Source organism: Leucobacter sp. UCMA 4100 (genome assembly GCF_027853335.1).
In the GTDB taxonomy this organism is placed as follows: domain Bacteria; phylum Actinomycetota; class Actinomycetes; order Actinomycetales; family Microbacteriaceae; genus Leucobacter_A.
In genome coordinates this window covers 2,466,509-2,523,351 of sequence record NZ_JAFEUS010000002.1, presented here as the reverse complement: position 1 = coordinate 2,523,351, position 56,843 = coordinate 2,466,509, and the positions used below count along the sequence as shown (strand labels likewise).

At 61.9% G+C, this 56,843-nt stretch carries 51 protein-coding genes and 1 tRNA gene (1 of these 52 cut by a window edge); 19 read left to right on the top strand and 33 right to left on the bottom strand.

Annotation, left to right across the window (positions count from 1 at the left end):
• Nucleotides 1–29: 29 nt before the first annotated feature.
• The gene (locus JSO19_RS11680) at nucleotides 30–350 is read right to left on the bottom strand and encodes a hypothetical protein (protein ID WP_270911842.1); all 321 of its coding nucleotides are present in this window, start codon (nucleotides 348–350) and stop codon (nucleotides 30–32) included.
• 67 nt (nucleotides 351–417) lie between these two features.
• Complete coding sequence (locus JSO19_RS11675) at nucleotides 418–1,764, bottom strand: MFS transporter (RefSeq protein WP_270911841.1); 1,347 nt, start codon at nucleotides 1,762–1,764, stop codon at nucleotides 418–420.
• An 88-nt stretch (nucleotides 1,765–1,852) separates the two neighbouring features.
• On the opposite strand from JSO19_RS11675, the gene JSO19_RS11670 reads away from it, so the two are divergent.
• From JSO19_RS11670 to JSO19_RS11650, 5 genes are all read left to right on the top strand, one after another.
• Entirely contained in the window at nucleotides 1,853–2,440 is a 588-nt protein-coding gene (locus JSO19_RS11670; protein ID WP_270911840.1) for a nitroreductase family protein, read from the top strand.
• A gap of 33 nt (nucleotides 2,441–2,473) precedes the next feature.
• The gene (locus tag JSO19_RS11665; protein ID WP_270911839.1) at nucleotides 2,474–3,049 is read left to right on the top strand and encodes a hypothetical protein; all 576 of its coding nucleotides are present in this window, start codon (nucleotides 2,474–2,476) and stop codon (nucleotides 3,047–3,049) included.
• Nucleotides 3,050–3,183: 134 nt separating this feature from the next.
• Nucleotides 3,184–8,922, top strand: coding sequence for a DUF7507 domain-containing protein (locus JSO19_RS11660; RefSeq protein WP_270911838.1), 5,739 nt, complete (start codon nucleotides 3,184–3,186; stop codon nucleotides 8,920–8,922).
• Nucleotides 8,923–8,991: 69 nt separating this feature from the next.
• The gene (locus JSO19_RS11655) at nucleotides 8,992–10,521 is read left to right on the top strand and encodes a leucine-rich repeat domain-containing protein (RefSeq protein WP_270911837.1); all 1,530 of its coding nucleotides are present in this window, start codon (nucleotides 8,992–8,994) and stop codon (nucleotides 10,519–10,521) included.
• Between the two features lie 165 nt (nucleotides 10,522–10,686).
• On the top strand, nucleotides 10,687–12,114 hold the full coding sequence (locus JSO19_RS11650) for a leucine-rich repeat domain-containing protein (protein WP_270911836.1): 1,428 nt from the start codon (nucleotides 10,687–10,689) through the stop codon (nucleotides 12,112–12,114).
• Between the two features lie 615 nt (nucleotides 12,115–12,729).
• On the opposite strand, the gene JSO19_RS11645 is transcribed toward JSO19_RS11650, so the two are convergent.
• On the bottom strand, nucleotides 12,730–13,161 hold the full coding sequence (locus tag JSO19_RS11645) for a DUF3995 domain-containing protein (protein ID WP_270911835.1): 432 nt from the start codon (nucleotides 13,159–13,161) through the stop codon (nucleotides 12,730–12,732).
• 178 nt (nucleotides 13,162–13,339) lie between these two features.
• Between JSO19_RS11645 and JSO19_RS11640 the strand changes: the two genes are divergently transcribed.
• From JSO19_RS11640 to JSO19_RS13150, 5 genes are all read left to right on the top strand, one after another.
• Nucleotides 13,340–14,035: a FadR/GntR family transcriptional regulator gene (locus tag JSO19_RS11640; protein ID WP_270911834.1), complete on the top strand. Its 696-nt coding sequence runs from the start codon at nucleotides 13,340–13,342 to the stop codon at nucleotides 14,033–14,035.
• Entirely contained in the window at nucleotides 14,032–15,255 is a 1,224-nt protein-coding gene (locus JSO19_RS11635) for a CynX/NimT family MFS transporter (RefSeq protein WP_270911833.1), read from the top strand. Before JSO19_RS11640 ends, JSO19_RS11635 begins: the two co-directional genes overlap by 4 nt.
• A gap of 404 nt (nucleotides 15,256–15,659) precedes the next feature.
• Nucleotides 15,660–17,342, top strand: a complete 1,683-nt coding sequence (locus JSO19_RS11630) for an ABC-F family ATP-binding cassette domain-containing protein (protein WP_270911832.1) — start codon at nucleotides 15,660–15,662, stop codon at nucleotides 17,340–17,342.
• A gap of 169 nt (nucleotides 17,343–17,511) precedes the next feature.
• Nucleotides 17,512–18,039: a GNAT family N-acetyltransferase gene (locus tag JSO19_RS11625; protein ID WP_270911831.1), complete on the top strand. Its 528-nt coding sequence runs from the start codon at nucleotides 17,512–17,514 to the stop codon at nucleotides 18,037–18,039.
• Nucleotides 18,040–18,110: 71 nt separating this feature from the next.
• On the top strand, nucleotides 18,111–18,611 hold the full coding sequence (locus JSO19_RS13150; protein ID WP_442915692.1) for an HXXEE domain-containing protein: 501 nt from the start codon (nucleotides 18,111–18,113) through the stop codon (nucleotides 18,609–18,611).
• A 67-nt stretch (nucleotides 18,612–18,678) separates the two neighbouring features.
• On the opposite strand, the gene JSO19_RS11620 is transcribed toward JSO19_RS13150, so the two are convergent.
• The 3 genes from JSO19_RS11620 to JSO19_RS11610 all read right to left on the bottom strand — a co-directional run bounded on the left by JSO19_RS11620 (nucleotide 18,679) and on the right by JSO19_RS11610 (nucleotide 20,333).
• The gene (locus JSO19_RS11620) at nucleotides 18,679–19,134 is read right to left on the bottom strand and encodes a hypothetical protein (RefSeq protein WP_270911830.1); all 456 of its coding nucleotides are present in this window, start codon (nucleotides 19,132–19,134) and stop codon (nucleotides 18,679–18,681) included.
• Nucleotides 19,135–19,243: 109 nt separating this feature from the next.
• Nucleotides 19,244–19,795, bottom strand: a complete 552-nt coding sequence (locus tag JSO19_RS11615) for a ClbS/DfsB family four-helix bundle protein (RefSeq protein WP_270911829.1) — start codon at nucleotides 19,793–19,795, stop codon at nucleotides 19,244–19,246.
• Between the two features lie 85 nt (nucleotides 19,796–19,880).
• Nucleotides 19,881–20,333, bottom strand: a complete 453-nt coding sequence (locus tag JSO19_RS11610; RefSeq protein ID WP_270911828.1) for a MepB family protein — start codon at nucleotides 20,331–20,333, stop codon at nucleotides 19,881–19,883.
• Between the two features lie 304 nt (nucleotides 20,334–20,637).
• Between JSO19_RS11610 and JSO19_RS13145 the strand changes: the two genes are divergently transcribed.
• Genes JSO19_RS13145 through JSO19_RS11600 form a run of 3 tightly spaced genes read left to right on the top strand, consistent with a single transcriptional unit; the run spans nucleotide 20,638 to nucleotide 21,958 of the window.
• Complete coding sequence (locus JSO19_RS13145) at nucleotides 20,638–21,057, top strand: SRPBCC family protein (RefSeq protein WP_442915691.1); 420 nt, start codon at nucleotides 20,638–20,640, stop codon at nucleotides 21,055–21,057.
• Entirely contained in the window at nucleotides 21,054–21,464 is a 411-nt protein-coding gene (locus tag JSO19_RS11605; protein ID WP_270911827.1) for an EVE domain-containing protein, read from the top strand. Before JSO19_RS13145 ends, JSO19_RS11605 begins: the two co-directional genes overlap by 4 nt.
• A complete protein-coding gene (locus tag JSO19_RS11600; RefSeq protein ID WP_270911826.1) occupies nucleotides 21,461–21,958 on the top strand; it encodes a MarR family winged helix-turn-helix transcriptional regulator in 498 nt (165 codons plus the stop codon). The genes JSO19_RS11605 and JSO19_RS11600 overlap by 4 nt, the downstream gene beginning before the upstream one ends.
• On the opposite strand, the gene mutM is transcribed toward JSO19_RS11600, so the two are convergent.
• From mutM to JSO19_RS11570, 6 genes are all read right to left on the bottom strand, one after another.
• The gene (mutM, locus tag JSO19_RS11595) at nucleotides 21,894–22,832 is read right to left on the bottom strand and encodes a bifunctional DNA-formamidopyrimidine glycosylase/DNA-(apurinic or apyrimidinic site) lyase (RefSeq protein ID WP_270911825.1); all 939 of its coding nucleotides are present in this window, start codon (nucleotides 22,830–22,832) and stop codon (nucleotides 21,894–21,896) included. The genes JSO19_RS11600 and mutM overlap by 65 nt on opposite strands.
• Nucleotides 22,833–22,836: 4 nt before the next feature.
• Nucleotides 22,837–23,619 carry a ribonuclease III gene (gene rnc / locus JSO19_RS11590; protein WP_270911824.1) on the bottom strand — a complete coding sequence of 261 codons (783 nt, stop codon included), beginning with the start codon at nucleotides 23,617–23,619 and terminating at the stop codon, nucleotides 22,837–22,839.
• A gap of 35 nt (nucleotides 23,620–23,654) precedes the next feature.
• Complete coding sequence (rpmF, locus tag JSO19_RS11585; protein ID WP_217134682.1) at nucleotides 23,655–23,858, bottom strand: 50S ribosomal protein L32; 204 nt, start codon at nucleotides 23,856–23,858, stop codon at nucleotides 23,655–23,657.
• Nucleotides 23,859–23,870: 12 nt separating this feature from the next.
• A complete protein-coding gene (locus JSO19_RS11580) occupies nucleotides 23,871–24,428 on the bottom strand; it encodes a YceD family protein (RefSeq protein ID WP_270911823.1) in 558 nt (185 codons plus the stop codon).
• A gap of 240 nt (nucleotides 24,429–24,668) precedes the next feature.
• The gene (gene coaD / locus JSO19_RS11575; protein ID WP_217134680.1) at nucleotides 24,669–25,172 is read right to left on the bottom strand and encodes a pantetheine-phosphate adenylyltransferase; all 504 of its coding nucleotides are present in this window, start codon (nucleotides 25,170–25,172) and stop codon (nucleotides 24,669–24,671) included.
• Between the two features lie 63 nt (nucleotides 25,173–25,235).
• Nucleotides 25,236–27,530, bottom strand: coding sequence for an ATP-dependent DNA helicase RecG (locus tag JSO19_RS11570; protein WP_270911822.1), 2,295 nt, complete (start codon nucleotides 27,528–27,530; stop codon nucleotides 25,236–25,238).
• A 77-nt stretch (nucleotides 27,531–27,607) separates the two neighbouring features.
• On the opposite strand from JSO19_RS11570, the gene rsmD reads away from it, so the two are divergent.
• A complete protein-coding gene (gene rsmD / locus JSO19_RS11565) occupies nucleotides 27,608–28,234 on the top strand; it encodes a 16S rRNA (guanine(966)-N(2))-methyltransferase RsmD (RefSeq protein WP_270911821.1) in 627 nt (208 codons plus the stop codon).
• A 78-nt stretch (nucleotides 28,235–28,312) separates the two neighbouring features.
• Here rsmD and JSO19_RS11560 read toward each other — a convergent pair whose 3' ends face one another.
• The 3 genes from JSO19_RS11560 to gabT form a co-directional block, all read right to left on the bottom strand.
• The gene (locus tag JSO19_RS11560) at nucleotides 28,313–28,516 is read right to left on the bottom strand and encodes a cold-shock protein (protein ID WP_217134656.1); all 204 of its coding nucleotides are present in this window, start codon (nucleotides 28,514–28,516) and stop codon (nucleotides 28,313–28,315) included.
• 383 nt (nucleotides 28,517–28,899) lie between these two features.
• Entirely contained in the window at nucleotides 28,900–30,366 is a 1,467-nt protein-coding gene (locus JSO19_RS11555) for an NAD-dependent succinate-semialdehyde dehydrogenase (protein ID WP_270911820.1), read from the bottom strand.
• A 27-nt stretch (nucleotides 30,367–30,393) separates the two neighbouring features.
• A complete protein-coding gene (gene gabT, locus JSO19_RS11550) occupies nucleotides 30,394–31,734 on the bottom strand; it encodes a 4-aminobutyrate--2-oxoglutarate transaminase (RefSeq protein ID WP_270911819.1) in 1,341 nt (446 codons plus the stop codon).
• 170 nt (nucleotides 31,735–31,904) lie between these two features.
• Between gabT and JSO19_RS11545 the strand changes: the two genes are divergently transcribed.
• Nucleotides 31,905–33,503 (top strand): PucR family transcriptional regulator, encoded by a 1,599-nt coding sequence (locus JSO19_RS11545; protein ID WP_270911818.1) that lies wholly within the window; start codon nucleotides 31,905–31,907, stop codon nucleotides 33,501–33,503.
• Here the strand turns inward: JSO19_RS11545 and thiL are convergent.
• A complete protein-coding gene (gene thiL, locus JSO19_RS11540) occupies nucleotides 33,451–34,404 on the bottom strand; it encodes a thiamine-phosphate kinase (protein ID WP_270911817.1) in 954 nt (317 codons plus the stop codon). The two genes, JSO19_RS11545 and thiL, sit on opposite strands and share 53 nt — an antisense overlap.
• A gap of 53 nt (nucleotides 34,405–34,457) precedes the next feature.
• Between thiL and JSO19_RS11535 the strand changes: the two genes are divergently transcribed.
• On the top strand, nucleotides 34,458–35,018 hold the full coding sequence (locus tag JSO19_RS11535; protein WP_270911816.1) for a DUF3515 family protein: 561 nt from the start codon (nucleotides 34,458–34,460) through the stop codon (nucleotides 35,016–35,018).
• 9 nt (nucleotides 35,019–35,027) lie between these two features.
• On the opposite strand, the gene JSO19_RS11530 is transcribed toward JSO19_RS11535, so the two are convergent.
• The 8 genes from JSO19_RS11530 to JSO19_RS11495 form a co-directional block, all read right to left on the bottom strand.
• Nucleotides 35,028–36,119: a D-alanine--D-alanine ligase family protein gene (locus JSO19_RS11530; protein WP_270912144.1), complete on the bottom strand. Its 1,092-nt coding sequence runs from the start codon at nucleotides 36,117–36,119 to the stop codon at nucleotides 35,028–35,030.
• On the bottom strand, nucleotides 36,119–37,240 hold the full coding sequence (locus JSO19_RS11525; RefSeq protein WP_270911815.1) for an NAD(P)H-dependent glycerol-3-phosphate dehydrogenase: 1,122 nt from the start codon (nucleotides 37,238–37,240) through the stop codon (nucleotides 36,119–36,121). Before JSO19_RS11525 ends, JSO19_RS11530 begins: the two co-directional genes overlap by 1 nt.
• The gene (locus JSO19_RS11520; RefSeq protein ID WP_270911814.1) at nucleotides 37,233–37,943 is read right to left on the bottom strand and encodes a lysophospholipid acyltransferase family protein; all 711 of its coding nucleotides are present in this window, start codon (nucleotides 37,941–37,943) and stop codon (nucleotides 37,233–37,235) included. The genes JSO19_RS11525 and JSO19_RS11520 overlap by 8 nt, the downstream gene beginning before the upstream one ends.
• 149 nt (nucleotides 37,944–38,092) lie before the next feature.
• On the bottom strand, nucleotides 38,093–39,475 hold the full coding sequence (gene murA / locus JSO19_RS11515) for a UDP-N-acetylglucosamine 1-carboxyvinyltransferase (RefSeq protein ID WP_270911813.1): 1,383 nt from the start codon (nucleotides 39,473–39,475) through the stop codon (nucleotides 38,093–38,095).
• 8 nt (nucleotides 39,476–39,483) lie between these two features.
• Nucleotides 39,484–40,086, bottom strand: a complete 603-nt coding sequence (gene leuD / locus JSO19_RS11510; RefSeq protein ID WP_270911812.1) for a 3-isopropylmalate dehydratase small subunit — start codon at nucleotides 40,084–40,086, stop codon at nucleotides 39,484–39,486.
• Between the two features lie 2 nt (nucleotides 40,087–40,088).
• Nucleotides 40,089–41,549, bottom strand: coding sequence for a 3-isopropylmalate dehydratase large subunit (leuC, locus tag JSO19_RS11505; protein WP_270911811.1), 1,461 nt, complete (start codon nucleotides 41,547–41,549; stop codon nucleotides 40,089–40,091).
• A gap of 126 nt (nucleotides 41,550–41,675) precedes the next feature.
• A complete protein-coding gene (locus JSO19_RS11500) occupies nucleotides 41,676–42,686 on the bottom strand; it encodes a TerC family protein (RefSeq protein WP_270911810.1) in 1,011 nt (336 codons plus the stop codon).
• Between the two features lie 260 nt (nucleotides 42,687–42,946).
• Nucleotides 42,947–43,022 (bottom strand) — tRNA-Glu (locus JSO19_RS11495).
• Between the two features lie 122 nt (nucleotides 43,023–43,144).
• On the opposite strand from JSO19_RS11495, the gene JSO19_RS11490 reads away from it, so the two are divergent.
• Nucleotides 43,145–43,978, top strand: a complete 834-nt coding sequence (locus JSO19_RS11490) for a sulfite exporter TauE/SafE family protein (RefSeq protein WP_270911809.1) — start codon at nucleotides 43,145–43,147, stop codon at nucleotides 43,976–43,978.
• Nucleotides 43,979–44,012: 34 nt separating this feature from the next.
• On the opposite strand, the gene JSO19_RS11485 is transcribed toward JSO19_RS11490, so the two are convergent.
• Entirely contained in the window at nucleotides 44,013–45,458 is a 1,446-nt protein-coding gene (locus tag JSO19_RS11485; protein WP_270911808.1) for a DNA recombination protein RmuC, read from the bottom strand.
• A gap of 157 nt (nucleotides 45,459–45,615) precedes the next feature.
• Between JSO19_RS11485 and JSO19_RS11480 the strand changes: the two genes are divergently transcribed.
• On the top strand, nucleotides 45,616–46,647 hold the full coding sequence (locus tag JSO19_RS11480; protein WP_270912143.1) for a threonine aldolase family protein: 1,032 nt from the start codon (nucleotides 45,616–45,618) through the stop codon (nucleotides 46,645–46,647).
• A gap of 40 nt (nucleotides 46,648–46,687) precedes the next feature.
• Here the strand turns inward: JSO19_RS11480 and JSO19_RS11475 are convergent, their stop codons facing one another.
• Genes JSO19_RS11475 through JSO19_RS11455 form a run of 5 tightly spaced genes read right to left on the bottom strand, consistent with a single transcriptional unit; the run spans nucleotide 46,688 to nucleotide 52,777 of the window.
• Nucleotides 46,688–47,509 carry an HpcH/HpaI aldolase/citrate lyase family protein gene (locus JSO19_RS11475; RefSeq protein WP_270912142.1) on the bottom strand — a complete coding sequence of 274 codons (822 nt, stop codon included), beginning with the start codon at nucleotides 47,507–47,509 and terminating at the stop codon, nucleotides 46,688–46,690.
• Between the two features lie 45 nt (nucleotides 47,510–47,554).
• Nucleotides 47,555–48,052, bottom strand: coding sequence for a MaoC family dehydratase (locus JSO19_RS11470; protein WP_442915690.1), 498 nt, complete (start codon nucleotides 48,050–48,052; stop codon nucleotides 47,555–47,557).
• A complete protein-coding gene (locus JSO19_RS11465) occupies nucleotides 48,049–49,203 on the bottom strand; it encodes an acyl-CoA dehydrogenase family protein (protein ID WP_270912141.1) in 1,155 nt (384 codons plus the stop codon). Before JSO19_RS11465 ends, JSO19_RS11470 begins: the two co-directional genes overlap by 4 nt.
• Nucleotides 49,203–51,212, bottom strand: coding sequence for an acetyl/propionyl/methylcrotonyl-CoA carboxylase subunit alpha (locus tag JSO19_RS11460; RefSeq protein WP_270911806.1), 2,010 nt, complete (start codon nucleotides 51,210–51,212; stop codon nucleotides 49,203–49,205). Before JSO19_RS11460 ends, JSO19_RS11465 begins: the two co-directional genes overlap by 1 nt.
• A 5-nt stretch (nucleotides 51,213–51,217) precedes the next feature.
• Nucleotides 51,218–52,777 (bottom strand): carboxyl transferase domain-containing protein, encoded by a 1,560-nt coding sequence (locus tag JSO19_RS11455; protein ID WP_270911805.1) that lies wholly within the window; start codon nucleotides 52,775–52,777, stop codon nucleotides 51,218–51,220.
• A 226-nt stretch (nucleotides 52,778–53,003) separates the two neighbouring features.
• On the opposite strand from JSO19_RS11455, the gene JSO19_RS11450 reads away from it, so the two are divergent.
• Complete coding sequence (locus JSO19_RS11450; RefSeq protein ID WP_270911804.1) at nucleotides 53,004–53,501, top strand: YbaK/EbsC family protein; 498 nt, start codon at nucleotides 53,004–53,006, stop codon at nucleotides 53,499–53,501.
• 293 nt (nucleotides 53,502–53,794) lie between these two features.
• On the opposite strand, the gene JSO19_RS11445 is transcribed toward JSO19_RS11450, so the two are convergent.
• The 3 genes from JSO19_RS11445 to JSO19_RS11435 all read right to left on the bottom strand — a co-directional run.
• Complete coding sequence (locus JSO19_RS11445) at nucleotides 53,795–55,183, bottom strand: dipeptidase (RefSeq protein WP_270911803.1); 1,389 nt, start codon at nucleotides 55,181–55,183, stop codon at nucleotides 53,795–53,797.
• 72 nt (nucleotides 55,184–55,255) lie between these two features.
• On the bottom strand, nucleotides 55,256–56,314 hold the full coding sequence (locus JSO19_RS11440; RefSeq protein WP_270911802.1) for a TIGR00730 family Rossman fold protein: 1,059 nt from the start codon (nucleotides 56,312–56,314) through the stop codon (nucleotides 55,256–55,258).
• Between the two features lie 34 nt (nucleotides 56,315–56,348).
• A protein-coding gene (locus JSO19_RS11435) for an MFS transporter (protein ID WP_270911801.1) crosses the window boundary here: on the bottom strand, nucleotides 56,349–56,843 show its 3' end. Its footprint extends 747 nt past the window's final position; the window shows 495 of its 1,242 coding nt (coding positions 748–1,242); its start codon lies beyond the right edge, outside the window; its stop codon occupies nucleotides 56,349–56,351.

Here is a 56,843-nt window from a genome sequence, read left to right as displayed (position 1 = left end):
CTCATGCTACGCGCTGAACCATGAGCCGGTCATTGATTTTTCGGGGCATCCAGGCGCTCAAGAACGCGAAAGTTATGAGCCCATACGGTGCTCCACACCGGCAGGAACACGAAAAGAACCAGGTGAAAGAGCCACCACCACACGGTGTCTGCCTTCGTGACGAGGGCGGCGCCAGCCGTGTAGGTCACGATTGACAGCGCGCACAGCGCCAAGAGCCAACGCGGCACAAGCGGTGAGCGATGCCGGTACGAAATAAGTCGGCCCCGCTGCAACGTGAGAAAACGCAGCCCTGCGAAGACAAACGACACGGCTCCAACGCCGAAGAGTGCCCAACCAACCCACGCTTGCATACCTTTCACGGTATTCCAGTCGCGACAGGGTGTCTAGCCCTGTGGGTACCGCGAAGTGGCTCAGCCGCTATTTCGGCAACCGCGCTCCGACGAAAACCCCAACGAGTCCGAGCAACGCCAAGAAGAGCAGCGCCCACACCGTGTGCACTGCGGCGAGCGCCGAACTCACCCCGCCGACAGCGAGCAAGATGACGCCCATCGCAGAGTTCGATACGGCGACATAGGCGGTGCGCTTGTCACCCTCTGCCATGTCGACCACGTAGGTTTTCCTGGCAACACGCACCCCGGTGTGCATGAGCGTGATCATGAAGTACACCGCGATGAAGAGCAGATTGCCGAAGAAACCGTCGGCGTGAAATCCCGGCAGCGAGACAATAAGCACCGTCACGATGATGATGCCAGAGGCGATTCCCGCCCCGACGCTCATGAGACGGCCGCTCGACCGATCGGCGAGCTTGCCGAATACCCTGCCGCCAAGCAGCGCTGCAACGCCAGAGGCGATGATAAAGCCGCCGAGGCCGGCAAGGCTGGCCGATCCGCTCTGAATCGACAACGAAACCACAAATGGCGGGCTGAGCGCCGAGACAAGCAAGAGCCCACGAACGGTCACGAAGTGACGAAAGAGTTTGTCGTTTGAGAGCAGCGTGAGCATCTGGCGAAACCAGTGGTGCGCGTATTCGCTCTCGGGTTTCGCTTCACGCCGCTCGCCAGGCTCGCCCGCGGGCTCGCGAATGCCGGCGTAGACGAGCGCGACCCCAAACCAGAGCAGGCTACCGGCGGCGAGCAGCCATGCGATTTGGCCCGCAGCAAGCTCTTCGCCGCCAATGATGCGGATCGCGAGGCCGAGCGTGATGGCAACGAGCCCGGCCGCGGTCGTTGCGAGACCGTTGATCTGGCCGCGTTCTCCCTTGGGAATGGTGCGCCCGAGCACGTCTTTTGAGGCGATCGATGCGAGGCACCTGCCAAACGAGAAGACGGCGAGCGCGACGATGATCGTCAGGCCCGCCGCGAGGCCAGAGCCGAGCGCTGCCGTGCCCGCCATGACGGCGACCGAGAGCGCCTGAATCAGGGCGCCCACGACGAGAATCCATTTGCGGTATCGCACTCTCACGACGAGCGGGGTGAGGGCCGCCTGCGGCAGCATCGACCCAGACTCCCGAATGGGCACCAGCAGACCAGTGAGCGCCGGCGGCACACCGAGGGCCGAAAAGAGCCATGGCAGGACAGTCGACGCATTGACGGTTTGGTCACCCGATGACTGGAGTGCGTTTGCGAGCACTTGTCTCAGCCCGTTGGGGGCAATGTGTTGTTGCACCTCGGGAGGGAGCTGCTGCTCTGCCTCGGGGTTTCGCTTCACAAGGGCCGAATAGAGCCTGTCGGCGCGATGCCCCTCACCGCTGTGTTCGTTTGTCACTCACGCTCCCGGGTTGTTCGTACCAGAACAGCGTATTGCACAACCGGCGACCGTTGCCTCGTTCAGGGTCACTTGCGAGAATGGGGCCATGAAGTTTTTCGATGACCCGGTTCTCAACTCGATGGCCGCGAGGCGCTCCGTTTCGAAGGTCGGGCCCGAATCACCGAGCGACGAGGAGCTCACTCGACTGCTCGCGGCGGTCACTCCGGTGGCTGACCATAAGTCGTTGCGACCATGGCGGCTCATTACTCTGCGTGGCGACGACCGGCTCAGACTCGGCGAAGCGCTCGACGCTGCCGATGGGGTAAGCCGCGAGCCCGGCGAGGTGAACACCAAGCCGCTTCGTGCCGAACTCCTCATCGCACTCGTGATGAGTCCCAAAGAGCACCCGAAGGTACCCGAGTGGGAGCAGCTCGCGACGGCCGCCGGGGCCGGACACCTGCTCGAGCTCGCGCTCTGGCAGGCCGGCTGGGGTGTCATGTGGCGCACGGGAATGCTCGCGAACGCTCCCGAGGTACGCGCGGCTCACGGCTTGGAAGACGGCGAGATGCTGCTTGGATGGCTCTACGTCGGCAGCATCGACGAATCATTTCGCAAGCGCATGAGCGAGTCGAAACGCCCCGCGCTCGATGCCGCACCATTCCTTGGTTGCATGCCGCAAGACGCGGCCGTTTAGCACTTTCCCGGCTCGAGCCGTACGATACCAACCATGCAGCTGTTGTCGTATCTCAATGATCCGCGTCTCGAACAGGCAGCGCCGCTTCCCACCGGTTCTTATCGCAGCTCGCCGAAGCGTGTGTTCATCATGGTTACCCTCGGTTTAGTCATGACCGTGATGAGCGTCGGTGTGCTCTGGCTTGGCTTCTCAGTGGGTATTGGCAGCATCACGGGCACGGTGTGCGCCACCGTAGGCGCGATTGGTGCGGTGTTCTTTGGCGTGGCCACGCTCATCTGGCCTGCTCAGGCACTCGTCGTTGAAAGCACCGAGGTGCGCTCGCGCATTCCCCTCCCAGGGGCAAAGCGAGTCAGCTTTTCTGAGGTGCACGCCGTCATCGTGTTTCCTGTCGTGACCACTCAGGCTGGCAACATGCAGGCTGTCTTGCTGCTGGGCAGCAACGGCCGCCCGCTCTTTCGGCTGAGTGCGCCGCCATACCCTTCTGCCGTACTGGCAGGTCTTCCCCCGCTCGTGCACCAAACCTCGGGCGCCCCGGTTCTCGTGTGCCAGCAGCCGGTCACCGATACTGCCCTCGCGAAACCCATCCACTTTCCCGGGTTGGTGGCATAACCCCCCCCTGTCTCGCCCACGAGACTAGCTCCACACGTAGTCGCACGTATAACATGAAATGTGGCGTGACATCATGGTCTGCGCTTCAAGGGGCATTTCGGGGGAAAACAGTGGTCTCACAAACAACGTTTCGCTTGGCAACCGCAAGGGTCGTGGCAAGCCTGCTCACCGGCTTGCTTGTACTTACGGGCTTCGTTGCGGCAGGGCCCGGAGCCGCGCCAGCCGCTGCGGCAACGGGATCGATTAGCGACTTTGAACTGCGGGTTTTCGACGACGGCACGAGCGTCGCTCCGGGCGATAAAGAACCGAACGACGGTCTCGTGGGCCTCGGCAACCTGGTCAATTTCGGTTGGACGATGACACTGACCGGTTTGCAAGACGGGGTCATCACCCAGCTCCTTCCCGAAGGCTGGGCTTGGGATCGATCATCACTCGACCTGTCAGGGCTGCACAACCCCGAAGGCAAAAACGGGTACGTATCGACCTACTCGCTTTCGCAGAGCAGCCGGTTACTCACCGTCAAGATCGCTTCTGACCGCGCCGATGCCGGGGTTCAGCTGGTTGACCTCACGAATATCAGCGGGGGCCCGAAGCGCATCAGCGATGCGGTCGGTGTCGAATACTTCCCCACCGTCTCGGTGAGTGATGGCGATTCAACCCGTGAAATCGGCACGACAGGAACACCGAAAACCGTCACGTCGGTCGGCGTGCACCAGGTCGACCTGCGCAACCGTTTGAGTTCGAGCGGTGGCGGATCGCCCACAGTAGGACAGGACGTTGATTTCGGGCAGCGGGCCGAGCCTGCGATTGCAAACAAATTTACGGTTTCGGTGCGCAACGAGGCCGTTACGGTTGCCGGCACGAGGCCTGTGGTGTGGAGCAACGATTCCGTTCGCATCTCGGGCCAGTATTCCCTCACCGGTGACGGCATTGACCAGGCAACGCTTCCCCATGCGGTCGAGATCTCGGGTGCCCCGACCTATGGCGTTACCGCCAGGCTCGAAAATATCAACACCGCTGCCGGCACCTTCGAACTCGTGCTTGAAGGTGAGAAACTCAACGACGACCAGTTCTTCGCGGGTTCTGGCTCGGCCGAGATCTCAATCTACATACCCACGCGACTCGTGCCGTCGGCCACAGAGAAACCGATCAATGTTTCGGTCTCTGTCGCCCCGTCGGTCGAGCAGCCTTGGCTCACGGTCGATGGCCAGCCGCTCAGCGACACGGGTAAATCAGAGACGACTGCACAGGGCTGGTACCGGCAGAAAGACAACACGCCGCGCCCGCCAACGCTCTTCGAACCAAAGGTTTCGGGGGCAGTAAAGCGGGTCGATGAGAACAACGCGATCCGGTTCAACCGCATAGTGTTTCCCGGGTACGGGTTCATACACCGGGTCGATTTTCAACCCTACGGTTTCAAAGAACACAACGCTACGACCTCTGAGGTGCCACCCACCGAAGAGCTGAATTTCTTTGAGTTCTGGGATGCCGCTGAGTATTCACTCGTCGCCCCGGGAAAGCTGAAACCTGAGCTAGGCGAGGTACTTCAGCCAGGAGCCGACTATCGAGTGTTCGTGACCGACGAAGCAGGCCCGCAGTATGCCACCGAGCCTGACACCGCAAACGCACTCACGCTCAACTGGGCGCCTCTCGAATCGTACGATGGCGATCGATCGCAGATCAATGGCCTACGTTACGAATTCGTTGAGGCATACGTGCCAAACAACGGCGAACCAGTTGAAAAAATAGGCCAGGCAAAGATCTCGGCCGAAACGCAGCTGAAGGTAGCCCGCGGCTACGTCAATGGCATGCCCGATACCGGCGTCATTTATACGCACGGGCTGGTGAGCGCGAAGACCCAGCACGAAGAGTACCTCGAGTACACCGGCGACACAACCGAATCGCTCACGGTTCGTGCGGGCACGGCATCGCCAAGCATTTCTGGCGTCGGGCTCGACAGCTCCCATAAACCGGTGGGCAGTAAAGACCCCATTATCGCCGGCCAGGCAGTTCGCTACACCGCGCTGCCCACCTTGGGAAAGGTCGACGGCAGCCCAGAAGCCGACAGCGAGCTTGCGAAGCAGACCAAGATCACGGGGCTGCAACTCGAGATGCTCCTGCCTGAAAACCTCGTACTCTCAACCATTGACTTCTCACGCATCGACACCCATGCGTGGCGCTGGGAGTTCGGCGAGATCGATGACAAGGGTCGCATGCCCCTCACGTTCTTCTACAAACTGCCGCTTCACTCGTTACAAACCGTCGCTTCACCGGTAGTCATCGACGTCAGCACCTCTCAAATCGCGCCGCAGAGTGACGACGGGTACTTCTACCTCGAAGCCGCCGTGCGTGCCGACCAGATCTATAATGCCGACGGTTCTGCCACCTGGATACCCGCGGGCATCAAAGCCACGCAGGCCCCGGCAACGAAGGTCGAAATCGAAGCAGTCACCCCCGAGCTCGACCCCGGTGAGGCAGTAGAGTACGAGATCGACTGGTTCAACTTTCTTACCCAGGTGCAAGGCGAAAGCTCATTCATGACCGTTCTGCCCTACAATGGCGATGAGCGCGGCACGAGCGTGACCGGCCCCATCACCCTTGCAGAGGCCGCGCTCTCGGCAAGCGACCGTGTTGGCGCAAAACTACAGCTCACGACTGACGCGGGTGTGCGCCAGATACCACGTCCCGCGGCTCCCGCCGCCGAATACCGGTGGATCGACTACGAGCAGGCAACTCCTGAGCAGATCGCAGGGGCCACTGCCCTGCGCGTGGTCGTGGCGGACTTCGTCTCTGGCGCAGAGAGCATCGGCCGGCTTGCGTTCACGCTCAACGCCCCGAAATCATGCAGCGGCGATGGCTTCGCTGGCACCGTGAGCGGAAGCCTCAAGGGCGCAAGCACGGTGCTGCCCGAAGCCGCGCCTGCCCTCGCTCGGGTCACCTCAGCCGAGGTGTCGGGCATCGTGTGGAACGATGCAAACGGTGACGGGCTGCGCGATGAAACAGAGCACACACTGAGCGGAGTCACCATCGTGCTCACCCGAGGCGATCAAGTAGTTGACCGCATGCAAACCGATGCTCACGGAGAATACCGTTTTTCAGAACTCGCCTCTGGCGCCATTGTCGTGAGCGTCGACGCCGCGAGCCTGCCACCCACGACTGGTAAGTGGCAAAACACCGTATCACCGAGCAACGGCAGCGACGGCGTCTCAGGACTCATCGAGCTTGGTCGCGGTGGTGTTGCCGATGCGAAAGACTTCGGGTTCCAGAACCTTGAGCCCCGCGTTGAGCTCACGAAGCAAGGCATCGCACCGAAGGTGCCGCTACCAGGCCAGCCAATCCTATGGCAGTTCACGGTACGCAACACCGGCAATACCTCACTCAGCGACGTCAAGATCAGCGATGAGCTCGAGGGGGTCAGCGAGATCCGCTTCGATTCTTGGCCCGATGAGCCGAGCCCCGGCGAGCTCGCGCCCGGCCAAGAAGTCACGGCAACAGCGACCTCTGCGCTCACGCAGCAACAGCTTGACCAGGGCACGGCGGCGAACTCGGCAGCGGTTTCGGCAGCCTCGTCGGCGACGCCAAATCCGGTCACCGCAGAGGCGGCCGCGACCGTGCCGCTCGCGGGGGTAGCAACGCTCGCCATTGAGAAGTCGGCCATGTTCGCTGAGGGCGTTGACCCTGAGCAGGCAGCAGCGGGCGACACCGTCAAATACGCTTTCACGGTCACCAATACGGGCACCCTGACGCTCAGTGATGTCACCATTGACGACCCACTTGCTGGCATGAGCGACATTGCCTTCGAGGCGTGGCCCGATGCCACAGCCCCTGGCCGACTCGCTCCGGGCGATTCGGCCAACGCAACCGCGAGCCTCGAGCTCACGCAGGCGCACATCGACGAGAGCGTTTTGAAAAACGAGGCAGTCGCCAGCGCGAATACTCCCAGCGGCCAGAGCATTCACGATGACGACGACGCCTTCGTCGTGTTCGACGCTACCCCGGTGATTGACCTCGACAAGAGCGTCACTGCGCATGACGGTGGTGCCGTCGGTTCACTTGCCGAGTACCGTTTCGTGATCACGAACCCTGGTAACTCGACGCTGAGCGATGTTCGCCTTATCGATTCCCTCCCTGGCCTCAGCAATCTCGACATCGCTTGGCCAGGGCAAGAGGGCGAGCTCGCACCGGGAGAACAAGCGGTCGCAACCGCGAGCATCACCCTCACTCAGCAACATCTTGATGAAGGTGTACTCGTCAACAGTGCGAGCGCGACCGCCAAGAACCCCGTTACCGGTGTGACGACCAAAGATACCGACGAAGCAGAGGTTATTTTCACACAGCTTCCCGATGTTCAGCTCGAGAAACAGGGCACGCTGAGTGTTGCTGAGGGCACCATCGACTACTCGGTCACCGCAACGAATACCGGCAACGTGACGCTCGACGGGGTGACGATGACCGACGAGTTAGACGGGCTGCCCCGCCTCGACATTGCGTGGCCTGGCGAAGCAGGAACGCTCTCCCCCGGCCAGAAAGCGGTGGGCACAGCGACACTGGCGCTCTCGCAGCAGCACATCGATGACGGCACGATCACGAACACCGCGACCGTGAGCGCCCAGCGGGTTGGCGCCTCAGCTGGCGAAGAGCCCGTGACCGCAGCGGCCAAGACGGCCACCGTGGTGCCCGGCACCGCAGCGATCAGCCTGCGGGTCGCTCCCGAAGTGCTCGATCGAAACGTCACAGTCGATGCGGTTGCCGATGACACCGTACTGTACACATACACGGTCACCAACCAGGGCACGTTGACCCTGCGCGATATCACCCTCAGCGATGAACTTGAGGGCCTCGCAGACATGACGTTTGGCGAGTGGCCCGCAGCCGAGGGCGAGCTCGCTCCCGGCGAGCAGGTCACGGCAACGGCCAAGCTTTCGCTCACGCAGCAGCACATTGACGAGGGATTCCTCGTGAACGAGGGCGTGGTGAGCGGGCTCAGCCTCTCTGGCCTCGCTCGGGCAACGCATCACGCCGGCAGCGAGCTCGTGTTCACGACGCAGCCGGCCATCTCACTGGCAAAGACGGTCGATGCTGGCGATGCACACGGCGTTGGTGACGAGGCCACCTACGAGTTCACCGTGACCAACGCTGGGGGCGTCACACTGCACGATGTCAGTGTAACTGACGAGCTTGACGGTCTCTCAGCGCTTCGCTTCGGCGATTGGCCTGGTGAGCCCGGCACACTCAAACCGGGCGAAGCAGTGATCGCCCACGCGGCGCTCAAGATTGAGCAGGCACACATCGATGCCGGAGGCGTGCTCAACACCGCGACCGCAACCGGTACGGCCAAGGGCATCACCTCGACCGCAACCGCAAGCGCAGAGCTTCTCACGCAGCAGGCCCCCGGGCTCTCGCTGACCAAGCGTGCAGCGCTGTCGTTGAAAGGCGATCGCGTGAACTACACGCTCACGGCCACGAATACCGGCAACGTCTCGCTCAGCGACGTCACCTTCACCGACGAAATGCCGGGGCTCACGGCCCTCGATATCGATTGGCCCGGCACACCTGGGGTGCTGAAGCCAGGCGACCGTGTCACTGCAAAAGCACATCTTGAAATCGTTGATGCACACCGAGGCACGACGCTGGTCAATCATGCTTTGGTAACTGGAAGCATGCTGGGCAACCACGCCAACACCGTAGCTCAGGCAAGCGCTGAACAGCGTATACCTAACGCCCCGGGAATCATCAATGCGATCGGCACGCTTGTGGTCACAGGCGCTTATGGATTCTCAGGTGTCTTATTCGGAGCGACTTTGCTGTTGGCTGCCGGGCTGCTTGCATTCTTCAAACGTCGAGGCAATACCTACAAAAGAGAACGCCATTAGAAGGAGTGACCCATAGGAGCAAGACACATGTCTATCAATCAATTACCCTCGCTGATACTTTGAATAACTATGGACACTAGGGGAAAAACACAAAGCTATCGAATAAAGAAATACCTACGTCTGGGGATCATCGGAGGGTTTGCGCTCGCCGGAATAAGCATCGCCTCTCCCGCGCTCGCCGCGAATGAAGACCCGGTCACATTTCAAGAACCAGCGCTTGAAACGTGCGTCAAGGAGAGACTTGAGCTCGATACAGAGGCCGTCGTTACCGAAGCCGACATGGCAGACCTCAAAGACATCAGATGCAATGACCTTGAACTCACGACGCTCGAGCCTTTCGCATTCGCGACGAATCTCACAAGACTCGACATCAGACACAACCTCATTTCGGACCTGAGTCCAGTGGCTCACCTCACGTCGCTGAAAACGCTTTCTGCGACCAACAACAAGATCGAAGACATCTCCCCACTCTCAACAGTCACGTCGCTCAACGAGATCATCCTCAACAGAAATAACGTCTCTGACCTATCGCCACTCGAAGGCTTGCCAAACATTCGAGGCTTGCTTCTGCAAGACAATAACATCTCTGATTTGTCACCCCTCAAAGACATGAGCAGCCTTCGTGTTCTCTACGTCTACAGCAACAAGATCAGCGACATTTCACCTCTACAGAACATTGAGTTACAGACACTTCACGCCGACCGTCAGGAAATAGCTCGCCTCCATGTAGAAACCGGAGAGCCAACCACTTCACCGGTTATCGGTATCGACGGCAAGCCTCTTCCACTCAAACCCAACAGCCAGCTCGCATCAGCTTCAGGAAACACGATTACCTGGCATGCTGACGAACAAGCTTCGGCAGAGTGGGAGATAGTTTTTGCTACAGGCACAACGAACAAGGCTGTGTTCACAGGCCGCCTTCCGGTGACCGCAAGCACCACACCGAAAGTTTCACTCACCGGCACACCCCCAGATGGAACCGTCGACTCTCCTTACAGCTTCGATTTCGAGCTCGACGGAAAGCCTTCAATGCCAGATGCGGTTGTAGCAGAGGGGTCACTTCCGCCGGGCCTCACGCTAGCCCCAAATGGCGCTCTCACTGGAACACCTACTCTTGCAGGAACGTTCACATTTAAGATTCTCGTATCGAACGGAGAGGCCGAAGCCCAATACCCTTTCACAATTGTGATCGCAGATGGAGCATCAGGAGATAACGACTCCGAGGGTGACACCAACACCGAAGGCGACAGCACCACCGAAGGCGACAGCACCACCGAAGGCGACAGCAGCACGGAAGGTGACACCACAACCGAGGGTGACACCAGCACCGAAGGTGACAGCACAACCGAAGGTGACAGCACAACCGAAGGTGACAGCACAACCGAAGGTGACACCAACACCAACGGTGACAGCACCGCCGAGAGCGGCGCAAACGGCACCGGTACAGCGAATGGCCCGAACCACAACACCGACGCAAACGGTCAACTCGCAACAACTGGTAGCGACAACGCACCTGCATGGTTGCAAGTGAGCATCGCAACGTTCGTGATTGTCGGCGCAGGTCTGCTGCTTTCACGGCGTAAGCCTGATACTCAGTAGCTGCTATTACAGCCGCAACATAACCCGTGGTTGACGTTGACTCTCGTCAGCGCCAACCACGGGTTTTCACATTTCCTTCAAAATCTCAACAAAAACCCCGAACAAAAAGCACAAGCAAGACAAAAGTCTATGTAGCCCTTTGCCCTGTTGGTATCATTAATTTACATGAACATCAGGGGAAAATCACAGAATAAGCACCTCAAGCAATACTTACGTCTTGGAGTTATTGCAGGGTTCGCATTCACCGCCGTTAGCATTCCAGTCGCAGCTTCTGCGGCTCCTTCAGACCCGGTTATCTTTCACGAGCCAGCACTCGAAGCATGCGTCAAAACCCGACTCAAGCTTGACGACGCCGTGGTAACCGAGGCAACGATGGCACGCCTCGCCGACCTCTCATGCGAAGAAAGCGGATTAACGAATCTCGACCCGCTGAAGCATGCGGTCAATCTCACCACTCTTCGGCTATCGCATAACGATATCTCTGACCTGGCACCGCTCGAAGGCCTCTCAAAACTCAAAGAGCTCTCGCTCGCCAACAATTCACTCGACGACATCACACCGCTGTCACAGCTGCCTTCGCTCTACAACGTGTTTCTGAACGACAACAACGTTTCTGATCTCACGCCGCTCGCAGGCCTGACGAACATGCACGGGCTTATGCTTCACAACAACAGAGTGACTGATCTCAAACCACTCGCGGGCCTCTCGACATTGAAAATTCTTTACATTCCGAATAACGCAGTGGGCGATCTTTCTCCATTGAAAGACATTAATTTACAAACTCTGAACGCCGGCGGCCAGGTCTTAGCTCAGCAAGAAGTTGAAAACGGAGTTGCGATAACGTCACCGATCATTGGCGCCGATGGCAAACCCATCAGCCTCACCCCAGCACCAGGTACGGGCACGACAGACGGCACAGAAACAACTTGGCATACTGACGGGCTTACATCAGGGCAATGGGAAACGACTTTTTCTATCGGCACCACACACAAAGCGATCTTCACCGGGGTTCTTCCGGTCAATGTTTCAACAACCCCAGAAGTTTCTCTCATTGGCGTGCCCGTGAACGGTACAGTTAACGAGCCCTACGACTTTGATTTTATTCTTAACGGAAAACCATCGCCACCCTTCGCAACGATTGTGAGCGGCTCAATACCACCCGGGCTTTCTCTTTCTCACCTTGGCAATCTCGAAGGAATTCCGACCAAGGCCGGAACCTTTATTTTCAGCACTCTCGTTTCAAACGGCGCCGCCGAGAAGACGTACGAGTTCACCGTGACTATCTCTGACGCTGCGCCTGGCGACGCTGATACCGAGGGTGACAGCAACACCGAAGGCGACAGCAACACCGACGGCGACAGCAACACCGAAGGCGACAGCAACGCGAATGGAAACAACAACACCGGAATAGGCGATAGCGCGACTGACGGCAAGGGCACTGCAAACGACACGACCACGAATACAAGCAAAAACGGGCTCCTCGCCAAAACTGGCGCTGCAGGAATGCCAAGTTGGATGCAGCTAAGCATCGTATTGTTCTTGCTTACTGGCTCTGTTCTGCTGCTTTCACGTCAAAAGCCTGACGTCAAGTAACATCGAACGACTCGGTGGTGGGCGCCAGACCCATTGATTCTCGGCGCCCCTCACCGAGCAAAGGTGCACTGTCGACAGCTGAGGCGCACCGGTTAAACACCACTCTCGGCGGACGCCTCGAAAAGCGCCCACCGAGAACACGCTCAGGAACGGATCAAGACGAGAGAATGCGCGCAACTCGCAACCCATGATGATCCGCGATCATTCATTCTTGCGAGATACTACTTTCTGACGCGGTCAATTTGCACTGCTCAGCAAACACCGATCGTTCTCTCAAGAGAGCCTTCTAAGCACTCAAACTCAGTGCTCACGCGAATACGACGTTGTCGTCGAATACCTCACACTGCACGAGACCGAAACGAGCTACAGGGCAAGTCTCTGCCTGTCTTGGGAACTTTACCCTCTCATGCAAGCGCCGTCGAATTACTATTTGAAAACGGACTGTCCACCGCAGAAGATGCTCGAGACCTGCAAGAAACGCCTCTGACGAGAGAGCAACCGGGGACGAAGCGAGAGCGTTTAAAGGCGCCTGCCAGCTCATCTCCCGAACATCTCGAAATTCGGCAGTGACGTTGTTTACGCTATGGTGCAGAGCAACTCACCGTCGCCGGTCGCTCAACGTTTCTTCTTGGCACCAAGCAGCAGCGCTACGCCAAGGGCCCCGAAGAGCGGGCGGTAGTAGCGACGGTCGAGCTCGGTGAACGTCGCATTGGGCTTTGCGAGCCCCAGCGCTCGCAGCGTAGCGTCGCCACCAGCGACCGCGCGGGCAATCATGCCGAGCCCCATCAGACGCCTCAGGCCAACGGCGGTTCGCCCTTCGCCTAGACCTCCCGCCGCGATGGCACCGGCGCTGAGCGCTGCCCCGGCAACGGCCGCGGTCGCACCGGGACTCGGCGTTGCCTTGGTGCTGCCCACGGTCGCACTGCCGAGTTTTTTCGCGTTCTTCGCTGGCCACGACGAACCCGTCGCCCAAACGGCGTGCACCGCTCCCGCCGCGGTCAAGCCAGCCCAACTGATAAACCTTGCTGTTGAAGTGATGACGCTCATGACCGTAGCGTATCGATGCGACCTGACCGGTACAGCCTTGGTTCCCAGCTCCCATCAGCGTTTGCCCAGCCTTGTGCCGTTCTGTCTTGGTGGTTTACGTGACTGCTCCAGGGGCGATCACACGCACGGCATTGATCCCCTCTTGCAAATGTCTGACATTCGTATTACTGTCGTTACCATGACTCAACCGCCCGCGCCCAAACGCAAACCCAGCCTTTCGGCACAGCTCGTCGAGAACCTGCGGCAGCACATTGCTTCAGGGGCCTGGCCCGTGGGCACCCGACTCCCGGGAGAGCATGAGCTCGTCGAGCAACTCGGCGTGAGTCGCACAACGCTGCGCGAAGCCCTCGGCGCACTCACCCACCTCGGTCTTCTCGAAGCGCGTGCTGGTGACGGCACCTACGTGCGCGCTTCGAGCGAGCTCGAGGCAGTGCTCATGCGCCGGGCAGCATCGTCACCCCGAGACGACGTCTTTGAGCTCAGGGCTCTCCTCGAGGCCTACGGTTCAGGCCTCGCAGCCAAGCGTCGCAGCGAGCAAGACGTGGTACGACTTCGAGAACTCCTCGTCGAGGCAGACACCGTCGCGGCGACCAAATCAATGCCCCAGATCGCAGATGCCGACGCACGGTTTCACCGAGCGGTCATCGCGGCGAGCGGCAACACACTCCTCGCTGAGATCTATGAACACCTCGGCCACGCGATCACCGAAACGCTTGGCGGCTTGCCCGTCAACGAAGCCCTGCAGCAGGAACACCAACTCCTGCACCACGCGCTCGTGCGCGCCATCGAGCACGGCGACGAGTCCGAGGCACGGGTCGTCGCCACGCACATCGTCGAAACCACCAACACGAACCAGCCCGAGGCTGCGGAGTGAGGGGCTCAACCAAAACATCGTCCACGCCAGCTTTCAGCGCAGGCCTACTCATCGCCATCCTGCTCGTCGCCGCAAACCTGCGCGCGACCCTCACAGGCGTGGGAACCCTGCTCCCGGCAATACAACATGACACCGGGCTCAATGCGAGCTGGGGTGGCGTGCTCTCGACCTTGCCACTGCTAACCTTTGCCCTGACCTCACCTTTCGTGAGCCGCATTTCACACCGGTGCGGATCGGCCCGCGTGCTCGTCGTCGCCTTCGCCGCGCTGGCGGCCGGAACCATCGTGCGTTCCCTTCCCTCGCTTGCCTGCCTCTTCATCGGCACGGTTATCCTCTCGGCAGCCATCGCCTTCGGCAATGTGCTGCTGCCATCGATCATTCGCAGTCAAGTGCCGCCGCGACATATCCCGATGGTGAGCTCCCTCTACGTCACCGTCATGGGGCTCGTCGCCGCTGTCTCGTCGGGAATTTCTGTTCCGCTGTCGAACGTGCTGCCTGGCTCATGGCGCACCTCACTCGCATGGGCGCTCATCTTTGCGCTCATCGCCCTCGCCGTTTGGTTCCCGAGGGCTCGAAACGACCGACCCGATGCGAGCACCGCTTCACCACGAGCCGGAGCCCCGTGGCGCTCAGCGCTCGCCTGGCAGGTCGCCATTTTCATGGGGCTGCAGTCACTCGGCTTTTACACCGTCATCGCCTGGCTACCGAGCATTCTCGAGCACGAGGGCATGGACCTTTCGGGCGCAGGATGGATGCTCTTCTTTTACCAGGTTGTTGCCCTTGCCTCGAGCATGGCCCTTCCCCTGGTCACCCGCGGCCGCACCGACCAGCGGTTCACCGCCGCTCTCGCCTCTGTATTCGTGGCAAGCGGCTTCATGCTGCTGCTCGTCGCGCCTTCACTCGCGCTTCTCGCGTGCGTTCTCTTAGGCTTGGGCGGCGGAGCCTGCCTCGTGTTGGCCCTCAGCTTTCAATCGCAACGGGCCGGTGGCCCAAGCGAAGCCGCCGCGCTCGCGGGCATGGCCCAGTCGATCGGGTACCTCATTGCTGCGGCGGGCCCGCTCCTCCTCGGAGTACTGCACGACGCAACCAACGGGTGGACGATGCCACTCATCACCCTCGTCGCGCTCAACCTCGTCATGGCATTCTTTGGCTATGGAGCAGGACGCGACAAGCTTGTCGCGCCAGCAACACCCACGAAAAACACACCGCCCAAAAACTGACGCCCGGCACTGCGCCCTGGCGCCAGGGTGCCTCCTTACGGTACGGTCGAAGCGTGTACCGACTGGCATTTGGTTAACGGGCCTGCGTCTCATCCGCGCAGGGTTCCCCTCGGAGGGTGTCTTTTCTGACCCCTCCTGACCCCCGTCAGACCGTCACGAGCATGATCATCGCTCGCGGCACGCTACACAGGAGGCCTCGTGGCCACCCATTTCTTGCCGTTTGCCCGGCTCCCTCGATTTGCCAGGTTTCCCCGGATTGCCCGGCTTGCCCGGCTTGGCCGATCGAGTCGCGCTCAGGCGACCACCCGCGCCCGCGACCCAACGCTGCGTGCGTCGGTATCGACGCACGCTCTGATCCGCAATCATTCTTCGCTACCCACCCTCGTGGGAAGAAAGCAGCACCCATGTCTCACCTCGAACTCGCTGGCATCAGCTACACGTTGCCAGACGGTCGACCACTCCTCAGCGACGTCAACTTTCGCGTCGGCAACGGCGCAAACGTTGGCCTCATCGGAGCCAATGGTGCCGGCAAATCAACCCTTATTCGCATCATCACGGGCGAAACCGCACCCGACGAGGGCGTTGTATCGAGCGGCGGGAAGGTTGGTGTCATGCCCCAGTTTTTCACCGCCGGCACCGTGCACGACCTCCTGCTCTCATTCTCGCCCGAAGCGGTTCAGCGGGCCGCAGAGCGCACGCAACAGGCCGAACACCGCCTCCTCGAAAACGACGACCCGAGCCGCGATGAGGCGGTGCAGATGAGTTACGCTCGCGCTCTCGCCGCATGGGGCGACGCGGGTGGCTACGATGCCGAAGTGCTGTGGGATGTCTGCACGACCGCGGCGCTCGGCATGCCTTTCGACCGGTGCGGCGATCGCCCGCTGCAGTCGCTCTCGGGCGGCGAACAGAAACGGCTCGCACTCGAAGCATTGCTGCGAGGCAGTGACGAGGTGCTCATACTCGACGAACCAGACAACTACCTCGATGTACCAGGCAAACGCTGGCTTGAAGAGAGGCTGCGAGCGTCAGAGAAGAGCGTGCTCTTTATCAGCCACGATCGAGAACTCCTTGCCCAGAGTGCGACCGCAATCGTCACCCTCGAACTCGGCGCGGCAGGCAACACCACGTGGACCCACCCCGGCTCGTTCAGCACGTATCACGAGGCCAGGACTGCACGCTTCGAGCGCTTCGAGGAGCTCCGCAAACGATGGGACGAAGAGCACCAGAAGCTCAAGAACCTCGTGCAGATGTACAAGGAGAAGGCAGCGTACAACGACGGCATGGCGAGTCGCTACCGCGCCGCCCAGACGAGGCTCGCACGGTTCGAGGCAGCCGGCCCTCCTCAGGAGCAACCACGAGAGCAGAACCTCGCGATGCGGCTCGGCGGCGGGCGCACCGGCAAGAAAGCGATCGTGTGCCGCGATCTCGAGCTCACCGGACTCATGCTGCCCTTCGACCTCGATGTTTGGTACGGCGACCGTATCGCGGTGCTCGGCTCGAACGGTTCGGGCAAGTCTCACCTGCTGCGGCTCTTCGCCGCGGGCGGCACCGACCCCGAGGCCGAGAACCGGCCGGGCACCGATGTCATCATCGAGCCCGTGCTACACGAGGGCAGCGCGAAACTCGGTGCGCGCGTGCGCCCCGGCTGGTTTGCGCAGACCCAGGGGCGGCCCGACCTCGTCGGTCGCACGCTGCTCGATATCATGCACCGCGGCGACGAGCATCGGCAGGGCCTTCCCCGCGAGCAGGCCGCGAAGGCGCTCTCGCGTTACGAGCTTGCGGCGGCGTCAGAGCAACGCTTCGAGGCGCTCTCGGGCGGCCAGCAGGCGCGACTGCAAATTCTACTGCTCGAGCTCGGCGGCGCAACCCTGCTGCTGCTCGACGAGCCGACCGACAACCTCGACCTCGTCTCGGGCGAGGCGCTGCAGCAGGCTTTGCGCGCCTTCGACGGAACCGTGCTCGCGGTAACCCACGACCGGTGGTTCGCGCGCGACTTCAACCGCTACCTCGTCTTCGGCGAAGACGGCGAGGTCACCGAGTCAGATGTGCCGGTCTGGGACGAGGGCCGGGTGCGGCGCGCGCGGTAGGTCGCGTGCTGCCCGGCGCCATCGCCGCTACTTGACGAAAAGCAGGGTGTTTCTCGCCCAACACCCTGCTTTTCGTCAAGTAAACGCGAATACACCCAACGTCGATCGCCACAGTGCCCCCAAAGACACCAAACCCGGCTTTCGGGGCTCGCCCTGAAACAATAGTCCTATGCACCTTGAGACTTCACGCCTTGCTCTGCGAGAGATGACTGCAGCCGACCTCCCCGCGCTTCGCGAAATACTCCAGGACGAACAAACGATGGCTGCTTACGAGGGAGCCTTCGACGAGACCATGACCGATGCTTGGCTGCTGCGCATGACCGAGCGATATAACACCGACGGTTTCGGACTGTGGGCGGTCACGCTACGGTCAACCGGCCAGATGATTGGCCAGTGCGGGCTCACTCGGCAACACATGCTCGACCAAGACGTAATCGAAGTCGGCTACCTCTTCAACCGCACACAGTGGCATCATGGTTACGCGACCGAAGCAGCCAGTGCCTGCCGTGACTACGCCTTCGACCGGCTCGACGCAGAACGAGTATGGGCGCAAATACGCGACACAAACCTCGCCTCAATGAACGTCGCCATCAGGCTCGGCATGACGGTTCGCGGCCGCTTCGAAAAGCAGTACCGAGGCGTCACTATGCCCCACCTCGCCTTCGCGGTCGATCGACCAGGGTCGGCCATGAGGTAACCAAACGCGCTGTGTTGTCGCGCTCACTCGCCCGCTGACAAGAGCCACCACACAGCGCTTATGATGCTTATATGAGACTTGCCGGGCCGACAGTGTTGTTCGCTGCTTGGGCCATTCATGATGTCGAAGAAGCTTTGGCGTTCCCCGCCACGTGTGACGACTTAGCTGACCGCACCAAAATCGAGTCTGTGCGCATCGATAAGCACCAGTCGTGGGCAGCGGTTGCGATCATGGCGGTGATTGTCGCCGCCGCGTGCTGGCGCGGGCAAAAAACCGGTGGCCGCTCTTCACTGTACCGTGCAGCACTGGCAGGGCTTGAGGCCCACGTTTATACCCACCTCGCAGCGTCAGCTTCACTACGACGGTATACCGCGGGGGTTGCTACTGCCCTACCGATCATGCTCCCGGGTGCACTGATCGCGCGCAAAGAGCTCGACCGCAGAGGCCACCCCTTGCACATGGGTGATGTTGTTCGAGGGGTATGTTTACTCATTCCAAGCGCAATCGTGAGTCAGCTGATGGCACGAAAGATTCACCGGATGGCACGCGGCTCACGAAAGTCACGATCATAACGCTTGCGTGAGCACGGTGAAAAGCTGCAAGATGAGCGGTGTTCCGGCAAGCACGAATTACGCGCCGTCAGAATAGGCTGCTGATAAGCACCGTGACGGCGATTGCCGCCAAGCCGAAAGAAATGTACTGCAATGGGATCCAGAACAGAGTGTGCTGGTTAAACGCGGCCTTGTTGAGCTCAGCTTTCTCGTATTCGAAAAGTGCTGCAGCCATCTCACGAGCTTCTTCGAGGCTCTGCGGCTGTGGCTGCCCTGGGCCGAGTGAAAACTGGCCCGTCTCAACCAGCTCAGTGAGCTGATAGTTACGTTCAGCGATCCACAGGTCTACTTTGCCTTGGGGACCAGACTGGTTGAGGGCGATCCCCGTGAACCACGTCGCGACTGCCGCGACTGCGAGGCCGATGGCGGCAGAGAACGGCAACGCCTCCGAGGGCAGGATCTGAGACCCAACGCCCGTAAAGAGAATCATCGCTGCGAACGCATAGAGAGCTGCGAGCACACCCCATCCTCGCCAAATAATCACGTTGATCGCCTTCCGTGCGTGGTTTCAACAGGCTGCGCTTCAACCGTCAGCGCAGCAAGCCCCAAAATACTCACACAGAGTAGCACGTGGGCGACTGGTGTCGTTCTCTTTACGCCGGTTTAAGCGCTTGTTGCGCCCTGATATGTGCTCGAATTTTCTTTATCGCCCAATCGTAATGACTCGAAGTTGCAGATACGCAGTATGAACCGAGCGACGTCGTCCCGGTCCAGGGAAAGAACGCTTTCTCAAATAGCTCCTCGTTTAAGAGGCCTTCGATCAGTGCGACCGCACTCCGATGACTCTCTTCGAGCAGCTGACGGGCTTCGTCGTACGAGGTGTCTTGATGCTTGCGCAAAAGCTCCACGTTCATATCACCGTAGGTTTTCCACGTATACGGTTTCGGCAGGAACGGCAAAGCCTCACCAGCGAGATTCGAGTTCGCCCAGTTCAGCAGCAGCTGATGCCACTCGTACAGATGAACGAGAATGTCACGGAGGCTCTGATCTCGCGTCCAGTGCGCTTCTGTTTTCTTGAAATCAGGCCCATACGACAACGGCACGCTGCGCTCAATGTCACTCATCGAGTCAATAAGAGACATGAGTTTCGTGTACTGCGTTTTCGCTGCATCGAGCAATGCTGATTGTGATGTTGGCCTGGCCATATCGTCAGCCTACCGCCCAGCGCTGTCCCTCACTAGACGAGTCGGTGTTGCCCGTTTCCATGCGCTGGTTGCGCGTTTCATACCGTCAGCGCAAGATCTCGAACGACGAAGCTTGATCGCGCTGTACCTGTTGAGCGCTGCGGTTCAGCCCAGAACTCCAACTCGGGTAGACACGAAATCCTCGTTTCCCCGGATGACGCTCCGAGCGAGTGATCCCCATCCGTTCGAGCACGTCGCTCGTGAACCGAAACACACCAAATTGCTGTTCTTCTCCCGGTACAAAGACCAACAGTCCAGAGACGTTCTCAGAGGAATCGAACGGACGAGTTTCGCCCTGTTCATCGCGGCACCATACGGCGACAAAGGCACCCGGTTTCTTGGGCGTCACTCGCGCCGTACGGATGCGCCACACGTTCGCCCCAAGCGCCACAGTGCCTGACTCGTAATCGCTGTTCTGCTCCTCGGCATAAGGTTCTCCGGGGGCACCGTAACGATCGTTGACAAGCGCGACGAAATCTTGAAAAGCAGAGAATGGCATCATTCAACGATACCAAAGCGAGCTGCCCACTTATCAGTTCCGCCCTTGGAACCTCGGGCAGAAAAGCGAGGAGTGTCTACCAAACGGAATGGGCTTGATCGGCGTCTCGTACCGCGGGCACCCCTCTCCCACGGCCTGCACGCGCGGGAGAATGCTGAAATATCCCGCCCGCCGCAGTGTTATACGTTCATGGTCAAAGGTGCCCAAAAGAAGCCCCCGATGCGCAGCCGTCTGCGATATTTACGCCTTTCGCCGCGGGGTCGTGGACTTGCGCACGATATAATAAGCGTGCATACTAATTGACATGAAGCTCATCGATTCGCACTCCACACTCACCTCCCATAGCCCGCATTCTGTGTTCTCTCGCTGGGCAGATCCAGCGGGATGGCCTGAGTGGGATGCAGCGGTGCGGGAGGTCAGCTTCGAGGGACCCGCCAAGCTCGGGGCACGCGGCAGGATGCGCCCAGCCTCCGGCCCGGCCGCAGCTTTCTCCGTCACAGCCTTCGAGCAAGACCGGGTATTCACGAACGCCTCCTCCTTGCCTGGGGCGACGCTGATCTTTGAGCACGAAGTCGCACCGACAGAAGTTGGTGCCGAGGTACGCGTTTCTGTTGGCGTCGAGGGGCTTCTCGCCCCACTCTGGCAGCGCATACTCCGCAAGAGCATGGGGAATGTAGCCCGCTCGAGCGCCACCGGGCTACTCGAACACTTGGACGCCGCATGACTCGCGGCTGGCTCGGTGTCGTCTCCGCTGCCCATGTGCGCCGCGGGATCGAACTCGGCATCGCGCAGATCAACCACGGCAAACGCGTCCCGCTCGCACGTATGCACGCTGGTGACACGCTCATCTATTACTCGCCGACAGTACAGCGTGGCGATCGCACCCCATACAGGCACTTCACAGCGATCGGAACATTGCCCGATGACGAGATCTGGCAGGCCGATGAGGTCAGCTTCAGACCCTTTCGCCGCCGCATCGACTATCTACCCGGCACCCCGGCGCCACTCGATGAGCTACGCACCCGGCTTCATCTGACGCAAGAACCGAATTGGGGCTACCAGCTCCGCTACGGACTGATACCGCTCGACGCATACGACATGCAAGTCATCAGGGAGGCGATGCAAGCATGACCGGCACGTTAGAAACCTCCTATCCCAGCCCGGAAGCGAGCACCGGCCTAATGCTGTGGCGAGTCACGAACTCATGGCAGCGCGAGATCCGTGCAATTCTCGCCCCCTTTGACCTCACCCACGTGCAGTTCGTGCTCCTCGCAGTACTCACCGCCATGGACTACGAGACACCCCTCACGCAGCGCGACCTCGCAGAGCATGCGGTGACCGACCCCATGATGACCTCGCAGGTTCTTCGAACGCTGGAGAAGAAAGGCTTTGTCGAACGACATCCGCATCCGACAGACCGTAGAGCTCGAACCCTCACGGTTACACCCGCGGGAGCCACCCTTGCCAACCGAGCCAATGCCGCCGTCGAAGAAGCGGATCGCGCCTACTTTTCAACGCTAGGCGCGAAGGGGCAGCACTTCACAGACTGCCTCGTAACGCTCAGCGTCGCCGCTGACACCTCGGGCAAAAATGGCTCGAGCGACCAGCGAACAGGATCCGCTTGATTGGCGTCTCACACCGCGAGCACGCTTCTCCCCCGCGACCATACGCATTCAGCGAGTGCGCGAAATAGCCCGATTCACCGTTCACATTCACGTACAGCTCGTCGAAGCTCGTGCCGCCCTCAGCGAGCGCCTTTTCAAGCACGCCGTGCACCGCGTCGAGCAGCCTCCGGCCCGCCTGCCGCGACAGGTTGGCCGCGGGCGTCTCGGGGTGCACCCGAGCAAGCCAGAGCGCCTCGTCGGCGTAAATATTGCCGATACCACTCACGATGCGCTGATCAAGCAGGGCTTTCTTCACGTGCACTCGTCGGCGTGCGAACTGCTCGAGCACTCGCTCGGCATCAAACACAGGATCGAGCGGATCGCGCGCAATGTGCGCCGCCTGGCCCGGAATCAGCGCGTGCTCGCTTCCCCACCCCGCGGCCTCACCGTCGTCGGTCGCGATGAGTTCGTCGAGCGCGAGTGACCCGAAGAGCCGCTGATCGCAAAAGTCGAGTCGCAGCTCGCCGTGCTCGCGAGTGTCGAGCCATGCCCGAACGCGCACGTGGCGGTCATCGGGCTGCTCAAGCGTGCGCAGGAGCATCTGACCGCTCATGCCGAGGTGCCCGAGCAGCGCCGTTGTTGGCGCAATCGCGCCGCCATCGGCCCCCGCGGGCCCAGGATCAAGCGGCACCCACAAGAACTTGCCGCGGCGAGCCGGAGCCCTGAGTGTCGCGCCTGTGAGCCGGGCAGCGAAGTCGTGCGCTGGCGATGCATCACCTGACTGGTGCCGCTTCAGGGCTCGGGAATCGAGCACGTCGACCGAGGCCACCCGCGCACCGTTGACGGCCTGCGCGAGCCCCTGCCGAATGACCTCAACCTCGGGAAGTTCTGGCATCGGGCTAGCGGGCCTTCTGCGGTGAGGTGTCGGGCTCGGCCTGGGAATGATCCGCCGTGTGTTGCGCAACCGTGCGAAGATCGCCAGCCGCGCGCAACTGCTCGATCACGCTGCGGGCCGCGAGAAGCTCGGCGGCCTTCTTGTTCGTTCCAGTGCCCTCGCCGTGAAAGCCGCCCAGGGTGACCTTCGCGGTGTAGAGGCGCTCGTGGTTCGGGCCAGAGCCCTCAACCGCGTACGACGGGAAGCCCTCGCCGCGCGCGACCGCCTCTTCTTGCAGCGTGGTCTTCGGGTCAAAGAGCACAACGAGGTGCTCAATGTTTGCGAAGAGTGGATCGGTGAGCTCACGCACAAAGCGGTCGGCGGCAGCGGGGCCCTCAGAGAGGTACACGGCGCCGATAATTGCCTCGACGGTGTCGGCGAGAATCGAGTCTTTCTCGCGACCGCCCGAGCGCTTCTCGCCGCGACCCAGCTTGATGTGCTCGCCGAGGCCGATCGTGCGGGCAATGCCCGAGAGCGCGTTACTCGAGACGATAGCAGCACGACGCATCGTGAGCTGCCCCTCGGTGAGCGCCGGAAAATCGGTGTAGAGCCGCGAGGTCACCGCGAGGCCCAGCACCGAGTCGCCGAGAAACTCGAGCCGCTCGTTGTGCGGGGCGGCCTTGTGCTCATACGCCCACGAACGGTGCGTGAGCGCGAGATCGAGCAGCTCGGGCCGCACTGTAACGCCGAATGACGCAAGAAAGCCGCCTGGTTCGCTTTGCGAGCCCTGCGGCTTTCTTGTGTTCATCGGCGGGAAGTCATTGTTCCCTGCCATGTGAAGACTTACGCGTCAGCTACGCGACGGCCCTTGTACTCAAGGAAGAGCTCGTTGCCCTGTGCGTCTTCAACCGCACGTGCGCGGTGAGGGAGGCTGTAAACCGTGCGGCCGTTTTCAACGGTCTTCACGAGCTTCGGTGCCTCAGCCTTCCACGCCGAACGGCGGTGACGGGTGTTTGAGCGCGACATTCTGCGCTTGGGAACAGCCATAGTGTTTTCCTCTTACTTGTTCTCGTTGGGGGCGGTTTCACCCTCAACACGTTCATGGTCAGCCTGAAACTCAGCGAGTGCTGCCCACCGCGGATCAATAATCTGCTCGGCATCAGCCACTTCTTCAGCCGTGCGTTTTTCTCCCGTTTCGGGGTTCAACCCCAAGCAATCGGGGCGACACACAGGCTGAAACGGTAGTGCAAGCACTATCGCGTCTCGGAGCGGGGGTTCAAGATTCACGTGATCACCGTGAACCCCGTACTCGTCGGCCTCAGTAGGAGTATACGCGAAGAGCTCAGTAAAATCGACTTTTCCCTTGGCGGCAAACTCCGTGAGGCAGCGCCCACACTCGGCAACATAGCGAATGTCAGCGACGACGGTAGCAAGAATCCCCTCGTGTACTGATTCGAGTCGCATATCGAGGTGGATCGTCTCGCCCTCTGGCACGACGGCGAGCCCCTCTCCGAAGTGCTCGGGGGTCACGACATCGCGCTCACGCTCTCGCATCTCGCCTGGGCGGTGCATGAGGTCGCGAACGTTCTCGAGGTACACGCGATTTGTTTCAGTCACACAATAAGGGTAACTGACATGTCTGGGTGCCCGCCGCGCGCCACGCGGTGCTTGCGGTGTCTGCCGCGGTTACCGTGGCTGTGTTGGCTGGCCTGCGGGGCTGCCATGACTAGTTGCCTTTGCAGCCGCGGCTGGCTGCCTTGCGCGAAATTGTTTGCACTTTCAGGCGAAAAACGGGCGTTTCGAGGGCAAAAGTGCAAACAATTTGATGGGAAGGCGGGAGCCAGAGCCCCAGGGCCGCTAGAGCGAGCGGCGCGGGAGTTTGTCGAGCGCTGCCTTCACCGGCGCGGGCACGTACGGGGTCACGTCACCGCCGAGGGCTGCGACCTGGCGCACGAGCGAGCTCGAGACGTGTGCGTGCTGCGGCTCCGTGAGGAAGAACACGGTCTCGACGTTGGCGAGCGAGCGGTTCATGATCACCATGGGGGTCTCGTACGAAACGTCGATCTGCGAGCGAATGCCCTTGACGAGTACGTTCGCTTCGACCTCGAGGCAGTAATCGACGAGCAGGCCCATCGACCACGAGGTCACCTTGATGTTGCGGCCACGCAGCTCTTCGTCTGCCGCGACCGACTCTTCAATGAGTTTTACGCGCTCGGTAATGGGAAGCATGGCGTTTTTGTCTGGGTTGTGAACGACAACGACATGAACTTCGTCAAAGACGGCCGAGGCTCGACGGATCACGTCGAGATGCCCGTGCGTCACTGGGTCAAAGGAACCTGGAACTACTGCGATCCTGCTCATGCCTCTAGCGTACTGGGCCGCGTCTGAAAGATGCATATGGTTTCAGTGTTTTACACAAGCCCTCTAGGACTTTGTCAGGTTTTCGATGTCGTTTTCGCGACCGGCACGAATAAGCCCCGAAAGCGCGGGAACGCTCGAGAGCTCGGGATCACGGTCAAGCAGCTTCGTGGCGATGTCCCGCGCTCCCGCGATGACTTCGCCGTGTTCTTGCACGCGCAAGAGTTGCAGGCCAGTGTCGGTGCCCGACTGGCGGGCTCCGAGCAGGTCACCCTCGCGCCGCACCTGCAGGTCGTACTCGGCGAGCTCAAAGCCGTCGTTTGTGCTGGCGACGGCCTGAATGCGCTCGCGCGACGAGCTGCCCTGAGGCGCGTAGGTCACGAGCAGGCAGAGGCCCTCGTGTGCGCCTCGCCCCACACGACCACGCAGCTGGTGCAGCTGCGAGACGCCGAAGCGATGCGCGTCACGAATGATCATCATCGAGGCGTTTGGCACGTTCACACCGACCTCGATCACGGTCGTGGCGACGAGCAAGTCGATGTTGCCCGCAGCAAAGTCTTTCATTACGGCGTCTTTGTCGTCGGCAGTCATCGCTCCGGTGAGCGCCGCCATTCGCACGCCACGCAACTCGGGCACACCGCCAAGCATTGCCAGGGTCTCTTCGACGTTGGCGAGCGGCCGCTGCTCACGAACGTCTCCCCCGCCGGGGCCGCTGGACGAACCCGGCCCGCCGGCTGATCCAGGCGCGCCTGCCTGCCCCGTGTCACCGGCCGCCGGGTGCGCGCCCGTCTCTTGCTCGGTCGGCGAGATGGCCGGGCAGACGACGTAGATTTGTCGACCCCGTTCGATCTCTTCTGCGGCGCGCTGCCAGGCGCGATGTTCCCACCGGGGCTGCTCGTCGGTCGGCACAACGTGGGTCACGATCGGCATGCGACCTCGCGGGAGTTGCCGAATCGTCGAAACGTCGAGGTCACCGAAAGCGGTCAGCGCGATGGTTCGCGGAATCGGCGTTGCCGTCATCACGAGCACGTGCGGCGGCCGCTTGCCCTTTTTGCGCAGTGCGTCTCGCTGCTCGACCCCGAAGCGGTGTTGCTCGTCGATGACGATGAAGCCAAGGTCGTGAAACTCGGTGTTGGCGCTCATGAGCGCGTGGGTGCCAACCACGATCTTGGCGTTGCCCGAGACGATGTCGAGCAGCGCGCGCCGTTTCTCTGGCACCGAGAGCTGTCCCGTGAGCAGCGTCGGCCGCAGCGCCTCGGTGAGCTCGGGCCCGAGCGTCTCGGTGATCGACCGCAGGTGCTGGCTTGCAAGCACCTCGGTCGGCGCGAGGAGAGCTGACTGGCCACCGGCGTCAGCAACCTGCAGCATCGCGCGAAGCGCCACGAGCGTCTTACCCGAGGCCACCTCACCCTGCAGCAAGCGGTGCATTGGCTCGGTCTGTGCGAGCCCCTGCTCAATCGCAAGCCCTACCGCGGCCTGGTCGTCGGTCAGGGCAAAAGGGAGCGCGGCGTCGAAAGCCTCGAGCATCTTGCCCGGCCGCTTCGGCCATGCCGCGGTGTTCTGGGAACCAGCGCGACGCTTCGCATCGAGCAGCCCGAGCTGCAGTTCAAAGGCCTCACGAAACAGCATGCTCTCTTTCGCGAGGCGCTGCTCGCCCATGTCTGTCGGCCGGTGGAGCCACTGCATGGCGGTGCCAAAATCGACGATTGGGGCGGCGGTAGCCTCCATCTCACCGTGCTGGGCAGCAAAGAGGGCGCCGGCCTCGGCGCGAATATCGTCGGGCAGCGGATCTTCGACCACGCTCAACAGCGTCAGCACCCGTTCCATCGCCCGCTGGATGTCCCACGACGAGACTTTGCCGGTGGCCGGGTAAATGGGCACGACCTCAGAACGCCAGCTTGAGACGAGCGCCTCACGCTCAGCCTCGTCTTCGCTGATGGTCGTCTCTTCGGTAAAGATTTGGTACTCGGGGTGCGCCAGCTGCAGCGTCGAGCGGTACTCGGTGACCTTGCCCGAGAAGAGGCCTCGCTGGCCCGGGGCCAGCGCCTCTTTGCGCCACGCTTGGTTGAACCAGGTGAGCTTCATCTCGCCCTTACCGTCGGTAATCGTGGCCTCAATGATCGAACCGTTGCGCCGTTGCATGCGCCGCTCGGTCACCTGCACCACCTCGGCGATGACGGTCACGTGCTCGCCAACCGGCAAGCCGCGAATGGGTGTGAGCGCGCCTCTCGGGTCATAGCGGCGCGGGTAGTGCAACACGAGATCAGCCACGGTCGAATAGCCGAAGGCGCGCTCAATGGCCTGCGCCTCCTTCGGCGGCAAAAGCTCTGAGAGCTGGCTGTCGAGCGTGACCTGTTGCATACAGACGATGATACCGACCACCCCTGACGCCGAGAGACACGCGCGGCTTTGTCACCACGAGCCGGTACCATGCCTGTATGACTCGCATCATCTCTGGCAAGGCCGGTTCGCTCAGGCTCGACGTGCCCCAAGCAGGCACACGGCCCACGAGTGACCGCGTGCGCGAGGCGATCTTTTCAGCGCTCGAGGCTTGGAACATGGTTGACGGGGTTCGGGTGCTCGACCTCTTCGCCGGCAGCGGCGCGCTCGGCTGTGAGGCCGCGAGCCGCGGCGCAACGTCGGTCGCGCTCGTTGAGAAGCACCCACCGGCGGCGCAGATCGTGCAACGCAACGTCGATCGACTCGTGACCGCTCTTGGCGGCGACTCGGCCACGCAGCTCACGGTTCACCGGCAAACCGCACGCGCGTTTCTCGACGGCGCGGCCCCATCACTCGAGGGCGCTGCTGACGGGGTGTGGGACGTGGTGTTCGTCGATCCGCCATATGATTTTTCTCAGGGGTTGCTCGCCGAGCACCTCGCGGCAATCGCGCCCTTCGTGTCTCGCGATGGCCTCATCATGGTCGAGCGAAGCACCCGTGACGGCGAGCCAGAGTGGCCAGGCGGCCTGGTGCTCTTCAAAGAGCGCAAGTACGGCGAGACGACGCTGTGGTGGGCCGAGCGAAGCGACCGCGAGCAAAACGATGCAGAAGGGTCTGAGGGCTAAGGCCCATGCCCCACAAATAAAACAGCGCGGCGGGCAACTGAGGGTTACTCAGCTGCCCGCCGCGCGGTCAGTCACGCTTTAGAGTGCGCGAATCGAAGCTGCCTGAAGGCCCTTGGGGCCCTGCTCTACCTCGAACTCGACCTTCTGGTTCTCTTCGAGGCTGCGGTAGCCCGAACCCGTGATCGCGCTGAAGTGTGCGAACACGTCGGCTGAACCATCATCGGGTGCAATGAAGCCGAAGCCTTTTTCAGAGTTGAACCATTTGACGGTGCCTGTAGCCATGTCGTCATTCCTTACTTACTATTGTGGATCACAGATGATCCGATAAACCGAGCCGACGGCGTCGCCACGGGGTCTAAAAAACGAGTGTGAGCGACAACCCTCAGCGAGCGTTCGGCGGGAGCGCAGACGATGCGCTCTAACACGGCGGAACGAGAGCCGGTGAAAGGTAAAGCACTAAAGATGGGTGTATCAATTCATTCAGCCGCCTGCACTCTCTCGAGCAGAAGCGGGTTGTAACTATTCAGTGCGAGTCGACAGAATGATACGCATTGCATCCCCCTGCCAATATCTGGCACCGGTTTCATCTTACACGCAGAAGGGCGCCGGTGTGAATCATTTTTTCATGACTCACACCGGCGCCCTGGGCTAAGGAGTGGAAAAACCTAGCGAGGAAGAACGGTGTACTTCTTCGAGAGGAACTCCTGGATTCCCTCAAAGCCGCCCTCGCGGCCAATGCCCGACTGCTTCATGCCGCCGAACGGAGCCGCTGCATTTGATGCGAGGCCCGTGTTGAGCGCCATCATGCCGCTCTCGAGCTTCTCGATCATGCGGTGGCCGCGGTGAATGTTCTCGGTGAACACGTAGCTGATGAGACCGTACTCGGTGTTGTTCGCGATCTCAACGGCCTCGTCTTCGCTGCTGAAGCGAATAATGCCGAGCAGGGGCCCGAAGATCTCTTCACGCATGATGGCCGACTGCGGTGACAGGTTGTCGACCACGGTGGGCTGGAAGAAGTTTCCGGGGCCCTCAATGATCTCGCCACCGGTAACGACAGTTGCGCCGGTATCGACCGCATCGGCTACGAGGCGCGCGGTGTTCGCCACGGCCTTGTCGTCGACGAGCGCGCCGATGTCGTAGCCCTCTTCAGCGCCACGGCCAACCGAGAGCTGCTTAACGCGGTCAGCGACGCGCGATGCGAACTCATCGGCGAGCGACTCGTGCACGATGAAGCGGTTTGCCGCGGTGCAGGCCTGACCGATGTTACGGAACTTCGCGACCATCGCTCCCTCGACCGCACGGTCAAGGTCGGCATCTTCAAACACGATGAAGGGGGCGTTGCCGCCGAGCTCCATCGAGGTGCGCAGCACGTTCTGAGCGGCTGCTTCGAGCAGCTTCACGCCAACGGGGGTTGAACCCGTGAACGAGAGCTTGCGCAGACGGGTGTCTGAGAGCAGCGCGCTCGACTGAGCGCTCGACTTCGAGGTCTGCACGACGTTCACGACGCCGGCGGGAACGCCAGCCTCTTCGAGCAGCTGCGCGAAGAAGATCGTCGTGAGCGGGGTGAGCTGAGCCGGCTTGATGACCACGGTGCAGCCGGCAGCGAGTGCCGGAGCGATCTTGCGGGTCGCCATTGCGAGCGGGAAGTTCCATGGCGTGATGAAGTAGCACGGGCCGACGGGCATGTGCGACACGATCATGGTGCCGGTGCCCTCGGGGTTGTTACGGTAATCGCCCTGTACGCGCACGGCCTCTTCCGAGAACCAGCGCAGGAACTCGCCACCGTACACGACCTCGCCACGTGCCTCGGCGATGGGCTTGCCCATCTCCATCGACATGAGCAGCGCAAACTCTTCCTTGCGCTCCATGAGCAGGTCAAACGCACGACGCAGAATGTTCGAGCGCTCGCGGGTTGGCGTTGCCGCCCACTCCGCCTGCACTGCTACAGCCGCGTCGAGAGCGCGCACCGCGTCTTCAACGGTCGCGTCAGCGATCTGCTTGATAACCTCGCCCGTTGCCGGGTCGATGACGTCGATGAGCTGACCCGATGCCGAGTCTTGCCATTCGCCTGCGATGCTGAGGCCAGATTGTACGCGGCCCAGCAGCTCTTGTTCTTGTGCAGTAAGTGCCATTGGTATCTGCTTTCTTCGAAGCGCGGGTTACGCGCTTGCCTTCATTGCTTCTGCGATGACACCGAGGCCCTCGAGCAGAAGCTCGTCTGAGATGGTGAGTGCTGGCAGGAAGCGTACCACGTTGCCGTAGGTGCCACAGGTGAGCGTGAGCACACCGTTGTCGGCACAGAACTTCGCGATGTGCGAGGTGAGCGCAGCGTTGGGCTTCTTTGAGCCTGACTCGACGAACTCGACGGCCATCATGGCACCGCGGCCACGAATGTCGCCAACGCGGTCGTCGGTCTTCTGCAGCTCGGAGAAGAAGTCGGTGATGATCGTTTCGATCTTCTGTGCACGCTCGAGCAGACCGTCTTCGAAGTAGGTCTCGATCGTTGCGAGTGCTGCCTCACACGCGATGGGGTTACCGGTGTAGGTGCCACCGAGTCCGCCTGCGTGAGCCGAGTCCATGATCTCTGCACGGCCGGTTACTGCCGAGAGTGGCAGGCCGCCAGCGATGCCCTTTGCGGTGGTTACCATGTCTGCTGCGAAATTTGAGTACTCAGCGGCGAACATCTTGCCCGTGCGAGCGAAGCCGGTCTGCACCTCATCGAGGATGAAGACGACGTTGTTGGCCGTTGCCCACTCCTGGAGTGCGGGCAGGAAGCCTGCGGCGGGCTCGATGAAGCCGCCCTCGCCCTGGATGGGCTCGATGATGATCGCTGCGAGGTTCGCTGCGCCAACCTGCTTCTCGATCTGCGAGATGGCTACCTCTGCCGCGTCTGCGCCTGAGAGCTCGTCGCGGAAGGGGTACGAGGTGGGTACGCGGTATACCTCTGAGCTGAAGGGGCCAAAGCCGTCTTTGTAAGGCATGTTCTTTGCGGTCATGCCCATGGTGAGGTTCGTGCGGCCGTGGTAAGCGTGGTCGAAGACGACGATGCCGTTCTTCTTCGTGTAGTGGCGAGCGATCTTGATCGCGTTCTCCACAGCCTCTGCGCCCGAGTTGAAGAGCGCTGAGCGCTTCTCGAAGTCACCGGGAATGAGCTCGTTGAGTTTCTCGGCTACCTTCACGTAGCTCTCGTAAGGGGTCACGGTGAAGCAGGTGTGGGTGAACTTTGCAACCTGGTCCTGAACTGCCTTCACCACGCGGGGTGCTGAGTTGCCAACGCCGGTCACGGCGATGCCTGAACCGAGGTCGATGAGCGAGTTGCCATCGGCGTCAACCATGACACCGTCGCCAGCGGCAACGGTGAACACCGGGAGGGCAACGCCGACGCCGGCTGCGACTGCGCTGTTCTTGCGAGCGAGCAGTTCTTGCGACTTCGGGCCAGGAATAGCGGTGACGAGCTTACGCTCCTGTGGCAGTGATGGTCCGCCAAGAATTTCAGTCATGATGACCTCCCTAGTGAGTGTGAGTTGTTGATCACGACCAGCGTACGACCAGGCCAGGCACACACCAATGCGCCAGAGTGTCGAAAGCGATAGAATTATTACGACACCCTGTCGATTGCGACACGGGTACCGAAATTCAGTCACGAGCGACACGCCGGAGGCCAACCCACATGCTCACGACCACCCCCACAACGCACCAGCACACGATCACGCTCGGCGACATCATGTCGAGCTACGAACTCGGTCTCGTCATGATCGCCGGCCAGAGCGAAGAGGCGGCTGAAACACCCGTGCAGTGGGTGCACTCGAGCGAGCTAACCGACCCCACCCCCTTCCTCACCCCTCGCACCGTGCTCCTCACGACGGGCAGCCAGTTCACGAATGAGCTGAGCGACGAACAGGCACGCGACTACGTCGAACGACTCAGGGAGGCCGGCGTGAGCGCACTCGGCTTCGCCGTAGAGATCATGCACGATCGCATTCTGCACCCGCTCATCGCCGCCTGCGATGAGACGGGTCTCCCCCTCTTTCGCGTGCCCTACGACACCCCCTTCATCGCCATCACGCAGCTCGCGACACGCCAGATCGCAGCGATCGGTTTCGAGCGCGAACGCTGGAGCCTCGAAACCCAACGCGCCATCTCGCGTGCCGCGTTGCGCAGGCTCGGGCTCACGGCCGCGATCGACGAGCTGGCGACCCGCCTTGATCGCTGGGTCACGCTATCAAATGCGCGGGGGATCCTCATTCATGCCTCTGGTGCGGCCGGTCGCGAGCACACGAGCGCGCCGTGGATCGTCGCCGCCATCAGCGAGATCGGAGAGCGCGGAATACGCGCCAACGTCACTAGGCAACACGAGGGTGAGCGTGTTCACTTACAGACCGTGGGTGGCATCGCTGGGGTGCAGGGCATCATCGCGGTCGAGAGCACGCAGCCCCTTGACCACGCAGAGCACAGCGCTCTTGAGCAGGTCGCAACCCTCGCGGCACTCCACTTCGAGCAGCACCGGCAGCTCTCGTCGGGCCGTTCACAGCTCAAGAGCGCGGTGCTGACGCTCCTGCTGAGCGGCGAGACCGAGACGGCTCACGAGGTGAGCAGCGCGTTTCAACACCACCTTCCCGAACACGACATGGCGCTCTTTTTCTTCGGCGACACCTCGTCGCTCTCGAACGAACGATTCGAGCAATTGCAAACCTTCGCATCGCAACTCACCGAGGTACTGCTTGGCGCGCACGACGAGGGGCTCATTCTCGTGACCCCGCCAAAGCACCGGGCGCGTCTCAGCAGCTTTTGTCAGTCGCTCGGCATCTCTGCGGGGCTCTCGAAGCGGCATCCTCTCGCCGAAATCGACATCGCCCTCACCGAAGCGAGGAGCGCGTACCGTTACGCCAAGATCGACCGCTCTGAAAAAGTCGTGCACAGCTTCGAGGCAGCAATGAGTGAGGGCGTCACGTCACTGCTTCGCGAGAGCGAGAGCGCAGCCGAGCGTGCCCGCGAACTGCTCTGGCCGCTCAGCGAACACGATGCCAGGCACGGCGAGATGCTCACCGCAACCCTCGAAGTATGGCTTGAGCACCACGGCCAAAACAGCCCAGCCGCGAGTCAGCTCGGGGTGCACCGTCACACCGTGGCAAGCCGCATTAAACTCATCGGCGAACTCCTCGGGCGCGACATGCACGACCCCTACGACCGGGCAGACCTACTCGTCGCGCTCTCACTCATCGGTTCTGAAACGGATCCCACCCCGCAGGCTGCACCGGCTCGCCGTTAACGAGCAGCGCCTCACCGCGTTCACGAACCGTCCCGATCGGGCAGAACCCTGGAGGCACGGGCTGTTCTTTGGGAAAGGTCGCGAGAAAGCCGTGGTCTTCGCCGCTGTGCAAAAGCGCACGAAGACTCACCACAACTCCGTCTTGCACGCCAAAGTGTCGCGTGAGGGCCGCTCCATCAAGGTCAATTGTGACGCCGCTTGCTCTGCCGAGCCTTGCGGCGTCAAGCGATAGCCCGTCAGAAACATCCATCATCGCCGTCGCATGAAAGGCACCCGCTTGGAGCCCCGACGCAATCGGGGTGACCGGCGCAAGTTGCGCCCGAACCTCGCGCGGCGCGAACTCCCTCGCTTCTGGCCCGTGAGCAAAGAGGGCAGCGAGACCGAGCGTCGAGAGGCCGAGCTCACCGGCATAGGCGACCTGGTCGCCGACGCGAGCACCGCTGCGCTTCACCGGGGCTTCGCCACGAAGATCACCCAGGGCCGTCACGGCGCACACGAGTTCGCTCGCGTGCGCGAGATCACCGCCCGCCACGGCGCAGCCGGGGGCAACGAGATCGAGCGCGTTTTGCATGCCCTGCGCGATGCCCTCAAGCAGCGAGACCTCGGTGTCATCAGGGCAGGCGAGCGCAATCGTGAGCGCGACCGGAACGGCCCCCATCGCGACAACGTCAGAAAGGTTCGTCATCGCAAGTTTCCAGCCGAGTTCTTCGGGCTGGGTCCAGTCGAGCCGAAAATCGTGGCCCTCGATCATCGTGTCGGCCGTCACAACCGAAGCCCCAGAAAACTCGACCACGGCGCAGTCGTCGCCGGGCCCGAGCGTTACCGCCGATCCGCCTCGAAAATGGGGCAAAATGCGGGCGAGTACCGCGGCCTCGCCGAGCGCTCCAACCGTGTCTGTCATACCCTCAACGCTAGCTCATGAAACGGTTCAGCTTTATGAATTAAGGTTGAGTCGTGCGTCACAGATCATTCACTCCTCTCTTGGCCTCTGCGGGTGCCGCAACCCTCTTCGTGGGGCTTCTCACCGGCTGCTCCGTTCGCGAGGTGCCGATGCATCCAGCCGAGAACGCGAATGACCCGGCGTGCGCCGACGTGATCGTGCGGCTTCCCGACGAAATCGGCGAGCTGAAGCGACGCAACACGAACGCCCAGTCAACCGGTGCGTGGGGAGACCCAGCGGGCGTGCTGCTCTACTGCGGCATCGAACCTTCGGGGCCCACGACCGACCAGTGCGTGAGCGTGAACGGAATCGATTGGATCATGGACGACTCTGAGGCCCCGCTCTTCAGGTTCGAGGCATACGGTCGCGAGCCCGGCCTCGAGATCGTCATCGATTCAAATCTCTCAAGCGGCTCAGTCATCGCCGAGTTCGGCGCCTCAGTATCGCAGCTGCCGCAGGTACGCAAGTGCACCAACGTGAGCGACAGCCTCGACTTCTCGGGTACCTCTGACGAGAACCCGACGGAACCCACCGACGACGCTCCCGCAGAAGACGCTCCCACCGAAAGCGAGTAGCCGCGAGGCTTAGCGCTTGGTATCGAGTGCGAGGTCGATGAGTTCGGTAATGAGGTCAGCATAGGCGAGCCCTGAGTGCTGCCACAGCTGCGGGTACATTGAGATCGGGGTGAAGCCCGGCATCGTGTTGATCTCGTTGAGCACAGGCCCGTTGTCGGTCAGGAAGAAATCAACGCGCGCGAGCCCGTTGCACTGTGCGACAGTGAACGCGAGAATCGCTGCCTCGCTGATGCTCGCGAGCTCAGCATCGGTAACGGGCGCTGGCAGCACGAGGCGCACTCCATCAGAACCCAGGTACTTCGCTTCAAAGTCGTAAAAGTCTTTGCCCTGAAACACGATCTCGCCGAGCGCGCTTGAGGCGCGGGGCAGCTCGCCTTGCCTACCCTCGAGCACGGCGATTTCAACCTCACGGCCCACGATTGCCGATTCAACAAGCACCATGTGATCTTCACGAAACGCGATGTCGAGGGCCTCGGGAAGCCCCTCGGGGCTCGTGACGCGGCTCACTCCGACCGACGAACCAGCGCGCGAAGGCTTCACGAACAGCGGGTAGGTGAGTTCGTCGAAGAGCCCCGTGAGCTCAGGATTGCGGTCGATGTCCATGCGGGTGACGGTGCGCCACGGCGCGACCTGAATACCGGCGGCCTGAAACAGCGTTTTTGAGACGTGCTTGTCCATGCACACCGATGAAGCGAGCACGCCGTTGCCGACGTACGGAATCGAGGTGAGCTCGAGAAAGCCCTGCACCGTACCGTCTTCGCCCCATGGCCCGTGCAGCATCGGAAAGACAACGTCGATCTCGCCGAGCGACTGCACTCCCCCGTGCGGAGCGATGACACGAAGCTCACGCGTGTTCGCTGACTCTGGCCAGACGATTCGTGTTCCGTTATCGTCGAGCGTGCGCAGCGGCTTCTCGTCGAGCGTGAAGGTCATGGTCTCTTCGTCAACGAGCGTAAAGCTGCCCTGCTCGGTGATGCCGACCGGAATGACGTCGAAGCGTTCGCGGTCAATGGCCCGCAGAATGCCGGTCGCGGTGACGCAGCTTACGGTGTGTTCGCTCGAACGACCGCCAAACAGAATGACAACGCGTGTTTTCTTCATCACGATCGCTCCCCCTTGAGTTTCTTCGTAATACGCTTCCAAATGGACTCTTTACCCGTTCCAAGCATAAGCTCTGGGGTTGGCACTCCGTCTTCGGTCGCGAGGTGCGGCCCGAGATTCTCAGGTTTCATCTGCTGGCGTAGCACCATTTGCACCTGTTCGACGATGGGCATCGAGATGCCCCGCTCCTTCGCGATCTCGAGCACGGGCGCGACCGAGGTAATTCCCTCGGCCGTTTGTGACATCTGTTCGCGGGTCTCTTCGAGCGAGTACCCCTGCCCGATGAGCCTGCCAGCGGTGTTGTTGCGCGAAAGCGGTGACTGGCACGTCGCGATGAGGTCGCCGACGCCAGCAAGGCCAGACATTGTGGCCGGGTTACCGCCGAGCCCAACCGCGAACTCGGTCATCTCAGCGAGGCCACGGGTAATAATCGCGGCTTTGGTGTTTTCGCCGTACCCCACCCCATCGACGATGCCGATGGCAAGGGCAATAAGGTTCTTCAGCACGCCGCCAAGCTCGGTTCCAACAACGTCGGTGTTGACGTAGCTGCGAAAGTAACTCGTCGTGCAGGCAATCGCAACCTCTTGCGCCACGTTCTCGTCAACGCACGAGGCCACCGCTCCAGTCGGCTGTTCCTTGGCAATCTCGAGCGCAATGTTCGGCCCTGACACGACCGCAATGCGCTCTGGTTCGAGGTGCAGCGTGTCTTCGATGACCTCAGACATGCGCAGGTTCGTCTCGCGCTCGATGCCCTTGATGAGGCTCACGAGCACCGCGGTGTGGTGCAAGAATGGCTCAATATCGAGCAGCGTCTGGCGAAACGACGAACTCGGTACCGCTAAGAAGACGAGCTGAGCACCGCGCAGCGCATCCTGCAAATCCTGTGTCGCTTTAAGCGTCTTCGGCAGGTTGATGCCCGGCAGGTACTGGCTGTTGCGCTTGCCCACCTGAATCTCTTGCGCGACCTCGTGACGCCTTGCCCAAACCGTCACGTCGTTCCCAGCGTCGGCGAGCACCTTTGAGAAGGTCGTGCCGAAGCTGCCAGCACCGATCACGGCGACCTTGCGGCCAGCATTTCTCTGGGCAGGTTTCTGCGGTTTTTTCTGGGTTGTATTACTCACCGGTGCGCTCCGTTGGTTCGGTGGGCTCGCCGCCGAAGCGGCCAGTCTCACTCTGCCCGCGGGCACTCGGGTTCCATCTGGTCTCGGGCGCTTCTTCGCCGCGCAGCTCAGAAAGCAGCTTCGCGATCTCATTCATGAGCTTCTCGGTTGCACGAGTGACCGTTTTCTGGTCAATGTGCTGCCCCTCAAACTCAGAAAGATCGAGCGGATCACCGATCGCGATCGTGATGCGTTTGCGCGGGAAGGGCCGAATTTTCTTGCCGTAGCGTGGCATGAGCTCCTGGGTGCCCCAGTGAGCAACCGGGTAGATCGGAATGCCGCCCTCGAGGGCGAGCCTGACCGCTCCCGACTTTCCGCGCATAGGCCAGAGGTCTGGGTCGCGGGTGAGGCTTCCCTCGGGGTAAATGATCACGCAGGCATCGCGCTGAATGAGCTCTGCCGCGGCCCCCATGGGGTTACCGTCGCCCGTGCTGCCGATAATGCCAGAACGGTCGACCGGAATCTGACCCGAGGCGTTGAGCAACCATTTCACCACGGGAATCTTGAACAGGCTCGCCTTCGCCATAAAGCGTGGCAGCCTGCCCATGTGCCAGGTCATGGCCCCGATGACGATCGGATCAATCTCGCTGTAATGGTTCGGCGAGAGAATGAAGGCACCCTTTTGGGGAATCTTCGAGTTCGGCGTAAAACGGTACTGCACCATGAGACTCCACAGTGGCAGGACGAGTGAGGCCAGGAGCCAAAAGAAACTCGGTTTCTTTTTTTCTGCTGACCATCGGCTCCGTATTTTGACCGTTTCTACCATGACATCCATTATCGCCCGAGGGTGCCCCCTCACGGGGCATGACTCCCCTAGCCCTCGTAAATAAAGTCTGCGCCAAGCAGGCGAAGCTTCTCAATAAAGTTTTCGTAGCCTCGCGAGATGATGCCAAGGTTGGTGACCTTCGTCTGCCCCGTCGCGGTCAGCGCGGCGATGAGGTGGCTGAAGCCACCACGAAGGTCAGGAACCTCGATGTCAGCGCCCGTGAGCGGTGTTGGCCCCGTGATCACGGCGGCTTGCTCGAACTCACGACGGTTCACGCGGCGAGAGGGGTCACCGAGACCCTCCTTGTACACCGTAATATCGGCACCCATCATGTTGAGCGCATCGGTGAAGCCGAAACGGTTTTCGTACACCGTCTCGTGAATCGTCGAGGTACCGATCGCCTGGGTCAGCGCGACAACGAGCGGCTGTTGCCAGTCGGTCATGAAGCCAGGGTGTACGTCAGTCTCGATGACGACGGGCTTGAGGTCGCCGCCCGGGTGGTAGAAGCGAATGCCGTCATGCTCGACGTCAAAGTCGCCGCCGACCTTGCGGAAGACGTTGAGGAAGGTCATCATCTCTTCCTGCTTCGCGCCCTCGATGTATACGTCGCCCTTCGTCGCGAGAGCCGCTGCAGCCCAGCTGGCAACCTCGTTACGGTCGAAGATCGCGTCGTGGCGGTAGCCACGCAGCTTCTCAACGCCCTCGATGAAGATCACACGGTTTGGCTCGATGCTGATGATCGCGCCCATCTTCTGCAGGATACAGATGAGGTCGACGATCTCTGGCTCGATAGCCGCGTTCCGAAGCTCGGTCGTGCCCTCAGCGAGCACGGCCGTGAGCAGCACCTGCTCGGTTGCACCAACCGAGGGGTACGGCAGCTCGATGTTGGCGCCCTTGAGCCCGTTGGGGGCTTCAAGGCTAATGCCCATGGGCTGCTTCTCGATCACGGCGCCGAAGGCACGGAGCGCGTCGAGGTGAAAATCAATGGGACGGTCGCCGATGCGGCAGCCGCCCAGGTCAGGAATGAACGCCTCACCCAGGCGGTGCAGCAGCGGGCCGCAGAACAGGATGGGAATGCGTGACGAACCGGCGTGCGCATCAATGTCGGCTTTATGGGCCACCTCGACGTTCGTGGGGTCGAGGCGCCACTCGCCTGACTCACCGCGGGTCACGAGAACCCCGTGCAGGGCGAGGAGCCCGGCAACGACTCGTACGTCAGAGATGTTCGGAACGTTCGTGAGAACGCTCTCTGAGTTGCCAAGCAGCGATGCGACCATCGCCTTGGTCGCGAGGTTCTTAGCCCCACGAACCTTGATGCGCCCCTTCAAGGGGCTCCCACCATTGATGATGATCTCATCAGAGGTGAGGCCTACGCGTGCAGCCGCCTTTTTTGAGTCGAGCTGCAAGCCAGCCTTGTCTTCGTTGGTCACGCAAACTCCTAGCTTGTATGTGCGGGTAACGTTTTCGGCATCCACGCTGGTCGTGTTGCCTCAAAGTCTGTGATCGCTTGCTCGTTGCGAAGCGTCAAAGAAATGTCGTCGAGCCCTTCAGTGAGACGCCATTGAGTGTAGTCATCGATATCGAACGGAACCACAAGGTTACCTACACGAACCTCACGGTCTTCTAGGCTGACTGTCAGCTTCACGCCGGGTTCAGCCTCAATGACCTGCCAGATCTTCTCAATGTCGGCCTCGTTCACCTGGGCCGCGAGCAGCCCCTGCTTGCCTGAGTTGCCTCGAAAGATGTCACCAAAACGTGATGAGAGCACGACCTTGAACCCGTAGTCACGCAGCGCCCATACGGCGTGTTCGCGCGACGAACCGGTTCCAAAGTCAGGGCCAGCAACGAGAATCTGTGCTCCCGCGTATGCCGGCTGATTCAGCACGAAGGTCTCGTCGTCTCGCCAGCGCGAGAAGAGTGCGTCGTCGTAGCCAGTCTTGGTAACCCGTTTCAAGAATTCGGCGGGAATGATCTGGTCGGTATCGACGTTCGAGCGGCGCAAAGGGACCGCTACACCGTCAAAGGTCACAAACTTTTCCATGGTTATGCTCCCTGCTTCTCGTGGCGGTTACCCTGTGCTGCATCTTGCTCAAGATCCCACGGGCTCGAAAGCGTGCCGCGAATGGCGGTTGCTGCGGCAACGAGTGGTGAGACAAGGTGCGTGCGACCGCCCTTACCCTGGCGGCCTTCGAAGTTACGGTTCGAGGTCGAGGCACAACGCTCGCCCGGCTCAAGCTGGTCGGGGTTCATGCCGAGGCACATCGAGCAGCCAGCGAAGCGCCACTCAGCGCCGAACTCTTCGACAATCTTGTCAAGGCCCTCGGCCTCGGCTTCGAGTCGCACGCGGGCTGAGCCCGGCACAACCATCACGCGCACTCCCTCGGCCTTCTGCTTACCCTTGATGATGCTCGTGAACTCGCGCAGGTCGTCGAGGCGGCTGTTGGTGCACGACCCCATGAACACCACGTCAACCGGAATCTCCTTCATCGGGGTTCCTGGCTCGAGATCCATGTACTCAAGCGCGCGCTCGGCGTTCGACCTGGCGTTCAGATCTTCAATCGACTCGGGGTGCGGCACGGTGTCGCTGAGCAGTACGCCCTGCCCCGGGTTGGTGCCCCAGGTCACGAATGGCTCGAGCGCGCTCGCGTCGATGAACACCTCTGCGTCGAACTCTGCCCCCTCGTCGGTCTTGAGGGTCTTCCAGTACTCCACGGCAGCGTCCCAGTCGGCACCCTGCGGTGCGTGAGGCTTGCCCTTGACGTACTCGAAGGTCTTCTCGTCGGGAGCGACCATACCTGCTCGGGCGCCTGCCTCGATCGACATGTTGCACATGGTCATACGACCATCCATCGACAGCGAGCGGATCGCCGAGCCGCGATACTCAAGCACGTAGCCCTGACCGCCACCGGTTCCGATCTTGGCAATGACAGCGAGAATAATGTCTTTGGCCGTAACGCCGGGGCGCAACTCGCCTTCGACATTAATGGCCATCGTCTTGAACGGCTTCAACGGCAGCGTTTGCGTGGCCATGACGTGCTCGACCTCGCTCGTGCCGATGCCGAACGCGAGCGCACCGAAAGCGCCGTGGGTTGAGGTGTGGCTATCGCCACACACCACCGTGATACCGGGCATCGAGAGGCCGAGCTGCGGGCCAACGACGTGCACAATGCCCTGCTCAGCGTCACCGAGCGAGTGCAGTCGAACACCGAACTCTTCGCAGTTCTTGCGCAGGGTATCGACCTGCAGGCGGCTCGTGAGATCAGCGATCTGGCGCGTGATGTTCATCGTAGGCGTGTTGTGGTCTTCGGTCGCGATCATGTGTTCGACCCGGCGCAGTGGCCTGTCGGCGACCCGCAGCCCATCAAATGCCTGAGCGCTCGTCACCTCGTGAATGAGGTGCAGGTCGATGTAGATGAGATCTGGCTCGCCGTTCTCGCCCTTCACAACAGTGTGATCATTCCAGAGCTTCTCAGCGAGCGTCAACGGCTTCGCAGTTGCAGTCATGCGTTTTTCCTTCATATTCGTAGCGTTCTAGCCAGAACTATGCCCCGCGACAGGGTTGGCCAGTGAGCTAGAACCTGTCGCGGCAATGAAGAAGCCGCTGTACCATACCGAAGATTCTAGCACTCGCTAGGTGCGAGGTGCGCCGCGGCCGCGGCGCGATCCGCTCTCACGGTCTTCGCGACGCACTTTCACAAGGCTCGCGATCGTCGCTACCAGCATCGCGACGACGATGAAACCGAGCGACACAAGCGTCGAGATTTCAGGGACCGCAACAGCCTCGCCGCCGTTAATGAACGGGAGCTCGTTCTCGTGCAGGGCATGCAGCACGAGCTTCACACCAATGAACGCGAGAATCGCAGCGATGCCGTACTTGAGGTACTCGAGACGCTCAAGCAAACCGCCGAGCAGGAAGTAGAGCTGCCTGAGGCCCATGAGCGCAAAGACGTTCGCGGTGAAGACGATGAAGGGGCTCTGCGTGATGCCGAAGATCGCGGGAATCGAGTCGAGCGCAAAGAGCAGGTCGGTACTGCCGAGCGCGACGAAGACGAGCAGCATGGGCGTGACGTAACGCTTGCCATCGATGCGCGTGAACATGCGACCGCCGTCGTACTCGTCGGTGTATGGCAAGACCTTCTTGACGAGGCGCACGAGCAAGCCGTCTTTGACGGGTCCCTCCTGCTCAGGCTTAACCTGCTGCCAGGCTGTCCATACGAGCCACGCGCCAAAGATGAAGAAGACCCAGATGTAGCGCTGAATAAGCGCCGCCCCGGCGAGAATAAAGATGCCTCGAAAGATGAGGGCGAGCACGATGCCCACCATAAGCGCGCGTTGCTGGTACTCGTACGGCACCTTGAAGCTCGAGAGAATGAGCACGAACACAAACAGGTTATCGATGCTCAGGCTGTACTCGGTGAGCCAACCGGCCAAGAACTCGGTGCCGTGCTGAGCATCGCCCAGCCAGAACATGCAGCCGGCGAACACGAGGGCGAGCATCACATAGACACCGACCCAGAGGCTCGCCTCGCGCATGGTCGGCACGTGGGGACGTTTGATGATGAGCAGCAGGTCGACGATAAGAATGCCGACGAGCACCACCATCGAGATGATTTCAAAGGGAAGCGGGAGAACAGAGGTCACGGTTGTGAAGCCTTTCGGTTTTGCACCGAAGGTCTCTCCCCGACAGGCCTGGCCTGTCGCACCGCACCGGATCTCCACCAAGGATCACGTACTGACGACGCGGTGTTTCTGGGATACTCCCCTTCACCCTCACGATCATACCCGATGAGACCGAGAGACTCACCCCGCTCTCTGGCGATCACGCTCAGCGAGCGGTCACGCTGTCAGTGCGCGGTGAAAACAGAAAAGGAACCGTGTCGAAACACGATTCCTTTTCTTTGTGGTGACCCCAGCGGGATTCGAACCCGCGTTACCGCCGTGAGAGGGCGGCGTACTAGGCCGCTATACGATGGGGCCTCACCTGCTGTTCTGTTTGGAACAACAGAGATAATCTTTACACAGATTAAAAGGCTGCGCAAATCGAAACCCCGTAGGCGCTCGCACGGGCGTGTCGCGGCATGCGAGTAGCATGAGAAGTGATGAACGAGATCAGCGTAATGATGCCTGTTGGCGAGCCTTATGTCGCCACAACGTTCGACATTGCTGGGCTTGAGTGGTGGGCGTTGCTCTTACTGTGCATCGCTGCCTTTGCCGCGGGGTGGATCGATGCCGTGATCGGCGGCGGCGGTCTCATCCAGCTGCCCGCTCTGCTCCTCGTTCCCGGCCTCTCGCCGGTGCAGGCGCTCGCGACGAACAAGTTGGCGTCGGTTTTTGGGACGGCGACGAGCAGCATCACCTATGCGAGAAAGCTCCGCCCGAAGCCTCGCGAGGTCGCCCCCATGGCGATCGCGGCTTTCTGCGCAGCGATCGCGGGAGCCTCACTCGCCGCTTCCCTGCCCGCCGAGGTCTTTACGCCAATCATTGTCATCGCTTTGATCGTCGTGCTGCTCATCACGCTCCTAAAGCCTTCGCTCGGTGCGGTCACCCGCATCAAGCACACGGGCAACCGAAGGCTCCTCATCAGCCTCGCCATTGGTATCGTGATCGGTTCATACGATGGCCTGCTGGGCCCCGGCACTGGCACGTTTCTCGTGATTGCCTTGGTCGCCTGCATTGGTCTGAACTTTCTTCAGGCGAGCGCGCAGGCAAAGATCGTGAACTTTGCCACGAATCTCGGCGCCCTGGTGTTTTTCATTCCGCTGGGCGCCGTGATGTGGAAGCTCGGCATCAGTCTCGCGATCGCAAACGCAATCGGGGGCTTTCTCGGTGCCCGCACCGCCATGTCGCGCGGTGCTCGCTACATTCGCATCGTGTTCGTGTGCGTGGTTACGGCCCTTATCATCAAACTCGGGTGGGATGTCTTCTCTGGGTAATCAGCTTCGAGTAAGCGGGCCTCGATATGCCCTCTTAGTCTTCTGACGACGAGTCTGCCTCGAGCGCGGCCTGCGCCCCCTCGCCGGCAAGTGCCTCGTCGGCTAAGTCGTCGACGAGCCCCTCGAAGACCTCGCTACTGCTCTCGACCTCGTACGTCTCGACATCGCGCAGCTTGCGCTCGACTGCGCGAGTGCGACGCCCGGCCATCTCAACCGTGTTCTGGGCGGTCTTGAGCTGTTTGCCGAGCTTGTCCCAGACGTCGCCGTACTTCTTGAATTCGGCCTTCGCTTCGCCGAGCACCTGCCAGACCTCAGAGCTACGCTTCTCAATCGCGAGTGTGCGAAAGCCCATCTGCAAGCTCGTGAGAATCGAGCCCAGGGTTGTCGGGCCCATGATCATGACGCGCAACTCTTGCTGGAGCTTGCTCGCGAGCCCTGGCCTGCGCACTGCCTCAGCAAAGAGCCCCTCGGTCGGCAGGTACATGATGGCAAAGTCTGTGGTGAATGGCGGCTCAATGTACTTCGTTGAAATGAGCTTGGCCTGATCGACCAGCACCCGCTCGAGCACCTTCGTCGCTTTTTCGATGGCCTCGAGATCGCCAGCATCTTGAGCATCGAGCAGCCGCTCGTAGTCTTCCTGCGGAAACTTCGAGTCGATCGGCAGGTAGATGGGCTCATCGCGGTCGCGGCCTGGCATTTTGATGGCAAACTCGACGCGCTCCTGTGAGCCAGGCTTGACGGCGACGTTCTCTTCATACTGCTCGTGGGTCATGAGGTCTTCGAGCTGCCTCGCGAGCTGCACCTCACCCCAGCCACCACGGCTCTTCACGTTCGTGAGCACGCGCTTGAGCCCGCCAACGTCTGAGGCCAGGTTCTGCATCTCGCCGAGCCCCTTCTGTACCTGTTCAAGCCGCTCGCTCACGAGCGTGAACGACTCACCGAGTCGCTTTTCAAGCGTGCCCTGCAACTTCTCGTCGACGGTGAGGCGCATCTGCTCAAGCTTCTTCTCGTTGCCGTCACGAAGCTTGTCGAGCTCGGTGCGCAGCGACTGCTTGAGCTCTTCCTGTTTCGCCTCGTTGCTCGCGGTCAGCGCCTGAACCCGCTGCGCGTTCTCGTCGAGCGCCGTTTTGAGGGTCTTCACGAGCCGTTCATTGAGCGACTGGTCGAGGAGCTCTCTCAGCTCACGGTTGTTGGCGACGCGTGCCTCGCGCTCACGAGCGAGTTCGCGAGATTGAGCCTCACTGCCCTGCTGCACACGCGCCGTGATTTCCTGCTGCGAAAGCGAGAGCGCCTGCTGGAGCTCGGCTCGCTGCACCGTCGACTCGGCGCGCAATTCGGCGCTCACACGCTGAAAGCCCTCGGCGACCTCACCCGCTGCTGACTCTCCCTTACCACCGCCGGTACGACTCACGACCAGGGCGATCAGGGCGCCGAGCACGAGCAGGTTAACAACCGACAACACGATGAGCACCGTTTGCATGTGACCTCATTTCTTTTCGATAGCAACACGGTATCTCACGCCTCTGACATTGTGTTCGCGCCGCCCCTCTTTAAGCCTTCTCGAGCCAGAACTCTGACCCTTGCATTGGGCTTCACACACCGCATTCACTCTCGCGTAGGCTTGCAGGGTGACGACGATGAAGAGTTTTGCCTCAGACAATTACGCGGGTGCCCACCCGGCGGTGCTTGACGCCGTGATCGACGCGAACAGCGGCCATGCCCCCGCATACGGCGATGACCCGTGGAGCGAGCGCCTCAGCGAGGTCATGCGTGGTCACTTCGGCGAGCGGGCGGTCGCGCTGCCGGTATTCAATGGCACCGGAGCGAACGTCGTGGCGCTCCAGGCTGCACTGCCCCGCTGGGGCGCGGTCATCTGCGCGACGAGCGCCCACATTAACGTCGACGAGGGCGGCGCCCCCGAGCGGGTGGGCAACCTCAAACTCTTGGGCGTCGAAGCACCCGACGGCAAGCTCACCCCCGAACTCGTCGAGCGCGAGGCGTGGGGTTGGGGCACGGTGCACCGCGCCCAGCCGCTCGTGGTTTCGATCTCACAGACCACGGAGTTTGGCACCTGTTACTCCCCCGACGAGATTGCCGCGCTCGCCGAGCAGGCCCACAGCCTCGGCATGGCACTGCACGTTGATGGCTCGCGCATCAGCAACGCAGCAGCGCACCTAGGAGCATCCCTACAAACGCTGATAACCGACACCGGCGTCGATCTCCTGAGCCTCGGCGGCACGAAAAACGGGCTCCTCGGGGCCGAAGCCGTCGTGGCGCTCAACGAGGAGTTCGTGCCTGGGCTGCCATACGTGCGCAAGCTCAGCATGCAGCTCGGCTCGAAAATGCGGTTCCTCTCGGCCCAACTCGTGGCGATGTTCGAGGGAGACCTGTGGATCACCTCGGCCGCTCACGCCAACGCCATGGCCCAACGCTTGCACGCTGGCCTCGCCTCACTCGCCTCCGAGCAACCCGGGTTCGCGCTGCTGCACCCGGCAGAGTCGAACGCGGTGTTCGCCAGGGTTCCGGCCGAGGCAGCCGCGCGTGCCAGGGCCGTCTACCCCTTCTACGACTGGCCGGGAGGCGAATCGCAGGTTCGGCTCATGTGCTCGTTCGACACGACCGAGGCCGAGGTCGACCACCTGCTCGAGCTGTTCGCTGGGCGCCCATAGAGGGCACAGCACACGGCTCGGCATGCAGCCTGAAGAGTGATCAGTCGTTCTTCGGAGCTTCAGCGCGGGTAATGATCGCGCGTGCGTGCCGCAGCACCGGCTCGTCGATCATCTGCCCCTCGAAGCGAAACACGCCGTGCTCGCTCTCGGCACGCCCGAGCACGCGCTCGGCCCAGCCGGTCGCCTCGTCATTTGGCCGGTACGCCTCGCGCACCACCTGCACCTGGTTCGGGTGAATGCAGGCGGTCGCTCGAAAGCCCGATGCCGCGGCCTCTTCTGCCTCAGCGCGAAGCCCGTCGAGGTCGGGAATGTTCATGAACACCGCGTCGATCGTGGCTTTGCCCTCGGCAGCCGCCGCGACGAGTACCCGGGAGCGCGCGTGCCTGGCGACCGCGCGATACTCTCCGTTCGCAAAGCGACTCGAAGTACCGCCAATCGATGCCACGAGATCTTCTGCGCCCCACATGAGTGCAGTCACGTTGTCGAGCGCCGCAATCTCGGGGGCTGCCTGCACACCCCTGGCGGTCTCGAGCAACGGAATGAGCTCGTAGCTTCGCGGCACCTCGTCGAGACTCATGGCACTCTCGGCCTTCGCCACCATGACGGTGCGGTAGGCGGTGCGCGCGATCACGGCGAGGTCGGCGCGAAACGCGTCGGTTCCAGCCGGGTTCACCCGCACGATCACGCGGGCAGGGTCGAGGTCGCTCTCTCGCAACGCCTGCCTCGCCGCCTCTTTCGCCCCGGGCAGTACCGCGTCTTCGAGGTCGATGATCACGGCATCAGCACGGTCGTGCGCCTTGCTGTACCGTTCGGGCCGATCCGCCGGGCAAAAAAGCAGTGCCGGGCCATAGTTAAATTCCATCATCGCTGTTCTCCCTCGTATCTATTGTGTCTCTGAGCATCGAAATTACCCGTCTCCTGGCGCTCCGGTCTGAGGCGCGCAGAGCACCAGCACGGTTCGACGCGCGGTCGCGACAATCACCCCGTCTTGGTTGCGGCCCGTGTGCTCGATCACGCAGATGCCGTTGCCGGGCCTGGAGCCCGAAAGACGTTTTTCGCGGATCCTGCTCTCGGTGTAAAGCGTGTCACCGACAAAGAGCGGGTGCACGAAACGAATATCGCCGAGCCCAAGCTGCGCCACGAGCGTTCCCTGCGTGAGTTGCGCGACTGAGCTCCCGACCATGGTTGAGAGGGTCCACATCGAGTTCACGAGCCGCTCACGAAAAGGCTCCTGCGTCTCGGCAAACGCCGCATCGAGGTGCAGCGCCTGCGTGTTCATCGTGAGCGTCGTGAAGAGCACATTGTCGGCCTCGGTAACCGTTCGGCCCGGTCGGTGCTGGTACTTCGCGCCGAGTTCGAACTCTTCGAAGAAGAGGCCTCGCTGAACAATCTCGGTCATGGTCATGCCCTCTCTGAGAGTTGAAGCGACCTCGCGATGAGCATGAGCTGAACCTCGCTCGTGCCCTCGCCGATCTCAAGGATTTTCGAGTCGCGGTAGTGCCTGGCAACGACGAACTCGTTCATAAAGCCGTTGCCACCAAAGATCTGGGTTGCGTCGCGCGCGTTGTCCATCGCCGCGTCGCTCGCCGTCAGTTTCGCCATCGCGGCCTCGGTCGCGAAGGGGCGCCCCGCGTCGCGAAGCCTCGCCGCGTGCTGCCAGGCGAGCCTCGCCACGTGCACCCGCTGTTTCATGCGCGCGAGCGTGAACTGGGCGTTCTGCCGCGTCGCGAGCGATGAGCCGAACACCGTACGCTGCTTCGCGTACTCGGTCGCCGCTTCGAGGCATCCCTCGGCAGCGCCCGTCGAGAGCGCCGCGATCGCGATGCGTCCCTCGGCGAGCGTGCTCAAGAAGTGAGCGTACCCGCGCCCCTCGGCTCCCAGCAGGTTGTCGTACGGGACCCTCGCCCCGTCGAGCGTGAGCGGGTGCGTGTCTGAGGCGTGCCAGCCGACCTTGTCGTACGGGGGCTCGACCGTGAACCCGGGGGTGCCGTTCGGGACGATGATCGTTGAGATTTCTCGCTTGCCGTCGCGCTCGCCTGTGACTGCGGTCACCGTCACAAACCTCGTGATCGGGGTGCCCGAGTTCGTAATGAACTGCTTGCTCCCCGACACCACCCATTCGTCACCCTCGCGCACGGCCCTCGTGCGCGTTGCGCCTGCGTCAGAGCCGGCCTCGGGTTCGGTGAGCCCAAAGCCCGCGAGTGCCTTTCCCGAGAGGAGGTCAGGCAAGAGCTCCTGCTTCTGTTCCTCTGAACCAAACTGGTACACGGGCATGGCACCTAAACCCACAGCGGCCTCGAGCGTGATCGCGATCGACTGGTCAACCCTGCCGAGCGCCTCGATCGCGAGACACAGTGCGAAGTAATCGCCTCCCTGGCCGCCGTAGGCTTCGTCAAAGGGCAACCCGAAGAGGCCGAGCTCGCCCATCTGGGCCACGACGCTCATAGAGAGAGTTTTCGTGCGGTCGGCCTCGTAGGCCTGCGGCGCGACGACCGAATCGGCAAAGTCGCGCACCATGGCGGCGAGTTCACGCTCTTCGGCGCTGAGATCGTGCATCATCGGGTCTCCTCATCTTCTGCGTGCCCGTCAGCTTCGACGAGCGCCACCTGTTGCCCGCGGCTCACCTGGTCGCCGAGAGCAACCAGGAGCCTGACGGTTCCTGCGTGTGGTGCGAGCACGGGGTGTTCCATCTTCATTGCTTCAATTGACACGAGCGGCTGTCCCTGCTCGACCCTGGCGCCCTCGGTCACGTGCTCGTTTGAGACGCGTCCTGGCATGGGAGCCTCGCAGTGGCCAGCAACGGCCCTCACATTTTCGGTGAGCGAGGCGAGCGTTCGTTCCCTGCGCGTACGCACCACAAAGCGCCACGAGGCACCGTCTCGCCCCGCCCAAAACGCGGGTGCGGCTTCGCTCTCGCCCTCAACCACGGGTTCTTGCACAACAACCACGCTCGCATCGCTGCCGAGCGTTGCCTCGTGCTCTGAACCGGTCTCGTCGAGCAACGTGAAGCTTTCGAGCCCGGCACTCGTTGCCCCGCGCACCTGGAATCGGCCGTGAAGCCTCCCCCACGGCGTGGCACTCTCGCCCGACGGGGTGGCAGCGCGGCTCACCGCAGCGAGCACACCCTCGTCGGGGTCGAGCACGGCAAAGGGCAACATCGTCTCGATGAGCCCCGTGTCGATCTCGCCAGCGCGCACGCGCTCGTGTTGCAGCAGCGCGCGCAAAAAGCGGATGTTCGTCTCTAAGCCGAGCACGGTGGTCTCGCCGAGCGCCCGGTCGAGCCGCGAGAGCGCCTCGCCCCGGGTTTGGGCGAAGGCGACCACCTTCGCGATCATGGGGTCGTACGAGGCCGAGACGGCATCGCCCTCGCCCACGGCAGCATCAACACGCACCCCGCGAGGTTCATGCCACGCGAGCACCCGCCCCACCGAGGGGAGGAAGCCCCGTTCGGGCGACTCGGCATACACTCGCGCTTCAACCGCGTGCCCCACGGGCTCGAGCGAGAAGGCCGCCCTCACACCGGTTTCTGGGTCGATAACCTCGGTAAAGCGCGCCCCGCTCGCCTCAAGAAACTGCAGAACGTCTTCACCAGCAGCGGTGCGCACCTGCAACTCGACGAGGTCGACTCCCAGCACCGCCTCAGTAACGGGGTGCTCAACCTGCAAGCGCGTGTTCATCTCGATGAAAAAGAAGCTTTCGGGGTCATCGGCATCGACCAAGAATTCGACGGTGCCAGCTCCCGCGTAGTCAACACTCGCTGCGGCCCGAGCTGCGGCGAGCGCCATGCGCTCACTCGTCTCGGCCGAGATGCCACCCGCGTTCGGAGCCTCCTCGATGACCTTCTGGTGGCGCCTTTGCAGCGTGCACTCCCGCTCACCGAGCACGAGCATATCGCCGCCCGCGGTGCCAAACACCTGCACCTCGATGTGCCTGGGCCGCTCGATGAGCCTCTCGAGCAGCATGGTTTCATCGCCGAACGCCGCGCTCGCGACCCGCCTCGCCGACGCAAGCGCGCCGGGCAAATCGTCCAGCGCTCGAACGATCTCCATGCCTTTGCCACCACCGCCAGCACTCGGTTTGACCAGCAGCGGTAGGCCGATCTCTTGCGCACGGTCAGCAACCTCTGCGTCGCTCAACCGCTGGCCCTCGGGCGTCGTGTCGGCGAAACCCGGCACCTCGGGCACCCCGGCCTCGGCGAGGTGCCCGCGAGCACGAACCTTGTCGCCCATGACGTCGAGCGCCCTCGTACCAGGCCCGATGAACACGAGCCCTGCCTCGGCGCAGGCGGTCGCGAAGGCCGCGTTTTCAGAGAGAAAACCGTAGCCCGGGTGAATCGCCTGGGCCCCGGCCTCAAGAGCAGCTTTGATGACCGCGTCGCCTCGCAAGTACGACTCGGTTGCGGGGTCTGGCCCGATGCACACCGCCCTATCGGCCTCGCGCACGTGCGCGGCACCCGCGTCGCCCTCGCTATACACCGCAACAGTGGTCACGTGAAGGGCCGAGAGGGTGCGCATGATGCGCCTCGCGATCTCGCCCCGGTTGGCAATCAATACCGTATGAAACATGGCGGTCACATCCTAAAGAGGCCGAAGCGTGGCTCTGGCAGCGAGGTTCGCGAGACGACGTCGAGCGCCATGCCGAGCACGTCGCGTGTCTCGTCTGGGTCGAGTATGCCGTCGTCCCACAGCCTCGCCGTGGCATAGTACGGCTCGCCCTGCGTCTCGTACTGCTCGCGCACGGGCCGCTCGAACTCAGCGCGTTCTTCGGGACTCCAGCGCTCGCCCCGCGCCTGCAACTGGTCTTCTTTGACGGTCGAGAGCACCTGGGCTGCCTGCGATCCGCCCATCACCGAGATGCGGCTCGCGGGCCATGACCAAAGGAACCTTGGTGAGTAGGCTCGGCCGCACATCGAGTAGTTGCCGGCGCCGAACGATCCGCCAATAATGATCGTGAGCTTCGGCACGCGCGTCGTCGCGACCGCCGTCACCATCTTCGCGCCGTGCTTGGCGATACCACCTGCCTCGGCGTCCTTGCCCACCATGAAGCCCGTGATGTTCTGCAAAAAGAGCAGCGGAATGCCCCGCTGATCGCACAGCTCAATAAAGTGAGCCCCCTTGAGCGCCGACTCGGCGAACAGCACGCCGTTATTGGCCACGATGCCCACCGGATGGCCGTGGATCGCGGCAAACGTCGTCACCAGCGTCTCGCCGTACTCCCGTTTAAACTCGCTCACGCTGCCCGCGTCGACGAGTCGTGAGATCACCTCGCGCACGTCGTACGGTTCGTTCACGTCGACCGGAACGACACTCGTGAGACTCCCCTCGACCGCAGGGGCTTTCGGCGGCTGCACCGCCCAGGCCGGGCTCGGTTGCTCAGGCAGCGTGCGCACCATGTCACGCAGAATCTCGAGCGCGTGCTCGTCGTTGTCGGCGAGGTGATCGACCACGCCAGAAACCCGCGCGTGCAACTCGCCACCGCCGAGCTCTTCGGCCGAAACCTGCTCGCCAATCGCGGCCTTCACGAGGGGCGGGCCGCCAAGAAAAATGGTGCCTTGCTCCCGCACAATGACCGTCTCGTCGCTCATTGCCGGGACGTAGGCCCCGCCCGCCGTACACGAGCCGAGCACGGCCGCAAGTTGCGGAATACCCTCGGCCGACATGCGGGCCTGGTTAAAAAAGATGCGGCCGAAGTGCTCGCGGTCAGGAAACACCTCATCTTGCATGGGCAAAAAAGCGCCGCCCGAGTCGACGAGGTAGAGGCACGGCAACCGATTCTCGAGCGCGATCTCCTGCGCCCTGAGGTGCTTCTTGACCGTCATCGGAAAGTAGGTGCCGCCCTTCACCGTGGCGTCGTTACACACGACCATCACCTGGCGGCCATGCACGAGCCCGATACCCGTGACAACGCCGGCGGCCGGCGCTTCACCCCCGTACAACCCCTCGGCAGCAAGCGGAGCAACCTCAAGAAACGGGCTTCCCTCATCGAGCAGCCTCGCAACCCTGTCCCGCGGCAACAGTTTGCCCCGCCCGAGATGCCGCTCACGTGAGCGCTCGGGCCCGCCAAGGGCGACCTCATCGAGTCGTTCACGCAGTGCTTGAGCCAGGGATGCTTGGGTTACAGCTGCCTTCATATGCTTGTCTCCATCGACAGTGCGGGGTACTTTAGGGGTGGTAAAGCCTCGGTGTCAAGACCCGCATAACGCGGGCCCTCACGAGTTCAGCCGTGGGTGGTGGCGAACACTCTCACCGTAACAAATGATGCTGTGGTGACGCTAGGGGTGCTCGTTACCGCCCCGCAGAACCGTTTAGGATAGCTAACACCAAGCAACCGACATCTTCACACAGGAGTGATCAATAGTGAGCACCGCACACGTTCAAGACTTCCTCACGCAGCGAGGCTGGTCAGGCACCATTCTCGAGTTCGCCGAATCGAGCGCGACCGTCGAACTTGCGGCAGAAAAAGTCGGGACCGATCCGCAGCGGATCGCAAAGACCCTCGGGTTCTACGACCCCTCTGAGCCTGAGGCCGCGGTACTCGTGGTCGCAGCTGGCGACGCGAAGGTGAACGGGGGCATGTTTAAGCGGGCCTTCGGAGGCAAGCCCCGCATGCTGAAGGCCGACGACGTGCTGCCCCTGACCGGGCACCCGATCGGCGGGGTGTGCCCCTTCGCGACCGCGTCGGGAGCACGCATCTTTCTTGATGAGTCGCTGCGCCGGTTCGGCTCGGTGTACCCCGCGGCTGGGACGGCGACCTCTGCCGTCGAGATGGGGCTCGACGAGCTCGAGCAGCTCTCGGGGGCCGAGGGCTGGGTCGATGTGGCGAAGGGCTGGCGCGACGAGGAAGAGGAGGCCTAGGCTTCACGTTTCGGGGCCTTCGGCACTTTCGGGACTTTCGGAGGCCTTCGAGCGGGGGTTCGCCGGGTTTTCGTGGCTGCGCGGCAAATTGTTTGCAATTTCTGCCCGTTTTCGCCCGATTTCGCCCCGAAAGTGCAAACAATTTCGCGGATCAAGGCTGAGTGCGCGCCATTCGCGGATCAAGGCTGGTCGCGAGCAGGCCCGGGTGGCAGGGGCAGGCACAGGGGGGGGGGGGGGGGGGCGAAGCCACACCGGCCCCACCCCGCACCCTGCCCAGCCCTGCGCGCTAAGCCCTAGAGCGTGCGCTCATTGAGGCGCGCCATGAAGAGCGCCTCGGTGAGGGTCGCGTTACGCAGCACGCCGAGGTGCTGCGACTCGTTCGGGCTGTGCGCGCGAGTATCGGGATCTTCGACGCCCGTCACCAGAATCTGCGCACCGGGAAACTCTTCGACGAGCTCGGCGATGAAGGGGATCGATCCGCCAATGCCCGTGTCAACGGGTTCGACGCCCCAGGCGTCGGCCATGGCCTGGCGCATCGTTTCGGCGCCCCAGCCGCTCGTATCGACGAGGAAGGGCTGGCCGTTGTCGGTGTCTTCGAACGAGACATGCGCGCCAAACGGGGCGTTTGCGAGCAGATGCCGCTGGATCGCCTCGGCCGCCTCTGCAGCGTCTTGACCCGGAGCGACGCGGCCCGAGAGGCGCACGAGCACGCTCGGCACGAGGGTGTTCGAGGCGTTCGCGATCGAGGGAGCGTCGATGCCCGTGAGCGAGATCGAGGGCTTCGCCCAGATGCGGCTGAGCACCTTGCCGGTGCCGACCGGGGTGACCCCGTCGAGCAGGGCAGCGTCACGGCGCAGCTCGTCTTCTGAGAAGTCGGGCACGTCAAGATCGGCCTCGGTGAGGCCTTCGACGGCGACCGCGCCCTCGTCGTCCCAGAGCGTGGCGAAGAGCTTCATCGCGGCCATCATCGCGTCGGGAACGGCTCCGCCGAACATGCCCGAGTGCGAGGCGTGGGCGAGCGTTTCGACGCGAACGTTGAAGGCCGCAGCGCCGCGCAGGGCAACCGTGAGGGCGGGCGTCTCGGTGTCCCAGTTGTCTGAGTCGGCGACGATGATGGCGTCGGCCGTGAGCAGGTCTTTGTTCTCGCGCAAGAAGTTGCCGAATGACTTCGAGGCCCACTCCTCTTCGCCCTCGATGAACATGGCGATGCCGAGGTCGAAGTCGTCGCCCGCGGTCTCGGCGAGCGCGCGAATGGCGGCAACGTGCGAGATCACGCCGGCCTTATCGTCAGAGGCACCGCGCGCGTAGAGGCGGTCGCCCTTGCGGGTCGGCTCGAAGGGAGGCGTGTCCCACTTCTCGTCGTCGCCGGGAGGCTGCACGTCGTGGTGCGCGTAGAGCAGCACGGTCGGCTTGCCATTCTTTGCGGGACGGTGCGCGACGATTGCGGGCTTGCCCCACACCTCGGTGTCACCCTCGCGAGCACGGCGCACGTCGACGGTCTCGAACACGCCGGTCTCGCGCAGCATCTCGGCAACCGCCGCAGCGCTCTCGTCAAGGTGTTTGGGGTCGAAGGCCGGCCAAGACACCGAGGGAATGCGAACGAGCGCTTCGAGCTCGCTCACCGTCTGCTCGAAATCGCGGTCGACAATTGCCGAGAGCTTTTGGGTGAGGTCATCGGTCATGGGCGGTCTCTCCTTCGTAACAATCGTGCCTGATACGGCACCTGAATAGTGGTCTGGGGTTCGCTTGCGAGGCTACTGGCTCGGCTTCGCGGCGCTCCGGGGAGCGCTCTCGAGCGCGTTCAGCGCCCGAATGATGCGGTGTAGCTCGCCGATGCGGCGCTGGGCCGGCGTGAACACGAGCCGCGGAGCCTCCGGCACGTCGTTATCGCGCACCTCTGCGGGCCTGGCGGGTGTCTTCTCGAAGCAGCCATCAGCGATGAGGTGGGCAAACTGCTCGTTGAGCCCGGCCACCTCTTCATCAGTGGGTTCGGCCCGCAGTCGCAACACGAGTTCTGTGCCGAACCAGCGCAGCGAATCGTAGTTGCGCCAAAAGCCGGTAATCTCGTTGGCCGCAGCGTCGGCGTTACTCGTGATGAGCACCCGGTCGAGATCGTTGGGCGAAATCATGCCGGCTGCGTCAAGCTCGTCTTCAATATAGGTCTTGAAACGCGACCAGAACGTACCGTCGGGGTGGTCGACGAGCACGATCGGCACGGGAATCATCTTGCCGGTTTGCTGCAGGGTGAGCAGTTCGAACAGCTCGTCCATGGTGCCAAAGCCGCCGGGCAGGCACACGAAGCCTCGTGACTCTTTCACGAGCATGAGCTTGCGGGTGAAGAAGTACTTCATCGAGACCTGGCGGTCGTCGGCGGCGATGATCATGTTGGGCGATTCTTCGAAGGGCAGCCTGATCGAGACGCCGAGCGCGTGCTGTTCCCCAGCCCCGTGCGAAGCCGCCTCCATGATGCCGGGGCCAGCTCCCGTCACGACAAACCAGTCGTGTTCGGCCATTTTCGTGGCCACCTCTTCAGCAAGCAACCACAGCGGATCCTCACGCTGGGTACGAGCCGACCCGAAAATCGTCACCTTATGCTCACCACGGTGCGGCGCGAAAAGCCTGAAGGCATTTCGCATCTCTTCAACCGCTGCCGAGGTGATCTTGAGATTCAAGCGATCGGCACCGTCTTCACCAAGGCCAATGCCCGTGCTCACAATGCTGCGAATGAGCGCCTGGTTTTCGGTGATGCCCGCAACCTCGATGAGCTCGTCAATCTTCTGTTGTACTGCTTCGTTCTCTGGCGTCTGGCTCATGCGCCAAGCCTACCAACTGACGCCCCGTTCTCCCCTAGCGTCCGTGCACGTATCGGGGCACCCAGCGCATGAAACCGAGCACCCCCGCGAGGGCAATCAGGCCAATCGCACCGGTCGCAACCGAAATACTGCTTGCCGCGACGAGGGCTGAAAAGAGTACGGGGGTCGCGGCCGATCCGCCGTCGGTAATCGTGTGCCACGCACCCAGGAAAGGGCCGGGCGAGCCCTGCGGGGCAAGGTCGGCGCCGATGGTCATGAGAATGCCGCTCGAAAGGCCGTTGCCCACGCCGACGAGCATCGAGCAGGCGGTGAACCAGGTCGCAGCGCCCCCGGCGTCGTGCGTGATCGAGAGCACCGCGAAGCCCACGCCCATGGTGATGAGGGCGGGCACGGCGGCCCAGAGTCTGCCGTAGCGATCCATGACCTCGCCGGAGAGGTAAAAGAGGCCGAAGTCGAGCGCACCTGAAACCCCGACGACAACGAGAATCGTGCTGCTCTGCAGCCCGATCGATTCGCCCCACAGCGGTAA

Excerpts from the sequence above, each read along its gene's own strand:
- JSO19_RS11645 (WP_270911835.1), bottom strand. The coding sequence starts at position 13,161 with ATGAGCGTCATCACTTCAACAGCAAGGTTTATCAGTTGGGCTGGCTTG.
- JSO19_RS11570 (WP_270911822.1), bottom strand. The coding sequence starts at position 27,530 with ATGCAACAGGTCACGCTCGACAGCCAGCTCTCAGAGCTTTTGCCGCCG.
- JSO19_RS11615 (WP_270911829.1), bottom strand. The coding sequence starts at position 19,795 with ATGGCCAGGCCAACATCACAATCAGCATTGCTCGATGCAGCGAAAACG.
- JSO19_RS13150 (WP_442915692.1), top strand. The coding sequence starts at position 18,111 with ATGAGACTTGCCGGGCCGACAGTGTTGTTCGCTGCTTGGGCCATTCAT.
- JSO19_RS11455 (WP_270911805.1), bottom strand. The coding sequence starts at position 52,777 with ATGAAGGCAGCTGTAACCCAAGCATCCCTGGCTCAAGCACTGCGTGAA.
- JSO19_RS11630 (WP_270911832.1), top strand. The coding sequence starts at position 15,660 with ATGTCTCACCTCGAACTCGCTGGCATCAGCTACACGTTGCCAGACGGT.
- JSO19_RS11640 (WP_270911834.1), top strand. The coding sequence starts at position 13,340 with ATGACTCAACCGCCCGCGCCCAAACGCAAACCCAGCCTTTCGGCACAG.
- mutM (WP_270911825.1), bottom strand. The coding sequence starts at position 22,832 with ATGCCAGAACTTCCCGAGGTTGAGGTCATTCGGCAGGGGCTCGCGCAG.
- JSO19_RS11625 (WP_270911831.1), top strand. The coding sequence starts at position 17,512 with ATGCACCTTGAGACTTCACGCCTTGCTCTGCGAGAGATGACTGCAGCC.
- gabT (WP_270911819.1), bottom strand. The coding sequence starts at position 31,734 with ATGACTGAAATTCTTGGCGGACCATCACTGCCACAGGAGCGTAAGCTC.
- JSO19_RS11545 (WP_270911818.1), top strand. The coding sequence starts at position 31,905 with ATGCTCACGACCACCCCCACAACGCACCAGCACACGATCACGCTCGGC.
- JSO19_RS11465 (WP_270912141.1), bottom strand. The coding sequence starts at position 49,203 with ATGCACGATCTCAGCGCCGAAGAGCGTGAACTCGCCGCCATGGTGCGC.
- JSO19_RS11600 (WP_270911826.1), top strand. The coding sequence starts at position 21,461 with ATGACCGGCACGTTAGAAACCTCCTATCCCAGCCCGGAAGCGAGCACC.
- JSO19_RS11440 (WP_270911802.1), bottom strand. The coding sequence starts at position 56,314 with ATGAGCCAGACGCCAGAGAACGAAGCAGTACAACAGAAGATTGACGAG.
- JSO19_RS11475 (WP_270912142.1), bottom strand. The coding sequence starts at position 47,509 with ATGGAATTTAACTATGGCCCGGCACTGCTTTTTTGCCCGGCGGATCGG.
- rsmD (WP_270911821.1), top strand. The coding sequence starts at position 27,608 with ATGACTCGCATCATCTCTGGCAAGGCCGGTTCGCTCAGGCTCGACGTG.
- JSO19_RS11485 (WP_270911808.1), bottom strand. The coding sequence starts at position 45,458 with ATGCAAACGGTGCTCATCGTGTTGTCGGTTGTTAACCTGCTCGTGCTC.
- JSO19_RS11560 (WP_217134656.1), bottom strand. The coding sequence starts at position 28,516 with ATGGCTACAGGCACCGTCAAATGGTTCAACTCTGAAAAAGGCTTCGGC.
- thiL (WP_270911817.1), bottom strand. The coding sequence starts at position 34,404 with ATGACAGACACGGTTGGAGCGCTCGGCGAGGCCGCGGTACTCGCCCGC.
- JSO19_RS11650 (WP_270911836.1), top strand. The coding sequence starts at position 10,687 with ATGAACATCAGGGGAAAATCACAGAATAAGCACCTCAAGCAATACTTA.
- JSO19_RS11555 (WP_270911820.1), bottom strand. The coding sequence starts at position 30,366 with ATGGCACTTACTGCACAAGAACAAGAGCTGCTGGGCCGCGTACAATCT.
- JSO19_RS11655 (WP_270911837.1), top strand. The coding sequence starts at position 8,992 with ATGGACACTAGGGGAAAAACACAAAGCTATCGAATAAAGAAATACCTA.
- JSO19_RS11490 (WP_270911809.1), top strand. The coding sequence starts at position 43,145 with ATGAACGAGATCAGCGTAATGATGCCTGTTGGCGAGCCTTATGTCGCC.
- JSO19_RS11480 (WP_270912143.1), top strand. The coding sequence starts at position 45,616 with ATGAAGAGTTTTGCCTCAGACAATTACGCGGGTGCCCACCCGGCGGTG.
- JSO19_RS11470 (WP_442915690.1), bottom strand. The coding sequence starts at position 48,052 with ATGACCATGACCGAGATTGTTCAGCGAGGCCTCTTCTTCGAAGAGTTC.
- JSO19_RS11445 (WP_270911803.1), bottom strand. The coding sequence starts at position 55,183 with ATGACCGATGACCTCACCCAAAAGCTCTCGGCAATTGTCGACCGCGAT.
- rpmF (WP_217134682.1), bottom strand. The coding sequence starts at position 23,858 with ATGGCTGTTCCCAAGCGCAGAATGTCGCGCTCAAACACCCGTCACCGC.
- JSO19_RS11680 (WP_270911842.1), bottom strand. The coding sequence starts at position 350 with ATGCAAGCGTGGGTTGGTTGGGCACTCTTCGGCGTTGGAGCCGTGTCG.
- leuC (WP_270911811.1), bottom strand. The coding sequence starts at position 41,549 with ATGACTGCAACTGCGAAGCCGTTGACGCTCGCTGAGAAGCTCTGGAAT.
- rnc (WP_270911824.1), bottom strand. The coding sequence starts at position 23,619 with ATGAACACAAGAAAGCCGCAGGGCTCGCAAAGCGAACCAGGCGGCTTT.
- JSO19_RS13145 (WP_442915691.1), top strand. The coding sequence starts at position 20,638 with ATGAAGCTCATCGATTCGCACTCCACACTCACCTCCCATAGCCCGCAT.
- JSO19_RS11610 (WP_270911828.1), bottom strand. The coding sequence starts at position 20,333 with ATGCCATTCTCTGCTTTTCAAGATTTCGTCGCGCTTGTCAACGATCGT.
- leuD (WP_270911812.1), bottom strand. The coding sequence starts at position 40,086 with ATGGAAAAGTTTGTGACCTTTGACGGTGTAGCGGTCCCTTTGCGCCGC.
- JSO19_RS11670 (WP_270911840.1), top strand. The coding sequence starts at position 1,853 with ATGAAGTTTTTCGATGACCCGGTTCTCAACTCGATGGCCGCGAGGCGC.
- JSO19_RS11520 (WP_270911814.1), bottom strand. The coding sequence starts at position 37,943 with ATGGTGCAGTACCGTTTTACGCCGAACTCGAAGATTCCCCAAAAGGGT.
- JSO19_RS11460 (WP_270911806.1), bottom strand. The coding sequence starts at position 51,212 with ATGTTTCATACGGTATTGATTGCCAACCGGGGCGAGATCGCGAGGCGC.
- JSO19_RS11605 (WP_270911827.1), top strand. The coding sequence starts at position 21,054 with ATGACTCGCGGCTGGCTCGGTGTCGTCTCCGCTGCCCATGTGCGCCGC.
- JSO19_RS11665 (WP_270911839.1), top strand. The coding sequence starts at position 2,474 with ATGCAGCTGTTGTCGTATCTCAATGATCCGCGTCTCGAACAGGCAGCG.
- coaD (WP_217134680.1), bottom strand. The coding sequence starts at position 25,172 with ATGAGCAGGATCGCAGTAGTTCCAGGTTCCTTTGACCCAGTGACGCAC.
- JSO19_RS11530 (WP_270912144.1), bottom strand. The coding sequence starts at position 36,119 with ATGAAGAAAACACGCGTTGTCATTCTGTTTGGCGGTCGTTCGAGCGAA.